Source organism: Streptomyces sp. NPDC088194, assembly GCF_040702025.1.
In the GTDB taxonomy this organism is placed as follows: domain Bacteria; phylum Actinomycetota; class Actinomycetes; order Streptomycetales; family Streptomycetaceae; genus Actinacidiphila.
Genome location: NZ_JBFBIV010000008.1, coordinates 57,672 through 112,815, shown reverse-complemented (window position 1 = coordinate 112,815; position 55,144 = coordinate 57,672). Strand labels below are relative to the sequence as shown.

Annotated in this window: 53 protein-coding genes, 1 tRNA gene and 1 riboswitch (2 of these 55 only partly in view); of the genes, 31 read left to right on the top strand and 23 right to left on the bottom strand. The window is 74.1% G+C overall.

All coding sequences use genetic code 11. The features are described from left to right. Positions 1-257, bottom strand: the start of a protein-coding gene (locus tag AB0399_RS06495) for a polysaccharide deacetylase family protein (protein WP_329363467.1). Its footprint begins 547 nt before the window's first position; 257 of the gene's 804 nt are visible here — the first part of the coding sequence; it begins with the start codon at positions 255-257; its stop codon lies beyond the left edge, outside the window. Positions 258-681: 424 nt separating this feature from the next. On the opposite strand from AB0399_RS06495, the gene AB0399_RS06490 reads away from it, so the two are divergent. From AB0399_RS06490 to AB0399_RS06475, 4 genes are all read left to right on the top strand, one after another. Further along, positions 682-1,737: a thaumatin family protein gene (locus AB0399_RS06490; RefSeq protein ID WP_366410445.1), complete on the top strand. Its 1,056-nt coding sequence runs from the start codon at positions 682-684 to the stop codon at positions 1,735-1,737. A gap of 273 nt (positions 1,738-2,010) precedes the next feature. Further along, positions 2,011-2,718: an alpha/beta hydrolase gene (locus AB0399_RS06485; protein ID WP_329363464.1), complete on the top strand. Its 708-nt coding sequence runs from the start codon at positions 2,011-2,013 to the stop codon at positions 2,716-2,718. Positions 2,719-3,183: 465 nt separating this feature from the next. Then, complete coding sequence (locus AB0399_RS06480) at positions 3,184-3,951, top strand: L,D-transpeptidase family protein (protein ID WP_329363463.1); 768 nt, start codon at positions 3,184-3,186, stop codon at positions 3,949-3,951. Positions 3,952-4,194: 243 nt separating this feature from the next. Beyond that, a complete protein-coding gene (locus AB0399_RS06475; protein WP_366410444.1) occupies positions 4,195-4,653 on the top strand; it encodes a nuclear transport factor 2 family protein in 459 nt (152 codons plus the stop codon). Between the two features lie 63 nt (positions 4,654-4,716). On the opposite strand, the gene AB0399_RS06470 is transcribed toward AB0399_RS06475, so the two are convergent. The 3 genes from AB0399_RS06470 to AB0399_RS06460 all read right to left on the bottom strand — a co-directional run bounded on the left by AB0399_RS06470 (position 4,717) and on the right by AB0399_RS06460 (position 7,122). Further along, positions 4,717-5,805, bottom strand: coding sequence for a phosphatidylinositol-specific phospholipase C domain-containing protein (locus AB0399_RS06470; RefSeq protein ID WP_366410443.1), 1,089 nt, complete (start codon positions 5,803-5,805; stop codon positions 4,717-4,719). A 217-nt stretch (positions 5,806-6,022) separates the two neighbouring features. Next, complete coding sequence (locus tag AB0399_RS06465) at positions 6,023-6,340, bottom strand: AzlD domain-containing protein (protein WP_328471074.1); 318 nt, start codon at positions 6,338-6,340, stop codon at positions 6,023-6,025. After that, positions 6,337-7,122: an AzlC family ABC transporter permease gene (locus AB0399_RS06460; RefSeq protein ID WP_366410474.1), complete on the bottom strand. Its 786-nt coding sequence runs from the start codon at positions 7,120-7,122 to the stop codon at positions 6,337-6,339. Before AB0399_RS06460 ends, AB0399_RS06465 begins: the two co-directional genes overlap by 4 nt. Positions 7,123-7,208: 86 nt before the next feature. On the opposite strand from AB0399_RS06460, the gene AB0399_RS06455 reads away from it, so the two are divergent. Together AB0399_RS06455 and AB0399_RS06450 are read left to right on the top strand one after the other, a co-directional pair. Continuing rightward, positions 7,209-7,781: an XRE family transcriptional regulator gene (locus AB0399_RS06455; RefSeq protein WP_328471076.1), complete on the top strand. Its 573-nt coding sequence runs from the start codon at positions 7,209-7,211 to the stop codon at positions 7,779-7,781. A gap of 175 nt (positions 7,782-7,956) precedes the next feature. Continuing rightward, positions 7,957-8,730 (top strand): crotonase/enoyl-CoA hydratase family protein, encoded by a 774-nt coding sequence (locus tag AB0399_RS06450; RefSeq protein ID WP_328471078.1) that lies wholly within the window; start codon positions 7,957-7,959, stop codon positions 8,728-8,730. Positions 8,731-8,763: 33 nt separating this feature from the next. Here AB0399_RS06450 and AB0399_RS06445 read toward each other — a convergent pair whose 3' ends face one another. Next, positions 8,764-9,933: a phosphoribosylaminoimidazolecarboxamide formyltransferase gene (locus AB0399_RS06445; protein ID WP_366410442.1), complete on the bottom strand. Its 1,170-nt coding sequence runs from the start codon at positions 9,931-9,933 to the stop codon at positions 8,764-8,766. A 29-nt stretch (positions 9,934-9,962) separates the two neighbouring features. Beyond that, positions 9,963-10,048, bottom strand: a riboswitch (ZMP/ZTP riboswitch). A 126-nt stretch (positions 10,049-10,174) separates the two neighbouring features. Here AB0399_RS06445 and AB0399_RS06440 point away from each other — a divergent pair. Beyond that, positions 10,175-10,765, top strand: coding sequence for an AAA family ATPase (locus AB0399_RS06440; RefSeq protein ID WP_366410441.1), 591 nt, complete (start codon positions 10,175-10,177; stop codon positions 10,763-10,765). A gap of 60 nt (positions 10,766-10,825) precedes the next feature. Here the strand turns inward: AB0399_RS06440 and AB0399_RS06435 are convergent, their stop codons facing one another. Continuing rightward, positions 10,826-11,335 (bottom strand): anthrone oxygenase family protein, encoded by a 510-nt coding sequence (locus AB0399_RS06435; RefSeq protein WP_366410440.1) that lies wholly within the window; start codon positions 11,333-11,335, stop codon positions 10,826-10,828. A gap of 314 nt (positions 11,336-11,649) precedes the next feature. Between AB0399_RS06435 and AB0399_RS06430 the strand changes: the two genes are divergently transcribed. The 3 genes from AB0399_RS06430 (at position 11,650) to alc (ending at position 14,912) form a co-directional block, all read left to right on the top strand. After that, positions 11,650-12,618 (top strand): AraC family transcriptional regulator, encoded by a 969-nt coding sequence (locus AB0399_RS06430; protein ID WP_366410439.1) that lies wholly within the window; start codon positions 11,650-11,652, stop codon positions 12,616-12,618. Between the two features lie 70 nt (positions 12,619-12,688). Continuing rightward, positions 12,689-13,612: a LysR substrate-binding domain-containing protein gene (locus AB0399_RS06425; protein WP_366410438.1), complete on the top strand. Its 924-nt coding sequence runs from the start codon at positions 12,689-12,691 to the stop codon at positions 13,610-13,612. Between the two features lie 169 nt (positions 13,613-13,781). Then, positions 13,782-14,912 carry an allantoicase gene (gene alc / locus AB0399_RS06420; protein ID WP_366410437.1) on the top strand — a complete coding sequence of 377 codons (1,131 nt, stop codon included), beginning with the start codon at positions 13,782-13,784 and terminating at the stop codon, positions 14,910-14,912. A 192-nt stretch (positions 14,913-15,104) separates the two neighbouring features. On the opposite strand, the gene AB0399_RS06415 is transcribed toward alc, so the two are convergent. From AB0399_RS06415 to AB0399_RS06405, 3 genes are all read right to left on the bottom strand, one after another. Beyond that, a complete protein-coding gene (locus AB0399_RS06415; protein ID WP_329363441.1) occupies positions 15,105-15,542 on the bottom strand; it encodes an ankyrin repeat domain-containing protein in 438 nt (145 codons plus the stop codon). A gap of 9 nt (positions 15,543-15,551) precedes the next feature. Then, positions 15,552-16,163, bottom strand: a complete 612-nt coding sequence (locus AB0399_RS06410; RefSeq protein WP_329363439.1) for a hypothetical protein — start codon at positions 16,161-16,163, stop codon at positions 15,552-15,554. 119 nt (positions 16,164-16,282) lie between these two features. After that, a complete protein-coding gene (locus AB0399_RS06405; RefSeq protein ID WP_366410436.1) occupies positions 16,283-17,095 on the bottom strand; it encodes a maleylpyruvate isomerase family mycothiol-dependent enzyme in 813 nt (270 codons plus the stop codon). A 184-nt stretch (positions 17,096-17,279) separates the two neighbouring features. Here AB0399_RS06405 and AB0399_RS06400 point away from each other — a divergent pair, with 184 nt between their 5' ends. Further along, a complete protein-coding gene (locus AB0399_RS06400) occupies positions 17,280-19,598 on the top strand; it encodes a DUF5107 domain-containing protein (protein ID WP_366410435.1) in 2,319 nt (772 codons plus the stop codon). 51 nt (positions 19,599-19,649) lie between these two features. Here the strand turns inward: AB0399_RS06400 and AB0399_RS06395 are convergent, their stop codons facing one another. Together AB0399_RS06395 and AB0399_RS06390 are read right to left on the bottom strand one after the other, a co-directional pair. Continuing rightward, positions 19,650-20,639 (bottom strand): 2-dehydropantoate 2-reductase N-terminal domain-containing protein, encoded by a 990-nt coding sequence (locus AB0399_RS06395; protein WP_366410434.1) that lies wholly within the window; start codon positions 20,637-20,639, stop codon positions 19,650-19,652. Positions 20,640-20,792: 153 nt separating this feature from the next. After that, complete coding sequence (locus AB0399_RS06390; RefSeq protein WP_366410433.1) at positions 20,793-21,011, bottom strand: hypothetical protein; 219 nt, start codon at positions 21,009-21,011, stop codon at positions 20,793-20,795. Here AB0399_RS06390 and AB0399_RS06385 point away from each other — a divergent pair. From AB0399_RS06385 to AB0399_RS06375, 3 genes are all read left to right on the top strand, one after another. Beyond that, positions 21,001-21,168 carry a hypothetical protein gene (locus AB0399_RS06385; RefSeq protein WP_366410432.1) on the top strand — a complete coding sequence of 56 codons (168 nt, stop codon included), beginning with the start codon at positions 21,001-21,003 and terminating at the stop codon, positions 21,166-21,168. The two genes, AB0399_RS06390 and AB0399_RS06385, sit on opposite strands and share 11 nt — an antisense overlap. Before the next feature lie 152 nt (positions 21,169-21,320). Then, positions 21,321-22,388, top strand: coding sequence for an RNA ligase (ATP) (locus AB0399_RS06380; protein ID WP_366410431.1), 1,068 nt, complete (start codon positions 21,321-21,323; stop codon positions 22,386-22,388). Positions 22,389-22,512: 124 nt separating this feature from the next. After that, positions 22,513-22,941, top strand: a complete 429-nt coding sequence (locus AB0399_RS06375; protein ID WP_329363431.1) for an SseB family protein — start codon at positions 22,513-22,515, stop codon at positions 22,939-22,941. Between the two features lie 214 nt (positions 22,942-23,155). Here the strand turns inward: AB0399_RS06375 and AB0399_RS06370 are convergent, their stop codons facing one another. After that, positions 23,156-24,619 (bottom strand): phosphatase PAP2 family protein, encoded by a 1,464-nt coding sequence (locus AB0399_RS06370; RefSeq protein WP_366410430.1) that lies wholly within the window; start codon positions 24,617-24,619, stop codon positions 23,156-23,158. 267 nt (positions 24,620-24,886) lie between these two features. Here AB0399_RS06370 and AB0399_RS06365 point away from each other — a divergent pair, with 267 nt between their 5' ends. After that, positions 24,887-26,098: an aminotransferase class I/II-fold pyridoxal phosphate-dependent enzyme gene (locus AB0399_RS06365; protein WP_366410429.1), complete on the top strand. Its 1,212-nt coding sequence runs from the start codon at positions 24,887-24,889 to the stop codon at positions 26,096-26,098. Between the two features lie 50 nt (positions 26,099-26,148). Then, entirely contained in the window at positions 26,149-27,330 is a 1,182-nt protein-coding gene (locus AB0399_RS06360; RefSeq protein ID WP_366410428.1) for an MBL fold metallo-hydrolase, read from the top strand. A 135-nt stretch (positions 27,331-27,465) separates the two neighbouring features. Here the strand turns inward: AB0399_RS06360 and AB0399_RS06355 are convergent, their stop codons facing one another. Together AB0399_RS06355 and AB0399_RS06350 are read right to left on the bottom strand one after the other, a co-directional pair. Next, positions 27,466-28,161, bottom strand: coding sequence for a DedA family protein (locus AB0399_RS06355; RefSeq protein WP_329373770.1), 696 nt, complete (start codon positions 28,159-28,161; stop codon positions 27,466-27,468). Then, a complete protein-coding gene (locus AB0399_RS06350; RefSeq protein ID WP_329363423.1) occupies positions 28,161-28,961 on the bottom strand; it encodes an MBL fold metallo-hydrolase in 801 nt (266 codons plus the stop codon). The genes AB0399_RS06355 and AB0399_RS06350 overlap by 1 nt, the downstream gene beginning before the upstream one ends. A 220-nt stretch (positions 28,962-29,181) precedes the next feature. On the opposite strand from AB0399_RS06350, the gene AB0399_RS06345 reads away from it, so the two are divergent. Then, positions 29,182-31,347 carry a phage holin family protein gene (locus AB0399_RS06345; RefSeq protein WP_366410427.1) on the top strand — a complete coding sequence of 722 codons (2,166 nt, stop codon included), beginning with the start codon at positions 29,182-29,184 and terminating at the stop codon, positions 31,345-31,347. 69 nt (positions 31,348-31,416) lie between these two features. On the opposite strand, the gene AB0399_RS06340 is transcribed toward AB0399_RS06345, so the two are convergent. Together AB0399_RS06340 and AB0399_RS06335 are read right to left on the bottom strand one after the other, a co-directional pair. Further along, positions 31,417-32,187, bottom strand: coding sequence for a glucose 1-dehydrogenase (locus AB0399_RS06340; RefSeq protein WP_366410426.1), 771 nt, complete (start codon positions 32,185-32,187; stop codon positions 31,417-31,419). 154 nt (positions 32,188-32,341) lie between these two features. Further along, entirely contained in the window at positions 32,342-32,923 is a 582-nt protein-coding gene (locus AB0399_RS06335) for a TetR family transcriptional regulator (RefSeq protein WP_366410425.1), read from the bottom strand. Between the two features lie 97 nt (positions 32,924-33,020). On the opposite strand from AB0399_RS06335, the gene AB0399_RS06330 reads away from it, so the two are divergent. Continuing rightward, positions 33,021-33,809: a Clp protease N-terminal domain-containing protein gene (locus AB0399_RS06330; protein ID WP_366410424.1), complete on the top strand. Its 789-nt coding sequence runs from the start codon at positions 33,021-33,023 to the stop codon at positions 33,807-33,809. A 156-nt stretch (positions 33,810-33,965) separates the two neighbouring features. On the opposite strand, the gene AB0399_RS06325 is transcribed toward AB0399_RS06330, so the two are convergent. Further along, on the bottom strand, positions 33,966-34,697 hold the full coding sequence (locus AB0399_RS06325) for a class I SAM-dependent methyltransferase (RefSeq protein ID WP_366410423.1): 732 nt from the start codon (positions 34,695-34,697) through the stop codon (positions 33,966-33,968). Between the two features lie 289 nt (positions 34,698-34,986). Between AB0399_RS06325 and AB0399_RS06320 the strand changes: the two genes are divergently transcribed. After that, positions 34,987-35,649: an SLATT domain-containing protein gene (locus tag AB0399_RS06320; protein WP_366410422.1), complete on the top strand. Its 663-nt coding sequence runs from the start codon at positions 34,987-34,989 to the stop codon at positions 35,647-35,649. 136 nt (positions 35,650-35,785) lie between these two features. Here the strand turns inward: AB0399_RS06320 and AB0399_RS06315 are convergent, their stop codons facing one another. Continuing rightward, complete coding sequence (locus AB0399_RS06315; RefSeq protein ID WP_366410421.1) at positions 35,786-37,612, bottom strand: AMP-binding protein; 1,827 nt, start codon at positions 37,610-37,612, stop codon at positions 35,786-35,788. A gap of 337 nt (positions 37,613-37,949) precedes the next feature. After that, a complete protein-coding gene (locus tag AB0399_RS06310; RefSeq protein WP_329373768.1) occupies positions 37,950-38,849 on the bottom strand; it encodes a LysR substrate-binding domain-containing protein in 900 nt (299 codons plus the stop codon). Between the two features lie 306 nt (positions 38,850-39,155). Here AB0399_RS06310 and AB0399_RS06305 point away from each other — a divergent pair, with 306 nt between their 5' ends. Next, entirely contained in the window at positions 39,156-40,226 is a 1,071-nt protein-coding gene (locus AB0399_RS06305) for a bile acid:sodium symporter family protein (RefSeq protein ID WP_366410473.1), read from the top strand. Beyond that, positions 40,114-40,743 carry a DinB family protein gene (locus AB0399_RS06300; RefSeq protein ID WP_366410420.1) on the top strand — a complete coding sequence of 210 codons (630 nt, stop codon included), beginning with the start codon at positions 40,114-40,116 and terminating at the stop codon, positions 40,741-40,743. The genes AB0399_RS06305 and AB0399_RS06300 overlap by 113 nt, the downstream gene beginning before the upstream one ends. 143 nt (positions 40,744-40,886) lie before the next feature. Here the strand turns inward: AB0399_RS06300 and AB0399_RS06295 are convergent, their stop codons facing one another. Together AB0399_RS06295 and fdhD are read right to left on the bottom strand one after the other, a co-directional pair. Continuing rightward, complete coding sequence (locus AB0399_RS06295; protein WP_366410419.1) at positions 40,887-41,261, bottom strand: DoxX family protein; 375 nt, start codon at positions 41,259-41,261, stop codon at positions 40,887-40,889. A 156-nt stretch (positions 41,262-41,417) separates the two neighbouring features. Continuing rightward, a complete protein-coding gene (gene fdhD, locus AB0399_RS06290) occupies positions 41,418-42,263 on the bottom strand; it encodes a formate dehydrogenase accessory sulfurtransferase FdhD (RefSeq protein WP_329363403.1) in 846 nt (281 codons plus the stop codon). A 164-nt stretch (positions 42,264-42,427) separates the two neighbouring features. Here fdhD and AB0399_RS06285 point away from each other — a divergent pair, with 164 nt between their 5' ends. The 5 genes from AB0399_RS06285 (at position 42,428) to AB0399_RS06265 (ending at position 46,527) form a co-directional block, all read left to right on the top strand. Further along, on the top strand, positions 42,428-42,787 hold the full coding sequence (locus AB0399_RS06285; RefSeq protein ID WP_328471138.1) for a chorismate mutase: 360 nt from the start codon (positions 42,428-42,430) through the stop codon (positions 42,785-42,787). A 115-nt stretch (positions 42,788-42,902) separates the two neighbouring features. Continuing rightward, a complete protein-coding gene (locus tag AB0399_RS06280) occupies positions 42,903-43,595 on the top strand; it encodes an NAD(P)H-binding protein (protein ID WP_329363401.1) in 693 nt (230 codons plus the stop codon). Positions 43,596-43,709: 114 nt separating this feature from the next. After that, positions 43,710-43,797: transfer RNA gene (locus tag AB0399_RS06275), tRNA-Leu, on the top strand. Positions 43,798-44,453: 656 nt separating this feature from the next. Next, the gene (locus AB0399_RS06270) at positions 44,454-45,281 is read left to right on the top strand and encodes an alpha/beta hydrolase (RefSeq protein WP_329363399.1); all 828 of its coding nucleotides are present in this window, start codon (positions 44,454-44,456) and stop codon (positions 45,279-45,281) included. Positions 45,282-45,591: 310 nt separating this feature from the next. After that, positions 45,592-46,527, top strand: a complete 936-nt coding sequence (locus AB0399_RS06265; protein WP_328471150.1) for a LysR family transcriptional regulator — start codon at positions 45,592-45,594, stop codon at positions 46,525-46,527. 347 nt (positions 46,528-46,874) lie between these two features. On the opposite strand, the gene AB0399_RS06260 is transcribed toward AB0399_RS06265, so the two are convergent. Further along, complete coding sequence (locus AB0399_RS06260; RefSeq protein WP_329363395.1) at positions 46,875-47,681, bottom strand: serine hydrolase; 807 nt, start codon at positions 47,679-47,681, stop codon at positions 46,875-46,877. After that, the gene (locus AB0399_RS06255; protein ID WP_366410418.1) at positions 47,675-49,201 is read right to left on the bottom strand and encodes an amidohydrolase family protein; all 1,527 of its coding nucleotides are present in this window, start codon (positions 49,199-49,201) and stop codon (positions 47,675-47,677) included. Before AB0399_RS06255 ends, AB0399_RS06260 begins: the two co-directional genes overlap by 7 nt. 987 nt (positions 49,202-50,188) lie before the next feature. On the opposite strand from AB0399_RS06255, the gene AB0399_RS06250 reads away from it, so the two are divergent. From AB0399_RS06250 to AB0399_RS06230, 5 genes are all read left to right on the top strand, one after another. Beyond that, positions 50,189-51,994 carry an ABC transporter substrate-binding protein gene (locus tag AB0399_RS06250; RefSeq protein ID WP_366410417.1) on the top strand — a complete coding sequence of 602 codons (1,806 nt, stop codon included), beginning with the start codon at positions 50,189-50,191 and terminating at the stop codon, positions 51,992-51,994. Further along, entirely contained in the window at positions 51,987-53,048 is a 1,062-nt protein-coding gene (locus AB0399_RS06245; protein WP_329363390.1) for an ABC transporter permease, read from the top strand. Before AB0399_RS06250 ends, AB0399_RS06245 begins: the two co-directional genes overlap by 8 nt. Beyond that, complete coding sequence (locus tag AB0399_RS06240; protein ID WP_329363388.1) at positions 53,045-53,956, top strand: ABC transporter permease; 912 nt, start codon at positions 53,045-53,047, stop codon at positions 53,954-53,956. The genes AB0399_RS06245 and AB0399_RS06240 overlap by 4 nt, the downstream gene beginning before the upstream one ends. Beyond that, a complete protein-coding gene (locus AB0399_RS06235; RefSeq protein ID WP_366410416.1) occupies positions 53,953-54,978 on the top strand; it encodes an ABC transporter ATP-binding protein in 1,026 nt (341 codons plus the stop codon). The genes AB0399_RS06240 and AB0399_RS06235 overlap by 4 nt, the downstream gene beginning before the upstream one ends. 95 nt (positions 54,979-55,073) lie before the next feature. Further along, on the top strand, positions 55,074-55,144 hold the 5' portion of the coding sequence (locus AB0399_RS06230) for an ABC transporter ATP-binding protein (protein WP_366410472.1). It continues 904 nt past the right edge of the window; 71 of the gene's 975 nt are visible here — the first part of the coding sequence; it begins with the start codon at positions 55,074-55,076; the stop codon falls past the right edge of the window.

Genomic DNA, 55,144 nt, shown 5'->3' with positions numbered 1-55,144 from the left:
AGGATGCCCAGTATCTGGGGCGTGCGCACGCTCGGCCCGGCGTCGAAGGTGATCGCGATGCACTTGACCTTGCGGCAGTCCACCGTGCCCTTCGCGTCGGTCGCGAACGCCGCGGGGCCGCTCTTCGCCATGTGCTTGCGGGCGGCGGCCGGGGACGTGCTGTCGTAGCCGTTGCACCCGGTGAGGGTGAAGGCCATGGTGGCGGCGGCCAGCAGCGTGGTCAGCGCGCGGGCTCGGCGCGCCGTGGTCGTGCGCATGTCGGAGTTCCCCCTCATGGTGATGGAGGACCTGCTCGGGCGGGTCCGGCAGGCACTATACACATGGGGTATACATGCGGCGGGTATCGGCCCTGCGACCCTCTCGGGCGCCGTGCCGTGCACAGCGTTCGCCCAGGATTCTCCCAGCCGTGCTCGGCCGGCCATCCGGCGGCCCCGTCGATGAGCGCAGGTCCCGCGCCTGCCGGGGCCTCGCGGGCCTTCCCCCGCCCGCGTTCCGATGCCTTTCGTCCCGCGTTCCGGTTCCGCCGACCCGCGACCGCCGACCGCCGACCGCCGTCCGCCGTCCGTGCCTTTCTCCCTCCTCCCGCACCCCCCTGCGCGCCGCGGTTTCCGTTATCCGCCGTCCGCGCCCGCCGTCTCCTGAGTGAACCGGCCGCGGCAAGCGTGAAGCGGGAGGAAGCCGATGGGGAGCAGGGGCAGAGGCGGGCGCAGGCGCAGGCGCAGCCGTCAGCGCGGCGCCGCGTGGTCGGCGGCGGTGATCGCCGTCGTCGGCGTCTGCGTCGCGGTGTACGTCGTGGCGGGCGGCGGCGGGCGGCAGTCCTCGGCGGCGGACGGGCGTACGGCCGCCGCGCCGCGCCCGTCCGCCTCCTCGACCCTCTCGACGCCGACCGGAGCCGTGCCGACGACGGCGCCGCCCACCGCGTCGCCGTCGAAGCCGGCATCGTCCGCGCGGCCGACGCCCGCCGAACCGTCGCGCGGCGCCCGGCCGAAGTCCTCGCCGTCGGTCGGCTCGGGCGCCCCTTCCGCTCTCGCCCCCACCGCGGGCACCCGCGTCTTCACCTTCGTCAACCACGTCCGGCAGACCGTGTGGGTCGGCGCGGGCCAGCAGACCGCTCAGCCCGCGCTCACCACCACCGGCTGGGTGCTGCCGCCCGGCCGTAGCCTCTCCGTCCGCGTGCCCGACCACTGGAACGGCCGATTCTGGGGCCGCACCGGCTGCTCCTTCGACGCGGCCGGCCGCGGCCACTGCGAGACCGGCGACTGCGACGGCCGCCTCCGGTGCCCCGGCTACGGCGCGATCCCCGCCTCGCTGGCGGAGTTCAACCTCAACGCGTGGGACGGTCTGGACTTCTACGACGTGAGCCTGGTCGACGGCTCCAACCTGCCGATGTTCATCAACCTCGTCGGCGGCTCCACGAAGGACCCGATCAGCGCCTCCGGGTGCTCCGCCGCGGGCTGCACCCACCCGGTCGACTGCCCGGCCGCGCTCCGGGTGAAGGCGGCCGGCCGGGTCGTCGGCTGCGAGTCGCCCTGCGCTGTCTTCGGCACCGACCAGTACTGCTGCCGCGGGGCGTGGGCGCCGCGCGACAAGTGCCGGCCCGACCAGTGGCCGGTGGACTACGCGGCGCTGTTCAAGAAGGCCGAGCCGTTCGCGTACTCCTACGTGGACGACGACGCGACGAGCACGTTCACCAGCAAGGGGGAAGCGGGGTACCGGATCACGTTCGGGGTGAGCTGACCGGCGCCCGGGGCAAGCGAGTTGGGCCGTTCGGGGTGGAACGCACCATATCGTACCCGCCCAACCGGCGGCCGCGGAAGGTCCGTTCGGCGCGGCACACCGCGAAGGCCGGTGCTTGCTCCGGCCCGTTGGCTGATCCACAGTGGGGAGCCGCGGGTCGGACACCGGTTCGAAGCGCGGCGGCGCCCGATCGGCCGGCGGCCGGGCGGTGGTCGGCTCAGGGGCGTTCGCGGTCGACCGGCCGCGCGCGGTGGGAGCACGGGAGAGGAATCGATGGCGACGTACGTACTCGTCCCCGGTGCGGACGGCACCGCTTGGTACTGGCACCTGGTGGCGCCGCTGCTGCGCGAGCGCGGCCACGCGGTGGTCACCCTCGACCTGCCGTCCCACGACACCGCGAGTCTCGACGACTTCGCCGAGGCGATCACCGCGGCCGTGCACGCCGCCGTGCCCGACGGCTCGGCCGGGCCGGAGGCGCCGCTGGTGGTCGTGGGGCAGTCGCTCGGCGGCTTCTCCGCGCCGCTGGTCTGCGGGCCGCTGCCGGTGGACCGGCTGGTGCTGGTCAACGCGATGGTGCCGGCGCCCGGCGAGAGCGCGGGGGAGTGGTGGGGCAACGTCGGCCAGGCCGAGGCGCGCGAGCAGTACGCCGAGGTGCTCGGCCGGACCGGCACCGACGCCGAGTTCGACCCGCGCACCGACTTCTTCCACGACGTGCCGGACGCGCTGACCGAGGAGGCGTTCGCCGGGGAGCCGGCCGGGCCGCCGCCCGGGGTGTTCGCGCAGCCCTGGCCACTGGCCGCGTGGCCGGACGTGCCGACCCGTTTCCTGCAAGGGCGCGGAGACCGCTTCTTCCCCCTGGAGTTCCAGCGCCGGCTGGCCCGCGAACGTCTCGGCATCGACGTCGAGGAACTGCCCGGCGGCCATCTGGTCGCGCTCAGCCGCCCGCGTGAACTGGCGGATGCGCTGCTGCGTTCGGCCTGACCGCCCGCGGGTGGGGCGGTCAGGCGGCTGCCGGGTGTGTGCGTGCGTGCGTGCGGCGCCCTCGCCTTCCGCGTACCCGTCGGCGCGAGCCGGTCGAGCGGACCGCGGACCGGACCGGTGGCGCGGCCCGCCAACTCGACTCGGCAACGTGGACCGGCCGGTGTCGCGGACCCGCGGCGCCTCCGGTGAATTGACCCGATGATCCGACCCGGGAACGTCACCTGGCCGCGCGAGCCGCCGATGTGACCCGGAGTAAGGTCGCGCGAAGTCCGCACATCTGTGCGCCACGAAGGTGACTTGTAGGGCGAAACGGACGTTGGCGGGGGTTGGATGATGTACTCCCACTCCGGGTTTGCGAGGATCGTGCCGATGACTGCCGCTCCTCCTGACGCGCTTGCCCAGCGTCCCAGCCAAGACGACCGTGGCCCCCGTCGGCACCGGCGGCCGCGCCGTACCGCGAAGCGGGTGGCGATCGCCGTGTCGGTCACGGCCGTCGGCCTTGCTCTGCTCGGCGCCGGCTACGTGGCGACCGATCACTACGGCACCGAGTCCGCCGACAACCGGGACACCGCCGTCGGCCACCCCGCCGCCGGCGCGCCCGCGCACGCCAAGTCGAGCGCCTCGCCGTCGTCCGACCCGATGCCGTCCACCATCCCCGGGCTCGGGCCCAAGACCCGCGCGCAGATCCCGGCGAGCAGCCGCCAGGTGCTGGTGGCGTCCGGCCGGGCCAAGGACTCGTCCAGCTCCCTGGTCACCCTGTGGTCCCGGCTGTCCGACGGCCACTGGCACCCCGGCGCGACCTGGGCGGCGCACAACGCCAAGGACGGCTGGACCACCGACCACCACGCCGGCGACCTGCACAGCCCGATCGGCGTGTTCACCCTGCACGACGCGGGCGGCTTCGACGCCGACCCGGGCACCAAGCTCCCCTACGACCACTCGTCGAGCTTCCACGCCGGCGGCGTCGGCTTCGACGGTGAGACGCTGGACGAGGCGTTCGACTACGTCATCGCGATCGACTACAACCGCGTCCCCGGTACCTCCCCGCTCGACGGCACCCAGCCGCTCGGTTCGAGCAAGGGCGGCGGCATCTGGGTGCACGTCGACCACGGCGGCCCCACCCACGGCTGCGTCAGCGTCGCCGCGCCCCACATGGTGACCCTGCTGCGCACCCTGCTGCCCGCCGACCACCCGGTGATCGTGATGGGCGACGGCCAGTCGCTCGCCCGCTGAGGCCCGCGCGCCCGCCGGGACCCGGCGCGAGGGTCCCACGGCCGCGCCCCCGTTGCCCCGGCCCCGCCCGTTGCCCCGGCCCCGTTCCGGCCGTTACTCCTGCGGGAGTACGCAGGCCGGTGCCCGGTGGTTCCGCTGGGAGTAGCGCGGTTGCCTACCGCCGGCCGATGTCACGAACCCCCGCCCGCGGGAGTCTTCATGGTGAGACCCCGCGGGGGCGGCACACGTGCAACGGAGGCCAGAATGCCAGAGACGTCAGGGATGCCGGCGGCACCGCAGGTACGGGAGCCGGAGTGGAAGTCGGAGTCGAAGTCGCAGGCGGAGGCGGAGGCGGAACGCCGCGGCGGGCTCGCCGACTTCGGCCACCGCTGGGCCGAGGCTGAGCGGCTGGGCGACGTGGCCGCCCTCGACGCCCTGCTCACCGACGACTTCACCGCGGTCGGCCCGCGCGGCTTCGTGCTGGGCAAGGCGCAGTGGCTCGACCGCTACGCGTCGGGCGCCCTGGTGCACGACGACTTCACCTGGGACGAGGTGACGCTGCGTCAGTACGGGCGTACCGCCGTCGCGGTGGGCGTCCAGGGCCAGCAGAGCGTCTTCGACGGGCGCGACGCGGACGGCCGGTTCCGTATCACCCAGACCATCGTGGAGGTGGACGGCCGCTGGCAACTCGCGGCCGTCCACCTCAGCCCGACCGGCGCGTGAGCCGTGCGTGGGCCGGGCGGTTCCCAACGCGCTTCGTCCGTGCGCCGGTTGGAGTCCTGACGGTCAGCCGCGCGGCAGCACCGTCGACTGGACGTCGGTGAGGCCGGTCCAGTCGTTGGACGCGATCGACGCGTGGGCCTTGGCCAGTTGGGCGACCCGGGCCTGCGCGTCCGCGGACGTCGGGTTGGTGTCGTCCAGGGTGGGCGGCACGTTCTGCGCGTCGGTCATGATGAGCAGGTAGTGGTGGGTGTCGTACCAGCTCGTGTCGATGCTGCCGTTCAGATACGTCGCGGCGTCACCGTCGAAGACCACGAACCAGGGGCGGATCGAGGCGTCGGAGTAGCGCGAACGCGGGTCGCCGGCCTGGGCGTTGTGCACCGCGGGGAAGACGTTGGCCTGCGACAGCTTGCCCTGGCTCTGCAGCCCCTGGAGGTAGTCGGCGTACTCCTGGTCGGTCCACAGCGTGTCCGTCGGGTTGGACTCCTCGACGGTGCCGGGGATCACCTCCAGCAGCACCTTGCCGGCGAGTTGCTGACGGGTCGGCCAGTTGCCCGCGCCGGCCGCCTCGTCGAGTGACGCGTACTGGCCGCCACCCGGCTTGGCCAGCAGGTCCGACGGCTTGAAGACCAGGTTGCCCAGGTGCGCGCTGATCGACTGGTCCAGCTTGGCCGGGCCCATCCCGAACGTGCTCTGGAAACCGGCCTTCATCTCCAGCTTGATGATCAGCGGCCCGTGTCCCGGGTGGGCGCCCAGCCACACCCGCACGTCGTCCAGGCAGCTCTCCAGGTCCTTGTTGGCGCCCCCGGTGTACAGGTCCGCGGGGGAGGACGCGTCCACGCAGTTGTTGCTGTTGCCCAGCGGGTTGGAGTGGCTGACCTTCCACTCCTGGGTGACGAAGTCGTCCCAGACGTCCAGCTCGATCATCGACGTCCCGGTGTCCAGGGACTGCGCGAGGTACGTGAACGCGCCCGGGTCGTAGGTGTTGTGCAGCCCGGAGCCGGTGCTGCCGGAGAACGGCAGCGAGTCCGTGTCGGCGGCGGACGCGGCGCCGCCTCCGGCACCGGCGACGGTGAAGGCGAGGCACAGCGTCAGAACGCCCAGTAGCGCGGCGCGAATGCGTAGGGAAGCTCGGCGGATCAACCGACCGGTCACGTGTCCTCCTGTGGGGGTGTCGCTCCGTCCAGACGGTGCCCGTCGGCCATGAATCGACGGAGACATGACAGGTAACACGATCTGTCGTCCCTCTGTCACCTCCCCTACCGGCCATACGCTTTGGCCCCGCCCAACCCGCACACCCCGGCCGCGTTCGGCTCGCGCCGCGCTCAGCTCGTACCGCGGTCGTCTCGTGCCGTGTTCGGCTCGGCTGTGCTCAACTCGCGCCGAGCAGGCGCAGGACCGCGGCCGTGACCGCCGCGGCCAGGACCACCACCGCGAACGGGGCGCGGCGCCAGGCGAAGAGCCCGCCGACGGCCACTCCGGCGGTGCGCGCCGTACCGGAGAAACCGTGGCCCTCGGTCAGCGCGGACGTGGCCACGAGCGCGGCCAGCAGGACGACCACGGCGGTGGCCATGAACTGCTCGACCCGGGCCGAGAGGGTGATCCGGGAGCGCAGCACCGGTCCGGCGAAGCGGAACGCGAAGGTGCCCGCGCCCAGGACCGCCGTGGCGATCAGGAGCCCGGTGTTCATCGGCTCGCCTTCTGCTCGTTCGGCTGGTCCTCGTTCGGCTGCCTCTCGGCCGGCTTCTCCTCGGCCGCTTTCTCCTCGGTCGCCGCCGCGGGAGCGGGCTTCGCGTCGTACGGCAGCCCGGCCGCGACGCCGGCGAGCGCGAGCAGTACCGGCAGCCCGGCGGGCAGGAAGGGTGTCGTGACGAGCGCGACCGCCACCCCGGCCAGGGCCGCCCGCCGGTTGCCGGCCCGGTCGAGGGAGGGGAGCAGCAGGGCGAGCAGCACCGCGGGGAACGCCGCGTCGAGCCCGAAGGCGTCGGTGTCGCCGACCGCCCGGCCGCCGAACGCGCCGGCCACCACCCCGAGGTTCCAGGCCGTGAACAGCCCGGCCCCGCACAGCCAGTACGCCGTACGGCGCCGGGCCGGCGTGCGCTGGGCGAGCGTGAACGCCACCGTCTCGTCGACCATCACATGGCTGCCCGCGATCCGGCGCAGCCATCCGGTGCCGGTGAGCACGTCCCCGACCGCGAAACCGAACGGCACGTGCCGCACGTTGACCAGCAGGCCCGCCGCGAGCGCGGCCACCGGATTGCCGCCGGCCCCCACGATCCCGATGAAGAGGAACTGCGCGGCGCCCGCGAACACCACCACCGACATCAGCATCGGCAGCCACAGCGGTAGGCCGAGCCCGACCGCGATCGCGCCGAAGGACACTCCGACGAGCGCGTCGGCCACGCAGACCAGGGCGATGTCGCGGAGCAGGTCCGCCAGGTCCTTCTCGGGGGTTCGCCAAATCGAACGGATCACCGTATAGAATGAACATAGTAGATTGCCGTTCGTCAAGCCGAACGACATGACTTTTCCATCGAACGAATCTGGAGTCATCCGGTATGCCGACGGAGGACAGACCACGCGGCGGCCCCCCGATCGCCGCCATCGCCGCCTCGCTGCAACAGGAGCGGCGGCGCGCAGGGCTCTCCCTCGCCGAGGCCGCGCGCCGTGCGGGCATCGCCAAGTCCACCCTCTCCCAGCTCGAATCCGCCACCGGCAACCCGAGCGTGGAAACGCTGTGGGCGCTCAGCGTGGCTCTCGACGTGCCCTTCGCCCAGCTGGTCGACCCGCCGCGCCCCCGGGTCGAGGTGATCCGCGCCGGCGAGGGCCCCACCTTCACCGCCGAGCACTCCTCGTACGTCGCCACGCTCCTGGCGTCCTGCCCGCCGCACGCCCGCCGGGACATCTACGTCGTCTCCGCGCAGCCCGGCAGCGACCGCGAGTCCGAGCCGCACATGCCCGGACTGATCGAGCACGTGGTGCTCAGCACCGGCCGCGCCATGGTCGGCATCACCGACGACCCGGTCGAGCTGTACCCCGGCGACTACATCAGCTATCCCGGAGACGTGCCACACGTCTTCCGCGCGCTCGAACCCGGCACGGTCGCCGTGCTGCTGTCCGAGCACAACTGAGCCGAGCACAACTGAGCCGAGCACAACTGAGCCGAACACAACTGTCCGCGCGCAACTGTCCGTTACGGCTGGGCGGGACGGCCGAGCGCGCGCAGCCGAACGAGCCCGCACTCGTAGACGAGGAGTCCGCGCCGTGCCCTTGCCGCCCGTACCACCCGTAGGGCCCGTGCCACCCGTGCCGCCAGGGCCGGCCGTTCGCACCGAGCGCTCCGGTCCGGTCACCACCGTGGTGCTGTCCCGGCCGCACGCGCGCAACGCCGTCGATCGGGACACCGCGCAGGCGCTCGCGGACGCGTTCCGTGCGTTCGACGCCGACCCGGACGCCGCCGTCGCGGTGCTGTGGGGCGAGGGCGGCACGTTCTGCGCGGGCGCCGACCTCAAGGCGGTCGGCACCGAGCGCGGCAACCGGCTCGCGCCCGACGGCGACGGCCCGATGGGCCCTACCCGGATGCGGCTGGGCAAGCCGGTGATCGCCGCCGTCGCAGGCCACGCGGTCGCGGGCGGGCTGGAGTTGGCCCTGTGGTGCGACCTGCGGGTGGTCGAACGGGACGCCGTGTTCGGGGTGTTCTGCCGCCGCTGGGGAGTGCCGCTGATCGACGGCGGGACCGTACGGCTGCCCCGGTTGATCGGCGCCGGGCGGGCGATGGACCTGGTCCTCACCGGGCGTCCCGTCGACGCGGCCGAGGCACACGCCATCGGCCTGGCCGACCGGCTGGTCGAGACCGGCACCGCCCGCGCCGCGGCCGAGCAACTGGCCGCGCAGATAGCCGCGTTCCCGCAGACCTGCCTGCGCGAGGACCGGCTGTCCCTGCTGGAGCAGGAGGGCCGGCCCGAACCCGAGGCGCTGGCCGCCGAGTTCGCCCACGGCCAGGTCTCGCTCACCGAGATGGCCGCGGGCGCCGCCCGGTTCACCGCGGGCGAGGGACGGCACGGCGCCTTCGGCCCGTGACCCGGTCGCCGACTCCGCTCCCGCCCGGGCTGATCAGTGCCGGAAGAGCCGTAGTCCGGTCCGCACCAGGGTCATTCCCTGCCGCTCGCACGCCTCGACGACCTTGTCCGAGCGGATCGACCCGCCGGGTTCGGCGATCCACCGCACCCCGTAGCGTGCCGCGTGCTCCACGTTGTCCGCGAAGGGCAGCGCGCCGTCCGAGGCGAACGCCACCCCCGTCAGCCGTTCCCGCCACGCCTGCCGCTCACCGCCGTCCGGCAGCAGCACCGCGCTCGGCGGCGGCCCGGCCAGCACCCCGCGCAGCGCCTCGGCCTCGTACGGCGTCAAGTCGCCCTCGGCGCACCGCACCTGCCAGTTCACCCGGTCCTGTCGGCGTACCTCGGGCCTGAACTCCATGGCGCGTACGGCGGGGTGGCGGCGCATCCACCAGGTGTGCGTCTTGCGGCCCGCCAGGCGGGTGCAGTCCAGCCGGGACTGCTGGCCCGCGCCGATGCCGAGCGTCACCCCGTCCCGCACGTAGCAGACCGAGTTGGACTGGGTGTGGCGGACCACGGCCAGGCCGAGCAGCAGGTCGTCGGCGGCTGCTCGCGGCAGCTCGCCGCACACCACGTCGGTCAGCAGGCCGGCGCAGATCGGCACGTCGTCGCGTGCCTGGCTCAGCCGCAGCCCGTACTCCTCGCGGCTGTCGGCGGCCGGCGGCACGTACCCGGGGTCGGCCTCCAACACCAGGAAGCGGCCGCGCCGTTTGCGGCTCAGCGTGGCGAGCACGCCGGGCGCGTAACCGGGTGCCACGATCCCGTCGCAGACCAACCCGCCCAGCAGCTCGGCGAGTTCCCCGTCCACCGGGTGCGACACGGCGGCCAGGTCACCGTAGGACGACCGCGGATCGGCGTCCCGGGCCCGCAGATACGCACCGGCCAGCGGACCGGGCGCGGTCGCCCCGAGGCCGTAGCGTGCGGCGGTGTCCGCGTCCACCGGGCCGGCCACTGCCGCGCCCGCGGGCGACACGTGCTTGAACGACGCCGCCGCGGGCCGCCCGAGCGCGCCCGCCGCCTCCCGTACGAGCTGCCAACCGGCCAGCGCGTCCAGCAGGTTGATGTACGACGGTTCGCCGTTGAGCACCCGCAGCGGGCCCGGCCCCGGCGCCACGGATACGGCATGTGCCGGTTGCTGCTGGGGGTTGAGTCCGTACCGCAGTTCCATCCGGGTCCTCCTCGGTCGCGTGCGCTGATCCGAGGCGCCCAGGCGGTCGACGCGTCCGAAGGTGTGCGTGCCGCTTCCCGGTGGTGGCCCACCCTCGCCAGTCGCGGCGCCGCCGATCGTACCCAACATGCTCCGTGACCGCGGCGGGTGGGGCGGGGGAGGCGCGGGCCGCCGGGCGGCGGGGTTGGCCGGGTGCGGCGCGAACCGGTGGACGTGCCCGGCCGGCACTAGGCTCGGGGCCATGATCGTATGGCTCAACGGCACCTTCGGCGCGGGGAAGACGACCACGTCGCGGCTGCTCACCGAGATGCTGCCCGGAGCTCGGATCTTCGACTCGGAGTACGTCGGCTACATGCTCCGGCCGTTCCTGACCGACAAGCCGGTGCGGGACTTCCAGGAGCACCCGCCGTGGCGGTCGCTGGTGGTGCAGACCGCCGTCCAACTGCTCGACTACGTCGGGGGCACCCTGGTCGTCCCGCAGTCGGTGCTGGTCGAGGCGTACTGGACCGAGCTGTCCGGTGGGCTGGCCGAAGCCGGCGTGCCCGTCCACCACTTCGTGCTGCACGCCGATCCCGAGGAGCTGGTCCGGCGGATCGAGCAGGACACCGAAGGGGCGCCGGCCCGGCAGTGGCGGCTCGACCACGTCTCCGCGTACGAGGCGGCCCTGTCGTGGCTGCGGGAGGCGGGCGAGGTCGTCGACACGGCGGGGACGCCGCCGGCGGACGTGGCGCGGAGGATCGCGGCGCGGGTGGCGGGCGCGGCGCACCCGGCCGAGGCGGCGAACGCGGCCGAGGTGGCGCACCCGGCCGAGGCGGCGAACGCGGCGGGGTGACCCGGCGGGCGCCGCCGGGTCGGGTTCTCGGCGTACCTTCCGGTCCTCACGCCTGGCCGCTCACGCCTGGCCGCTCGCCCGGGCCGCGACCCGCATCGCCCAGGCCAGGCAGCCCAGCGACGCCGTACAGGCGAGGGTGCGGGCGACGTTCCAGTGCACCCAGGTGGACTCGAACCGTTCCCGCACGGCCGCGAGGTCATGGATCTTGCCCGGGTCGCCGGCGTTCGCCAGCCGGTCGTTCAGCGGCACGTTCAGGCCCATCGTGATCAGCAGCGACAGTGCGTAGAGCGCGACGCCCGCGATGATCCACGGCAGGGCGGCACTGGCCGCGCCGCGCCGGTGCAGCGCGATCGCGAGGCCGCCGAGCACCAGGGCGCCGCCGAACGCCAGGCTGAACCAGCCGTTCAGGATCGCCACGTTGATGCGCTGCATGGACTCCACGAAGGTGCGGTCCGACGAGCGGCCGAGGCCGGGCATCACCGCGCACGAGAACGCGAAGTACAGGCCGGCCATCAACCCGGTGGTGAGCGTGGCGGCGAGCAGCACCAGGCTGCGGAGATCGGCGGACATGGCAACTCCCTTGGCGGGGACGGGTGATGCGGCGGGGGCGGGCGCCGCGGGCCACTGCGAGGTGGAGGTCGTCGTCATGCCTTCGAGTACAGCCGCCCCGGGCCGGTCCCGGCCATGGCCGGGAAACTCACCCGCATACGCGCGCGTCCACCGCCTACGCTGGGACGTATGCAGCCGTACGCACATCTCCCGTACGCGCGCGGTCCGTACGCCCACCGTCCGTGCGGGCAGCTTCCGTACGCGCGCTGTTCGTGCGCGCACCGTTCGTACGGGCACCTTCGGTATCCGCGCCCTGACGTGCGTCTGAGGCCGACATGGACGCGCTGACCGACCTCCTCGACGGGCCGCGGGCGCGCGGTGCGTTCCTGCTGCGCTCGGTGCTGGCCCCACCGTGGGCGATCCGGATCGCCGACCGCGCCCCGCTGACGCTGCTCTACCCGGTCGACGGGGACGCGTGGGTGGTGCCCGACCGGGAGCCGCCGGTGCGGATCGGGCCCGGGGACATCGCGGTGGTGCGCGGCCCGGAGCCGTACACCGTCGCGGGCGACCCGGCGACGCCGCCGCAGATCGTGATCCGGCCCGGCCAGGTCTCGCAGACCCCGGACGGCGACGAGCTGTGCGAGGAGATGGACCTCGGGGTGCGCACGTGGGGCGACACTGCCGAGGACACACCGGGCGCGGGGGTGCTGATCAGCGGGACCTACCAGATGGACGGCGAGGTCAGCCGGCGGCTGCTGGCCGCGCTGCCGCAGGTGCTGGTGCTGCCGGCGGACGCCTGGCACAGCCCGCTGCCCGAGCTGCTGTCCGCGGAGGTGGTGCGCGACGAGCCGGGGCAGGAGGTGGTCCTCGACCGCCTGCTGGACCTGCTGCTCATCGCGGTGCTGCGCGCGTGGTTCGCCCGCCCGGAGGCGGGCGCGCCGGGGTGGTACGCCGCGCAGGGCGACCCGGTGGTCGGCCCGGCGCTGCGGCTGCTGCACGAACGGCCCGCGCAGGGCTGGACCGTCGCCGCATTGGCCGCCGAGACCGGTGTGTCGCGTGCGGCGCTCGGCCGCCGCTTCACCGAACTCGTCGGCGAACCGCCGATGGCCTACCTGACGAGCTGGCGGCTCGCCCTCGCCGCCGACCTGCTGCGCGAACCGGACGCCACCATCGCCGCGGTGGCGCGCAAGGTCGGGTACGGCAGTCCGTTCGCCCTCAGCGCGGCGTTCAAGCGCGTGCGCGGGGTCAGCCCGCAGGAACACCGCAGAACGCGCGGGACGGGGAGCACGGCAGCGGTGTCGTGACCGGTGTCGTCACTTGTCGTACCCATCAATCCACCCGCACAATCATGAGCTGACTGTTTAGTCTGGCCGTATGAAAGAGTGGGACCTCAAGAAGCTCCAGATCCTTCGCGCCCTGCACGACGCGGGTACCGTCACCGCCGCGGCGGCCGCGCTGCGGATGACGCCGTCGGCGGTGTCGCAGCAACTGGCCACGCTCTCGAAACAGATAGGGACGCCGGTCGTCGAGGCCCGCGGCCGCGGGGTGCGGCTGACCGGTGCGGCGCAGGTCCTGCTGCGCCACACCGAGGTGGTCTTCGCCCAGTTGGAGCGGGCGGGCGCCGAGCTGGAGGGGTACGCCCGCGGTGACGCGGGCCTGGTCAAGGTGGGCACCATCGCCACCGCGATCAGCCGGCTCGTCGTGCCTGCCGCGGAGCTGCTGCGCCAGTCCGCGCCCGCGATCACGGTGTCGGTGCGGGAGATCGAGGCCGCGGCGGTCTTCGAGGAGCTGGCCGCGGGCGAGGTGGACGTCGCGGTCTCCCTCGCGGTCGACGCGCCCACCGCCCGGGACCCGCGGTTCGCGGTGTTCCCGCTGCTCACCGACCCGCTGGACATCGCCCTGCCGATCGGCCACCCGCTGGCCACCGCGCCGGGACTGCGGCTGGCCGCGCTCGCCGAGGAGCCGTGGATCTTCGGCAGCCGCGGGCCGTGGCGCACCATCACGCTCGCGGCCTGCGCCGACGCGGGGTTCGTACCGGAGCAGGCGCATGCCGCTGCGGACTGGCCGGCCATCTTCTCGCTGGTGGCGGCGGGTATGGGGATCGCGCTGGTGCCGCAGATGGCGACCGTGGGCGGCTGGCGGCGCCTGGTCGCGGTCCGGCCGCTGGACGCGGACCGGCCGGTGCGCCGGATCGTGGCGGCGGTCCGCGCGGGCACGGAGGAAGGGGCGCTGGTGCGGCGGGTGATGGGGGCGCTGCGGCACGCCGCTGAGTTGGACCCATTCGTGAAGTTGAACTGAAAGGAATGTTCAAAAACTATCGATGGACCTGAAGTGTCGGAGGGGGGAGGGTGGGGGCATGAAAAGGAGCGAGGGACGAAGAGGGACGGCTGGAGCAGAAGCAGTGACAGTGGCCTCGGCGGCGGACATGGATGCGGCGCGGGCCGCGGAGACGAGGGGGACAGCGGGCATGGAGCAGGAAGCGGCCTTCACCGCACTGACCGATTTCACCGGGGACGCGCTGCCGTATGGAGGGGGGAATCCGTTCGCGGACTACCGCCGGGCGGAGTTGCCCTTCACCGGGCTGGCGGATCTGACCGACCGCCGGCTCGGCGCGGGGGTGATAGCGGCCAATGACGAGTTCTTCGCCGAGCGGGAGAATTTGCTGCTTCCCGGGCCCGCGGTCTTCGACCCCGAGCGGTTCGGGCACAAGGGCAAGGTGATGGACGGCTGGGAGACCCGGCGCCGCCGCGGCCGCTCGGCGCAGACCCCGCATCCGGAGCCGGCGGACCACGACTGGGCGGTGGTGCGGCTCGCGGTGCCCGGCGTGGTCCGCGGCATCGTGGTGGACACCGCGCACTTCCGCGGCAACTACCCGCAGTCCGTCTCGGTGGAGGCCGCCGCGCTCTCCCCGTCCGCCGGGCCCGAGGATGTGGCGGACCCGTCGGTCGAGTGGACCGAGCTGGTACCCCGCACCCCGGTCGGCGGCCACGCGGAGAACGCCTTCGCGATCCGCGTCGAGCGGCGCTTCTCCCATCTGCGGCTGCGCCAGCACCCTGACGGCGGGGTCGCGCGCCTGCGGGTGTACGGACAGGTGGCGCCCGACCCCGCCTGGCTGGCCGCGCTCGGCACCATCGACCTGGTCGCGCTGGAGAACGGTGGCACCGTGCAGGACGCCTCCGACCGCTTCTACTCGCCCCCCGAGCACACCATCCTGCCGGGCCGCTCCCGGAAGATGGACGACGGCTGGGAGACCCGACGCCGTCGGGACCAGGGACACGACTGGATCGAGTACCGGCTGGTCGAACAGGGCACCGTCCGGGCGATCGAGATCGACACCGCCTATCTCAAGGGCAATGCGGCAGGCTGGGCCACCTTGTCCATACGGAACGGCGAGGACGGGGAGTGGGTGCCGCTGCTCGACCGGGTGCGGCTGCACCCGGACACCGCCCACCGCTTCCTCGTCGACGAAGCCGCCCCGGCCACGCATGCCCGGATCGAGATCTTCCCGGACGGCGGCATCTCCCGGTTGCGGCTGTACGGCTCGCTCACCGGGCAGGGCATGGCGCGGCTGGCCGAGCGGGCCGAGGCGATCGGCTGAGCGACCGCCCGGGCGGGCAACGGGAGGAGGAAGGGCGCGCCTTCCTCGGAAGGACCCGCACGAATCCGGGGCGCGTGGAGCCCCCTGGCGAACCCCCGCGGGCGAACGGCGCGAGCGGCCACCCGTCGGCAGGGTGGCCCCTCAGCCGGGCGGGGGCAGCCCGGAGGAGTCAGGGGCGCGGGGCCGGGGCGGTCACTCCGCGCCGAAGAGCGCCAGCAGTTCGGTCCTGCCGAACACGCGGGCGGTGTCGATCGCGGACGGGGTGCCCGCGGCCGGATCGGCGCCGGCTTCCACCAGGGCCGTGATCACCTCCTGCTCGCCCTTGAACACCGCGCCGGCGAGCGGGGTCTGGCCGCGGTCGTTGATTCGGTCCACGTCGGCGCCGCGCTGGATGAGGGCGTGCACCGCCGAGGGGTGGCCGTGGTAGGCGGCGAGCATGACGAGGCTGTCGCCGCGGTCGTTCGTCAGGTTGGCGGGCACCCCCGCGTCGACGTACGCGGCGAGCTTGTCGGTGTCGCCGTGCCGGGCCAGATCGAAGACCTGCGAGGCGAGTTGGAGGACCTCCGGGTCATGCGCGGGCTCGCCGGTGGGTCCGGAAGCGGAAGCGGGGTCGGGGCTGGACTCGGTCATGCCACCACCCTACGCAGGGCAGCGTCCGCTGAAGAAGGAGATCACCACGTGCCGCGCCGGGGCGTCACCGACCTTGACGTCCAGCGGGACGCAGGCGCGGCCGTCGCCGGCGACGAAGAAGGAGCCACGAAAGGAGGTGGGGCTGCCCGGGCAGGAGTGGAAGGCGACCGCGGGCGCGGGCGCGGAGCCGTACTCGCCGCCGAACTCCAGCCCGGCGCGGGCGCGCTGCTCGGCGCCGACCGTGACGGTGACGGTGGAGTCGGGGCGGACCACGGTGTCGATGCGGTAGTGCCAGCCGCCGGAGTTCTGCCGGCCGCGGTCGGTCTGGTCGCCGCCGGCCAGACCGCCCAGGCCCTGCCAGGTCAGCGGGCCGACGGTGACATCGGAGCCGGCGGGCGCCGCCGACGGGCTGCTGCCGGTGCTGAGGTGGCCGGTCGACGAGGAGGACGGTGCCTTGGGGGTGCCGGTCGGTGAGCCGGCCGGGTTGGTGGTGCGGCGCGGGGCTGGCGGGGAGCCGTCGCGCTGGACGAGGCCGTCGACGCACTCCACCGGCCGGGGATGCTCGATGCTGCCGACGGGTGGGGGTGCGGACGCCGCGGTGGGCGAAGCGGTCGCGGTCACATGCGAGTGTGTGCCGAAGGAGCAGCCGGAGAGCAACATGAGCGCTCCGCCCATGGCTCCGCCCACTCGCAACGCTCGTCCTGACATGAGCATCACTCCTCAGTCAGGACGGTACGTGCTCAATCCAGCGGCGACCAGACCACCAATTGCCGGACCAGCTCCGCGTCGCCGCTCACCCGCAGGGTGCCGCCGTCGTACGGAACCCGCCGGTAGAGCGCCAGCAGCAACTCCTCGGCGGGGCCGGTGAGCGAGGCGCCCGGGGCGGGGCCGCCGCCTGGGGCGACGCGTATCGCGGACGCGCCGGTCGCGTCGAGGATCAGCGTCCAGGCCGGGCCCTCCTCGCAGACCAGGGCGACCCGGGCGGGGGCGTGCGGCCAGCCGTCCATGCTGCCGAAGCCGATGTGCAGGAACTCGTCGAGCGCGTCCACCGCCAGCGCCGGCGGCAGCGGTTCGGGGGCGCCCACCGCGTCCTGCGCGTCGCGGGCGTGCACCGCCGCCTCCTGCACCTGGTGGCGGGCGACGGCGCCCGCCGTCGCCGGGCTGCCGGACGTCGACCACCACGTCCAGCACTCCAGGTCCGGGCCGGCCGCCCGCAGCGCGTCCAGCAGCAGCGCGGTCGAGCGGGCCGACCATGCCGTCAGCTCACCGGAAGGCGTCTCACCGGAAGGCGCCGCGTCTCCCACCGCGTCCGGGTCGGGCGGCCGGGAGGCCGGCCCGGCGGCGACGGCGGCCGCCCAGAAGCGCTGCACCTGCCCGAGGTGCGCCACCAGATCGCGCACCGTCCAGTCCGGGCAACCCGGCACCCGGGCCTGCCCGTCAGCGGTCCCGGCCGCCTTGCGCAGCGCGGCGGACCGGTCCTCCACCAGTTCCAGCCAGTCGGGGAAGCGCAGGGCCGGAAACGCCCCGGCGGGCGGGGTGCGGAATGACGTCATGGGCACCGTTCTAGCAGCGGGCGCCGACAGCGGTGGCGCAACGGGTCGGCGGACCGGGCGGACGGGACGTTTTACCTGGTTTCCATCAGTTTTGCCCAACCCTGTACGGTGCGGGCTCTGTTCAGCGGGCCGCGAAGCATGTTCCATGGTGATCACACGGCCGCCGTGCGGAAGGCGGCCGCCCGTGCCGGATGAGGTGGCCTTGGCCAGGACCGCGACGACCGATACGACCGCGACGACCGTGCGGCGCGCCACCGTGCGCATCCCCGCCGCGCCGCTGGGCCCGGAGAACCCGCTGCCCGCGCTCCACGAGCGCCTGGAGCAGCACCGCCTGGACCCGCACGAGCGCAAGGGCCTGCCCCCGGACATGGCCCGGCAGATCGGCTACGCCCCGCTGCGCACGGTGCTGCCGGTCCGCGTACTCGACGGCTACGGGCGGGACCGCGCGCCCGCCGAACTCGACGCCGTCGTCATCGAGAACGACCGGCTGCGCGCCACCGTGCTGCCCGGCCTCGGCGGCCGGCTCTACTCGCTGCTGCACAAGCCCACCGGCCGCGAACTGCTCTACCGCAACCCGGTGTTCCAGCCCGCGGACTTCGCGCTGGCCGGCGCCTGGTTCTCCGGCGGCGTCGAGTGGAACCTCGGCGCCACCGGCCACGCCGCCCACACCTGCGCGCCGCTGCACGCCGCCCGGCTCACCGCGCCCGACGGCGGGGAGATGCTGCGGCTGTGGGAGTGGGAGCGGCTGCGCGACCTGCCGTTCCAGGTCGACCTGTGGCTGCCGGCCGGCTCCGACTTCCTGTACGTCGGGGTCCGGGTCCGCAACCCGCACGACCGGACGGTGCCCGTGTACTGGTGGTCCAACACCGCCGTCCCCGAGACCGCCGACACCCGGGTGCTGGTACCCGCGGACGCCGCCTGGCAGTTCGACTACCACCGCACCCTCACCCGTGTCGCGGTGCCGCGCATCCCGGACGGCCCCGGCGGCCCGGACGCGCAATCCGACGCCGACGTCACCTACCCGACCCGGTTCGAGCACGCCGCCGACCACTTCTTCGACATCCAGGGCGACGACCGCCGCTGGATCGCCGCGCTCGACGGGCAGGGCCGCGGCCTGGTGCAGACCTCCACCGACGGGCTGCGCGGCCGCAAGCTGTTCCGCTGGGGCCGCGGTCGCGGCGGGCGGCGCTGGCAGGAGTGGCTCACCGAGCCCGGCACCGGCGGCTACCTGGAGATCCAGGCCGGCCTGGCCCGTACCCAGCTCGAACACCTGCCGATGGCCGCCGAGTCGGAGCTGTGCTGGCTGGAGGCGTACGGCCCGCTCGACGCCGACCCCGCACTGGTGCACGGCGCCGACTGGGCCGCGGCCCGCGCGGAGGCCGCGGCGAGCCTGGAAGCGGCGCTGCCCCGGGCTGCCCTCGACGCGGCCCGCACCGCCTGGCTCACCCGGGCCGACGCCGACCCCGAGCCCGCGGACGTGCTCGCCGCCGGCTCCGGCTGGGGCGCGCTGGAAGTCGAGCGCGGCCGCTACCCGCTGCCGGGCACCCCCTTCCCGCCCGCGACCCTCGGCGCCGCCCAGAAGCCCTGGCTCGAACTGCTGCTGGCAGGCGTGTTCCCCCGCCCCACCCCCGCCTCCGCGCCCGGGCCCACCCTGGTCTCGCCCGAATGGCGCGAACTGCTGGAAGCCGCCGACACCTACCCCGGCAACGAGTGGTACCGCGACTACCACCTCGGCGTCGCGCAGTGGGCGGCCGGCGACCGGGCCCAGGCGGTGCGCAGTTGGGAGCGCTCGCTCGCCGCCCACTCCTCGCCGTGGGTGCTGCGCGCGCTGGCCGTCGCCGACGCCGCCGCCGAGCGCACCGAACGGGCCGCGGAGCGGTACATCGCCGGGTACGAGGCGCTCGCGGACACCTTGATCGAGGCGCTCGCCGGCACCCCGGCCGATGCCCCCGCCGCCCCGGCGGACCCGTCCGCAGACCTGTCCGCGGACCCGTCCTCGGGCCCGTCCGCAGCCTCGCCAGCCGCCCAGGTGGACCCCCAACCCGCCGAATCCCCACGGCAGTCCGCCCGCACCGCGCTGCGCGCCTACGCCCTGGAGGCCGTCCCCGCGCTGCTCGCCGCCGGTCGAGCCGACGCCGCCGCGCGCATCCTCGACCGCCCCGTGCCCGACCCCGGCGGGGGCACCTCACCCCTCGACGGCGGGCGCGCGAGGCTGCTGCGGGCCCGTACCGCGCTCGCCCAGGGCGACCCGGTCAGGGCCCGCGCGCTGCTCGACGAGGGGGTGGTCGTCGACGACCTGGCCGAGGGCGACGAAGCGCTCAGCGACACCTGGTACGCCGTCGCCGAGGCCCTGCTCACCGACGGCGCCGAGACCGGGGGCGACGCGAAGCCGTACGACGGCACGTCGGACGACGCGCGCGCCCGGGCCCGCCGCGAGCACCCGCTGCCCGCCGCGTACGACTTCCGGATGCGCCCGCAGGAGCCGCCGTCGGCCCACAAGTGAAGCGGTGAGGCGGTGAGACCGGTGAGGTGGTGAAGTGCGGCTGGGCGCGGGTCAGTTGCCCGCGCCCAGCAGCTCCGCGCGCTCCTCGGCCGTCAGCTCGCCGGGGGCGCGGCGCTCGCGGGCCGCGCGGTTCGCGGCGTGCCGCAGCGCCTCGTTGGCCGGCGTCGGCACCCCGAACCGGCGGCCGAGCAGCACGATTTCGCCGTTGAGGTAGTCCGACTCGATCGACCCGGTGCCGCGCGCCAGGCTCTGCCAGGTCGAACTGTGCTTCGCCTGCGGGGACTCCACCCGGTCCCCGCGCATCCGCGACTGCTGCTCGGCGCCGATGTACGGGATGCCGGCCGCGTCCAGCGCCGCCACGCCCTCGGCCCTTGCCCGCGCGGCCAGTTCGCGCCGCGCGTCCTCGTCGGGGCCGAGCACCGCGTCCGCGGCGTTCGCCAGGTTCCCCAGCAACTTGGCGTACTTCCAGGCCATCACGTCCTCGGTGACCGGTGCGGCGAAGCCCGCGGCCGTCAGATCGGCGGCGATCGCCCGCACGGTCGGGTCCGACCCCGACGGGTAGCGGCCCAGGTGGAGCATCCCGGTCAGCGGGGCGCCCAGCGCGCTCACCACGCCCGGTTCGAGGAAGGACGCCGGCAGCCATACGCACATCCCGTACACGTCGGCGAACCGGCGCAGCGCCAGACGCTCGTTCTCCACGCCGTTCTGCGCGCACACCACCGCGGGCCCGGTGCCCGCGCGGTCGCCCGTGCCGGTGCCGTAGCCGTACGCACCCCACGTGTCCAGGACGGCGGGGGTGTCCTGGGTCTTCACGCCGAGCACGAGCACGTCGTCGTCCCGCGCCGTCAGCTCCGCCGGACCCTCGACCGCCGGAATCCTCAACTGCTTTTCCCGGTCCGCAAGTTGGAGCCGCAGCCCGTGCTCGCGCAGCGCGTCCAGATGCGTCCCGCGGGCCACGAGCACGACCTCGTGGCCGCTGTCGAAGAGCCGTCCGCCGATGGCGCCGCCCACCGCGCCCGCGCCGATGATGATGTATCGCATGGTCGAACCCTCGTCGGCCGCCGCCCCGATGACAACTTCCGCACGCCCCGCCGAAGCCCGGCGGACCCGTCACGGACCTGCCCCGGACCGGCCCCCCGGCCCTGCCCCGGCGTCCGGGGGCCCGCGCCGATCCCGCCGTGGCCGAGCCCCCGCTCACAGGCCGTCCGTCGACACGCCCAGGTGCTCCTGCCACGCCCGGCGGCCGGTGGCGGTCACGGCGAGCGCGCGGGACGTGCCGACCCGCGTGACCCATCCGGCGGTGAGCGCGTGGTCGCACAGGGCGGCACCCACCGCGCCCGCCAGGTGGGAACGGTGCTCGGTCCGGTCCAGGCAGGCCCGCGCCCGCGGCTGCCGCTCCGCCGTGCTCCACACGGTCAGTTTCCAGGCCCCGGACTTCTACCGGAAGCAGGGGTGGCAACTGCTGGGGGAGGTCCCCTGCGACCCGCCGGGCACCAGCCGCGTCTTCCTGACCAAGGACCTCGCCGCGCCGGGCGGGAGCGGGGCCGGGCCGGCACCCCGGTCCGCCTGAATCCGTTGCCCCAGATTCGTTGCCCCCAAATCCGTTGGCCCCTAAAGCTGTTGGTCCCTAAAACCGTTGGCCTGTCGCCCGGGCACGTCGCACAGTGGGGGCGCGGGCCGGGAAGGCGCCGCGGACACACGAACACCAAGGGGGGCACCACCATGTCCACGCTGCGCGTCACCGCCGAGCGGCTCACGATCCTCGACCACCCGAACGCGGACGCGCTGGAGTTGGCGCAGGTCGGGCTCTATCGCGCGGTGGTGGCCAAAGGGGCTTACCGCACCGGGGAGTTCGCGGTCTACATACCCGAGCAGTCCGTGCTGCCCGAGCCGCTGATCGCCGAACTCGGCCTGACCGGACGGCTGGCCGGGTCGCGGAAGGACCGGGTGCGGGCGGTACGGCTGCGCGGCGAGCTCTCCCAGGGCATCGTCTGCCGGCCGAGCGCGCTCGACGGTGTCGACCTGGAGCGGGCCGCCGCCGACGACGCGGACTTCAGCGAACTGCTCCAGATCGTCAAGTGGGTGCCCCCGGTGCCGATCTCGATGAGCGGCGACGTGGATGCCGCGCCCGACCTGCTGCCGTGGATCGACATCGAGAACCTCAAGCGCTACCCGGACATCTTCGCGCCCGGTGACCAGGTCACCGTCACCGAGAAGCTGCACGGAACCGCCTGCTGCCTCACTTACCACGCCGGTTCCGGCACCGTCGACGTCACGTCCAAGGGGCTGGGCGCCAGGCAGCTCGCGCTGAAGGAGTCCGACGGCAACCTCTACTGGCGCGCGGTGCACGGCTACGGCCTGCCCGCCGTGGCCGCCGCGCTCGCCGAGCGGCTGGGCGCGGACCGGGTCGGGATCTTCGGCGAGGTCTACGGCAAGGGCGTGCAGGACCTCGACTACGGCACAAACGCGGGCACCGGGCTGCCCGGGTTCGCCGCGTTCGACGTGTGCGCGGACATCGCCGGGCAACTGCGCTGGTTCGACCCCGCCGACCTCCTCGACGGCGAACTGCCGCTCGTACCAAGGCTGTTCCACGGCCCGTTCGACCTGGACCGGGTGCTCGCCCTCGCCGCGGGCGACGAGACGGTCTCCGGCCGCGAGCTGCACATCCGCGAGGGCGTGGTGATCCGCACCGCCGACGGGAAGTACAGCCCCGCCGTCGGCGGCCGGGCCATCGCCAAGGTGGTCGGTGACGCGTACCTGACCCGCAAGGGAGGCACCGAGTACGAGTGAGCCGGGCGGCCGCCCGGGAGCGATTCCGGAAAACGGGCGGCATGCTCCGGCACTCGCTGGGTACGCGCCGGGTTCAGCCACTTGCAGACACCGAGCGCAGACGCGGCGAGAGGAAACCACGACGATGACCGACATCAATCCCAACGGTGCCCTGCCCCCTGCCCAGCGTGCCCTCCACGAGATCTCCCACGGCAGCGAGAACGTGATCGCGCTGAGCACCCTCGCCGTGAGCGAGGTGCTGCTGCCGGTGCCCGGCGCCGAGGAGCGCCCGCAGGAGCCCGACCCGACCGCCGCCGAGCCGCCGCGCGAGATCCAGCTCCCGGTCTACGAGCAGGAGGACGGCCGCCAGCTCGTCCCCGTGTTCACCTCGGAGACGCGGATGGCCGAGGCGCTGCCCGCCACCCGCCGCTACCGGCTGGTCCAGCTCGCGGTGCTCAGCGGAGCCTGGCCGTCGGACGACCTGATCCTGTCCATCGACACCGGCAACGAGGACGCGCTGAGCATCTCCGGCGAGGGGGTGCGGGCACTGGCCGGGCTGGTCGGCGGCAACTGACCACCCCGTCCACCCGGCCACGCGGCACGGTCGCGCGGCACGTTCCCCATGCGGCCCCGGCGGAGATCCGCCGGGGCCGCAACGTGCGGGTGCCGTACTTGCGCGTACGTACGTGTGCCGTACGTCCGTCCGTCCGGTTACGTGCGGGGCGCGTCCGCGTCGGTCGCGCCGAGCCGCTGAGCCGCCTGGCTGTCGGGCCGCCGGGCCGCCGGGCTCAGGCCCGGTACACGACCAGGCCGCCCGGCGCCTTGTCGAGCAGCATCTCGCCGGGAGCGGCCGCCACCTCCCCGTCGCACGCGAGGTGCACCCCCGCGCCCGGTACCCGCACCCGCAGCCTCGGCACGGCCGCCGTGGTGTAGACCGGCGACGAGGTGAGCGCCCCGGTCAGGGCGGCGCCCAGCATCCGGGTCCTGGCGAACGGCCCGCCGTCCACCATCCGCACGTCCAGCAGCCCGTCGGCCAGGTCACGCCGCCGCACCGGCGCCGGCCCCCAGCTGGAATAGCGGCAGTTTCCCGCGAAGAGCAGCCACACCGAGCGCGGCCGCCCGTTCACCACCACGTCGACCGGCTCGCAGGTGCGCAGCACGTGCACCGCCGCCAGTACGCTCGCCGGCCAGCTCCCCACCCGCCGCGACCAGCGCTCCCGCACCCGGACCAGGTCCGGGTAGGCGCCGATGCTGAAGGTGTTCAGAAACGGCGCCGCCCCGCCGGTCTCCCCGCCCACCCCGGTACTGCGGGCCACGTCCACCCGCGACGCCTGGCCCGCCGCCACGGCCGCCGCGGTCAGCTCGACCGACAGCAACCCGAGGTCCGCGGCGAAGTGGTTGCGGGTGCCACCGGGGAAGACCGCGAGCGGCAGACGGTGCCGCAGCGCGACCGCGGCCGCCTCCCGTACGGTGCCGTCGCCGCCGCACACCCCCAGCGCGCCGCCCTCCCGCGCCGCCGACCTCGCCGCCCGCTCCAGCAGCTCGCCCAGGTCGTCGTCCTCCGTGCACTCCGCGACCGCCGCCTCCGGCAGGGCCGCGGCGATCCGCTCGGCCGGCGTGCTCAGCAGCGGCGGCGGGCCCGACGCGGTGTTCGCCACCACGTGCAGACCGCGCCCGTCGGGCAGCCGGGGTGCCCGCGCCGGCGGGCCCGATTGCGGGCGGCGCTGGACCGGGAGCAGCGCCCGGACCGCCAGCGCCGCGCCGGCGCCCAGCGCGGCACCCACCACCACGTCGCTCGGGTAGTGCACACCGGTGTAGACCCGGGAGAACGCCACGCTCGCCGCGACCGGCGCCACCGCCGCGCCCCACGCGCCCGACTGCGCGGCCACCCCCGCGGCGAACGCGGCGGCGGAGGCGGCGTGGCCGGACGGGAACGACGTCGTGACCGGCTGCCGCTGCAACTGCCTGATCACCGGCACCGCGTCCAGCAGCGGACGCGCCCTGCGCACCGCGCCCTTCCCCAGCGTGTTCACCGTCAACGAGGCCAGCGCCAGCGACCCCACGCCCCGCAGTGCGGCCTTGCGGCCGTTCGGGCCGCCCACCGCCGCCATCCCCGCGGCGATCCCGAACCACAACCGCCCGTGGTTCGCGATCCGGCTCAGCCGCGGCAGCACGGGCTCCGCGCCCGGCCAGTTCCGCCCGGCCACCGCCGTGAACAGCGCCCGATCCCATTCCTTCCACGGATACGTCATGGGGCACAGCTACCCCCGCTCCCACCGCACGCACCTGTCGAAACGGTCATGGCGAGCCGTGCGGGCGGGGCGCCGTGCAAGGAGAGCCGTACTGAAGCCTGGGCACCCTCGCGCCAGGACGGTGCGGTTCCCGCGTGGCCGTAAGAACGGTTCCCGCGTGGCCGGCGCGCCCCCGCCGGGCAGCCGTGCCCCCGCTCGACGGGCGGGGGGTGGGGAAACGGGGGAAAGTGGGGGCTAGTGGGCTGTCTTCGCACCTGGAGGTGCGCAATGCCGTGGGCGTTCGAGGTGAGGCCCGACCCGGGGTTGCCGGTGCCCGGGTACTGGGGTGCGCGGATGGCGGGTGCGGGGGGCGGGACCGAGCCGGCCGGGGGCGGGCGGGAGCTGCTGGAGGCCGCGGACGGGTACTGGTCGAGGAGGGCGCTGCCCGGGGGCGCGGCCCATGTGCTGGCCGCGCCGGGGGCCGAGCAGCTGCTGCTCGCGGTGCTGACGGCGAGCGAGGGGGACCCGGTGCTGGCCCGCCCGGCCGCGGCGTGGCAGCACCCGGTGGTGCGGATACTCGGCCGCAGGGTGCATACGGTGCCGACCCCCGCGGAGGGCGGCGGCGTACCCGATCCGGTCGCGCTGCTGGAGACGGTACGGCGGGCCCGGGCGCAGGGCGCTGACCCGCGGCTGCTGGTGCTGTCGGCCGCGGACGACCCGAGCGGCACCGTCTCCGCGCCGGAGCTGCTGCACGAGACGTGCGAGGCCGCAGCGGAGGCGGGCCTGCTGATCGTGTCCGACGAGACGTACTCCGACACGTTGCACCACCGTGAGACGGTCCTGCTCAGCCCGGCCGAGATGCTGCCCGAGCACACGGTGGTGCTCACCGACCTGGGCGCGACCCTGGTGCCCGCCGGGGTGCCGGCCGCGCTGGCCCGCTTTCCCGACACCGTGCACGGCACGTCGTGGCGGCAGCGCGCCGCCGATGTGCTGGCCGCCCTGCGCGCGGTGCTGCCCGCGCCCGTCGCCGCCGCGACCGCGTACGTGCTGGGCGAGCCGCCGGAGGTCGCCGAGCGCAGCGCCGCCGCGAACCGGGTGCACGCGAGGACGGCGGCGGCCGCGTACCGGGCGATCACCGAGGCCGGGGCGTCCTGCCGGCCACCGCAGGCGGGCTTCCAGCTCTACCCGACCGCCGGGCCGTCCGGACCGCACGCGGCGCGGCAGGCCGAGGAGCGGCTCGGTGCCGTGCTCGGCCGTCACGTGCCCGGGGGCCATCGCTTCGGCGACGACCCGGAGGAGCCGCGGGTGCGGATCGCCACAGGTGCGCTGCTGGGCACGACCGAGGCCGAGCGGCAGGCCGCGCTGAGCGCCGCCGACCCGGTCGCGGTGCCGCACGTCGCGGCCGGGCTGGCCGCGCTGACCGCCGCGTTCACGGCGCTGACCGGCATGGGGGCGGTCAGCGGTTCGGCCGACACCGGATCGCGGGGGACAGGGGTCTGACTTACGTTCGTGGAGACGTTCCGGCCTGGCGGGGGAGCGAGGGAGCCCAGATGAGCGACCAGCGCGCGCACTCCCTGGCCGCGCCCGGAGCCACGGACCCCGCAGCCGCCGACGGAGCGACGGACCCCGCGGCCACGGAATCCGCCGCCACGGACCCCGCCGCCACGAACCCCGAGGCCACGGAATCCGCAGCCACGGCGGATGCCCGGCCCGGTGGTCCCCGCGCCGCCGCCGGCCGCGGGCTCGACGCGCCCCGCACCACCGACGTGCCCGATCCGTCCACCGGGCCCCGGCGCTGGCCGGCCAGCTTCGTGGACCGGCTCTCCGACCCGCTGCCGATGCCCGGGGTGCGCGACATCGCCCGGCTGGTCCGCGAGTGCGCGGTACGCCCGCCCGCGCACACCCTCAAGGACCTGCCGCTGCTGCCGGTCGCGCCCGAGCCGCTGCCCGCCGCCGGGCCCGGCACGGTGAGCGTGACCTGGGCCGGACACGCGAGCTGGGTGGTCAGGATCGGCGGCCTGACGGTGCTCACCGACCCGGTCTGGTCCCGCCGCATCCCCGGCACGCCCCGCCGGGTCACCCCGGTCGGCGTGCCCTGGCGGACCCTCCCGCCGATCGACGCGGTGGTCATCAGCCACAACCACTACGACCACCTCGACGCGCCCACGGTCAAACGGCTGCCGCGCACCACGCCCTGCTACGTGCCGGCCGGGCTCGGCGAGTGGTTCCGGCGCCGCGGCTTCACCCGGGTGGCCGAACTGGACTGGTGGGAGGGCACGTGGCTGCGCGGGGTGCGGTTCGACTTCGTGCCCGCGCACCACTGGAGCCGCCGCAGCCTCACCGACACCTGCCGGACGCTGTGGGGCGGGTGGGTGCTCACCGACAGCGCGGGGCACCGCGTCTACTTCGCCGGGGACACCGGCTACGGCGCCTACTTCGCCGAGATCGCCCGGGTACACCCCGGCATCGACCTCGCGCTGCTCCCCATCGGCGCGTACACGCCCCGCTGGATGCTGCGGCCGGTGCACACCGATCCCGAGGAGGCGGTGCAGGCGTATCTCGACCTCGGCGCGGCCGCGATGGCGCCGATGCACTGGGCGACGTTCCTGCTCTCCGGCGAGCCGCCGCTGGAACCGCTCATCCGGCTGCGCGCGGCGTGGAGGGCCGCGGGGTTGCCGCGCGACGCGCTGTGGGACCTGCCGATCGGCGCGTCACGGGTGCTGGTGGCGTGAGCGCGCACCGCACCCGGTAAGGACCGCGTACCTGGGCGACCACCCCTTACCGGCCACTCCCTCTTACCGGCGCCCGGAACACCCCGGAGCCCCCGAACACCCCGCACTCCCCGAACACTCCTGCACCCCCCGCCGTCACGGCGCCGTACGCGGCTGCTCCGGCCCGTCCCCGTGTGCTCCGCGTTCCCCGCGGGCCTGCCGCACCTTCCGCACCCGCCCGCTGATCGCGGGCCCCACCGCGATCACGAGGGTCAGCGCCACCGCCAGCGCCACCCCCTGCCACGGCTTGTCGAAGAGCGACCCGCCGAGTATCCCGATGAGCTGGTACGCCGCCGCCCACGCCAGGCACGCGGGAACGTCGCCGCGTACGAAGCGCCGCATCGGCATCTCCGCCAGAAGGCACGCCACCATCACCGGGATGCGGCCGGCCGGCACCAGCCGGGACAGCACCAGCACCGCCGCCCCGTGCCGGTCCAGTTGCCGCTCCGCCCGCTCCAACGTGCCCTGTTCCGAACGCTCCTGGAGCCGGTGCAGCCAGCGCGAGCCGTTCCGCGAGCGCACCCCGCGCAGCCCCAGCCAGTACAGCGCCACGTCGCCGATGAACGCCGCCACCGACGCCACCGCGAAGACGAAGGCCAGCGCGACCGGCTCGGTCTGGTGGAACGCGACCACCGCCGCCCCGGACACCAGCGCGCCGGTCGGTATCACCGGCACCAGCGAGCCGAGCACCACCAGGAAGAACAGCGACGGATAGCCGATCGCCGACTGGGTGCCCTGCGACGCCGCCGGGTGCGTGGCGGAGTGCGCCGCCGCCGCGGCCAGGAAGCCGATCACCCGCCGCTCCCCTTTCCGGCCCGGCCCACGTCGGTGACCCGCACGCTGTGCCCGTGCGCCGGACGGTGCACCGCCACGCCCGGGGCCAGTTCGGCGGCGAACCGTTCGAACTCCCGGCCCGGCGTGTGGAACTCGTGCGGCCGGACCGCCTCCATCCCGATCGGCCAGTACGTGCCGTAGTGCACCGGCACCGCCGCCTTGGGCGCCAGTTCGGCCAGCGCCCGCGCCGCCCGCTCGGCGTTGAGGTGCCCGGGCCCCAGGAACGGACCCCAACCCCCCACCGGCAGCAGCGCGATGTCGCACGGCCCGACCGCCTCGGCCATCCCGTCGAAGAGCCCGGTGTCCCCGGCGAAGTACGTCCGCGCCTCGCCCGCCAGTACGTACCCGAGCGGCGCGGCCCGCTGCGGCCCGTACGGCAGCCGCCGCCCGTCGTGCGCGGCCGGCACCGCCCGCACCGCCAGCTCGCCGAACTCCACCACGTCCCCCGCGGCGACCTCGACCAGCCGCAGCCGGTCCCGTACCCGCCGCAGCGCCGGCACCGCGTCCTGCGCGCCGCGCGGCAGCAGCACGGTGGTGCCCGGCGCGAGCCGCGCCAGCGAACCGACGTGCAGATGATCGGCGTGCAGGTGCGAGACCAGCACCACGTCCGCCCGGGCGGCCTGCGGGGTGGGCAGCGCGCCGCGCCGCCTGCGCAGGTGCGCCAACCGCCGTACGAACAGCGGGTCGGTGAGCACCCGTACGCCCGAGTCCTGCACGGTCACCGTGGCGTGCCCCCACCACGTGATCTCCACCACCACGCCGCCACGCCCTTCCCGGCCACTCCTGACGACCGCCCGATCCGGCCGGTCGGACCCGGCGGGCCCGGCTGCTCGCGCCGCCGTTCGGCCGCCGACCTTGAGCGTATGCCCTGTTCCGCCGCCGATCACCCGTCGGACCTGAGCAGACCTGCGGATATGGCAGTCTGGAGAGGTGCCTCAGCCGGGAGAGAGTCGGAGACGGGCCGCGAGGCGCAGCGCCGTGCGGACCGTCGGCCGCGTTCTCGCGGTGTGGGTGGTCGCCTCCGCGACGCTCGCCGTACTGGCCGCGGTGCTGCCCGACTTCCGGCTGGAGTCGCCCGGCGGGGACAGTCCCACCCAGATCGCGGTCACCGCGGGGCTCGGGGCGGGCGCGTTCGGCGTGCTCAGCGCGCTGGTGTGGCCGCTGCTGGTCCGCGCGCTGCTGCTGGTGCCCGCGCTGGTGCTGGGCGCGCTGGTCTTCTTCCTCAACGGCTCGCTGCTGCTGGTCGCCTTGAGCCTGACCCCGCACGGCCGCGGCGAGGTCACACCGGCCACCGCCGTGGTGATCGCCGCCGTCATGTCCGCCGCGTCCTCGACGACCAGCACCGCGCTCGCCGTACGCGACGACGCCGCCTACGGGCGCCGGCTGGCCCGGCTGGCCGGCCGCGGGCGTCGGCACGCCGGCGACCCGCCGCTGCCCACCACCCCGGGCACCGTCTTCCTCCAACTCGACGGCGTCGGCCACGACGTGCTGCGCGACGCGCTCACCTCCACCCCGCCCGCGATGCCCACCGTCGCCTCCTGGCTCGGCGGCACCCACCGGCTCGCCCCCTGGCGTACGGACTGGAGCAGCCAGACCGGCGCCAGCCAGCTCGCGATCCTGCACGGCAGCAACCACGACGTCCCCGCCTTCCGCTGGTACGAGAAGGAGACCGGGCAGGTGATGGTCTGCAACCGCCCATCCAGCGCTGCGGAGTTGGAGCGGCGGGCGGTGCGGCGCACCGGCTGCGGCGGGCTGCTCGCCGACGACGGGGCCAGCCGCGGCAACCTCTTCACCGGCGGCGCCGAGCAGTCCGCGCTGGTGATGTCAGTGGCGGCGCAGCGGGCGAAGTTCACCCGGTCCCGGTCCGGTTACTTCGCCTACTTCTCCGACCCGGCGAACGCCGTGCGCACCGCCTGGTCGTTCGCCGCCGAAGTCGGCCGGGAGATAGGCGAGTCCACCGCGGCCCGGCTGCGGCGCGACCGGCCGCGGATCAAGCGCGGCGGCCTCTACCCGCTGTTGCGGGCGTTCGCGACGGTCGTCGAGCGCGACGTGGCGGTCGCGGCCGTCATCGGCGACATGCTCGCCGGGCGCACCGCGGTCTACGCCGACCTGGTCGCCTACGACGAGGTCGCCCACCACTCCGGGCCGCGCAGCCGCGACGCCCGCAAGGTGCTGGCCCGGCTCGACCGCTCGGTCCGGCTGATCGCCGACTCCTCCCGCTACGCCCCGCGCCCGTACCGGATCGTGCTGCTCTCCGATCACGGCCAGAGCGCGGGGGAGACCTTCGCGGGTGCGTACGGAACGGGCCTGCGCGCGCTGGTACGCGCCGGGTGCGGCCTCGTGGACAGCGCCGCGGCGGGTGGGCGGCGCGGCGCGCGGCGGGGCGGCGGCGCGGAGGCGCGTACGGCGGCGCGGACCGCGCTGCGGCGCCCGGAGCGCGGCAGGCGGGCGGAGGAGGCGGAGTGCGACGGGCCGCCGTCCGAGCCGGTGGTGCTCGCCTCGGGGAACCTCGGACTGGTCGCCTTCCCCGACATCGCCGGCCGGGCCACGCTGGAGGAGCTGGAGCGGCGCTGCCCCGACCTGCTGCCGACGCTCACCGGGCACCCCGGGATCGGCTTCGTCCTGGTGCGCAGCGCCGCGCGCGGCCCGGTCGTCCTCGGCCGTGACGGCTCGCACGAGCTGGCCACCGGGCGGGTGACCGGGACCGACCCGCTGGCGCCGTTCGGGCCGGGTGCCGCCGCGGCCGTGCTGCGCGCGGACGCCTTCCCGCACACCGCCGACCTGATGGTCAACTCCGCGTGCGACCAGCGGAAGGGCACGGTGCACGCCTTCGAGGAGCAGGCCGGCTCGCACGGCGGCCTCGGCGGCCCGCAGACCCACCCGTTCCTGCTCCACCCGGTCGAACTTCCGCTGCCCGCAGGGCCGTTGGTCGGCGCGGAGGCCCTGCACCACCTCTTCCACGGCTGGCTCGCCGCCGCGCCGGACGCCCCGGGGCTGCCTGCCCAGGCCGCCCCGCCCGCGCGTTCCCCGGGGACCGGGGGAGCGCCGCCGGTGCCCGCGCCGGTGCCCGGCCAGGCCGCCGCCTGCCGCCCCGCCGACCCGGTCGGCGGCCGGATGATCGAGGCCAACGGCGGCAACGGGTAGGCCCGGGCGGGGTGGCGCCCACCGCCAGGAGCGGGCCGCGCGGTTCCCTGGCCGCGCGGCATCCGCCGGCTACGCCGTCGCGGCTCCGTCCAGCACCAGGTCGGCGCCGACGGTGGACGCCGCCGCGGGGGAGGCCAGGTGCAGCACGGCGGCGGCGATCTCCTCGGGGGAGGACGCGCGGCCGAGCGGCAGCTCGTCGCGCAGTCGGGCCGCCTTCTGCTCGGGCGTCTCGCCGGGCCGGCTGGACATCGGGGTGTCCACGGGCCCGGGGCTGACCGCGTTGATCCGTATGCCGTCGCGGATGTGGTCCAGCGCCGCGGTCCTGGTGAGCACGCTCACCGCGGCCTTGCTCGCGGCGTAGGCGCCAAGGCCGGGCGCGCGGCGGTGCGCCCCGATGTTCGAGGCGATGTTGACCACGGCGCCCCCGCCGTGCTCCCGCATGTGGGCGATCTCGTACTTCATCGACAGCCAGATCCCGGTGAGGTTCGTGTCCAGCGCGTGGTGCCACTGCTCCTCGGTGATGTCGGCGACGGCCGCGGGCGGCGGGAAGACACCGACGTTGTTGACCGCGACGTCGAGCCCGCCGAAGCGCCGCACGGTGCCGGCGACCAGCGCGCTCACCTCCGCCGCGCTGGTGACGTCCGCGGTGAGGGCGGCCGCCTCGCCGCCGTCGGCCTCGATGAGCGCGACGGTCTCCTTCAGGGTGCGCTCGGTGCGGCCCGCGACGGCCACCCGGGCGCCGTGGCGGGCGAAGGCGCGCGCGACGGCCCGGCCGATTCCGGTGCCGCCACCGGTGACCAGCACCGCCCGGCCGTCGAAGATCCTGGACTCCGCGGTCATGACGGGTCCCTCCCACATGGTTTATTGGCTGGAACGATCGTTCTCGAAAAGGCCCGCAAGGGCTCTCAGCAAGGGCTCGAAGCAAGGGTGTGGACCAAGGGTCCGGAAGTGGTGCGCGGCGGGCCCGGGCCGGTACGATCCGGCGCCCGGCCGCTCAGTCCAGCAGGGTGAGCGCCTGGGCCGCAGCGTCCCGTGCCCGCTCCGCGTCGCCCCCGGCCTTGCCCACCACGCGGATGCCCTGGAGGAGCACCAGCAGCATCCGGGCCAGCCCGCGCGGGTCGCGTCCGGCCGCCAACTCGCCGTCGGCGCGCGCCCGTAGCAGCGCGGAGGTCAGGGCCGTCTCCAGCGCGTCCCAGCTCACCTCCACCCGTCGCGCGGCCGCCGTGTCGTGGGGCGCGAGCTCCACCGCGGTGTTGGTGACGAAGCAGCCGCGCCGCAGGTCGTCGCCGGCGGCCTGCTCGGCGAAGTCGGTGACGAGGGCGCGCACGGCGGGCAGCGCGGGGCCGGGCCGGGAGAGCGCTTCGAGCACCTGGTCGTCGCGGGCGCGCTGGTAGCGGGCGAGCGCGGCCAGGTACAGGTCGTGCTTGCTGCCGAACGTGGCGTAGATGCTCGCCCGCGCGATGCCGAGCGCCTCGACCAGGTCGGCCATGGAGGTGGCCTCGTAGCCGCGCCGCCAGAACAGGTCCAGGGCGCGGTCGAGTACGGCGGCCGGGTCGAATTCCTTGGTCCTCGCCATGACGACGACCCTAGTCTCATCGAGAACGATCGGTCAATAAAGACTCAATCGTCAACCCGTGGTTGACGATCATGGATCGTCAACCTATGGTTGACGCATGACTGGACAGCAGCCCGTACGACTCGACGACCTCATCGACTACGTCAAGCAGCAGCACCCCGGCGCCGATCCACTCCAGGACCTGGAGCACGCCGTGGGCGTCGCCGGGCACCTCGGCGACGTCGCGGACCACCTGATCGGCCACTTCGTGGACCAGGCCCGCCGCGCGGGCGCGTCGTGGACCGACATCGGCCAGCACATGGGCGTCAGCAAGCAGGCCGCGCAGAAGCGGTTCGTGCCCAAGGCCCCGGCGGACCTGGAGTTCCTGGGCGCCGAGGCGCCCTTCTCCCGCTTCACCCCGCGGGCCCGCAAGGCCGTCGCGGACGCCGAGAAGGAGGCCCGCATGGCCAGGCACTCATCGGTCGAACCCGAACACCTCGTGCTCGGGCTGCTCGACCAGGCCGACACCCTCGCCGTCCGCGCGTTCGCCGAACTCGGCACCACCCCGGCGGCGATCCGCGGCGCGGTCGCCACTCCGGGTACCGAGGAACAGCCGCTCATGGGCCATGTCCCGGTGGGCGCGGCCACCAAGCGCACGCTGCAACTGGTGCTGCGCGAGGCGCTGCGGCTCGGCCACAACTACATCGGCACCGAGCACATCCTGCTCGGCGTGCTCAGCGACGAACAGGCCCCCTCCGCGCGGGCGTTGACCGCGCTCGGGGTCAGCCACGAAGCAGCCGAGCGATGGCTGCTCGCGGAACTCGCCAGGATCGTCGAGGCGAACAAGGCGGCGGAGGCGTCGGCCGGCGGGGCGCCCGACGCCGAGGACGGCGAGTCGTCGCACTGACCGGCACGCGGGAGACACTCCACCGGGCCGGCGCGGAGGAGACGTTCCACCGGGCCGGCGCGGAGGAGACGTTCCACCGGGCCGGCGCGGAGGAGACGCGCGAGCGGGCCGGGGCAGAAGGGGGAGCGGGAGGGGCCGGCTCGAACGGCCCCCGGCTCACTCCTCCTTGCGCAGCGCCAGCAGCCGGTACACCGGGTCGGCGCGCGGCACTTCGGGGTCCGGCAGCAGCGACAGCCGCCGGACCAGCGCCCCGGACTGCTCCGGGTCCAGGGCGAGCGTCGACGCGAAGCCGCCGCGCGCCACCTTCCCCGCGGCCCGCGCGGGGGACATCCCCTGGCCGTGCCCGGTGAAGCGGGCCTCGCCCGAGCGGCGCAACCCGTGCTCGGCGCCCACCGTTTGCACCCGCAGCGCCGTGTCATGGGCGGGGGTGATCCGGAAGGGCGCCAGGAGCCGGCTGACGTCGCTGTCCATGTCGTGCCCCGCGTCCTTGTCGACGGTGGCCACGAACACCCCGCCCGGCCGCAGCACCCGCGCACACTCGGCGACCACCGCGGCCGCGTCCGGCAGCAGGTGCAGCAGCCACACCGCGCTCACCGCGTCCAGACAGCCGTCGGCGAACGGCAGTCTGCGGCAGTCACCCAACACCAGCCCGCTGCACAGCCGTTCGGCCGCGAGCCGGGTCATCCCCGTCGACGCGTCCACCCCGAACACCCGCAGCCCCGGCCGCAGCAACCGCTCGGTCACCAGCCCGGTGCCGCACCCCACGTCCAGCATGGTGCGGGCCTGCTCCGGGACCAGGGCGAGCACCGCCCGGGCCGCCGAGCCCGCACGTGGGACGCCCCCGCGGGTGGCGTCGTAGCGCGCCGCCTCCACGTCGTAGTCCAGCATGTCGACGAATCTACGGGCGCCGGATGAACGGCGGTCCACCCCGCGTCTTGCGCTCCGGTTACAAACCGGGCGCTGTGCAACGGGCGTGTGTGCTGGGGTGCGTGGGTCGGACGGCCCCCTCGGTGCCCCCCTGCCGTCGCGCTCACGCCATCGTGCTCACGCCGCCGCGCCGCCTTCGTCCCCGCTCCTCCCGCACGCTTCCTTCGTCCCGCCTGCGCCCGGGCGCTGCGGGCCGGTACCCTCACGGCCGGGACCCGCACGGGGGTGCGGCGGGAGGGGAGCGGTGACCATGGCGGGCACGGAAGGTGGCGTGGCGGCCGGACCGCGCGGGTGGGGCCGCCGGGACCTGGTGCTGCGGCCGTTTCCCGCCGTCGCGGCCGACACTCCGGCCGCCCAGCGCCGGGCCCTCGCCGACCTGCGCGCATGGGCGGAGCAGGGCGCCGAGGACGCCATCGACTGGTACCTGCGCGACAAGCGGAGCAAGCGGACCGCGTCGCGGCTGCTCCAGGGCCTGGCGATCGTCTTCGCGGTGGCCGGCACCGCGATCCCGCTCGGCGCCGCCGCCACCGGCTCCCCCGGCCAGGGCTGGGGATACGTCCTGCTCGCGGCCGCGGCCGGCTGCAAGGGCTTCGACCACTTCTTCGGGCTGTCCGCGAGTTGGATGCGGGACATCACCGTCGCGCACGCGCTGCGCTTCGAACTCGGCGAGGTCCGGCTGGAGTGGGCCGCCGACGTGCTGAGGGCCGGGCCCACCGCCCCCGCCGCGCCGGACACGCCGGTCGAACCCGCCGAGGTCGAGCGGCAGTTGGCCCTGATCGTACGGCTCACCGCGGCCGTGCGCGGGCAGGTCGAGCACGAGACGTCCACCTGGCAGGCCGAGTTCAGCGCCGCCACCCGTCAACTCCACGAGCAGGGCGGGTTGCCCGGCCAGGACCGCGCGCCGGGTGCCTGAATCGCGTGACGTGTGACGCGTGACGCGTGAGGGTGACGCGTGGCGCCGGTAGCCGTATTCGTACCCGTACCCGTACCCGTACCCGTCCCGAACTCCCCCTGCCGGCGGGCTGGTTCGTATACCGGCCGGCAGGCCGTCAACCCCGGTACAGCGCTTCGATCTCCGTCGCGTACGCCGTCTCGATCGCCCGCCGCTTCAGTTTCATCGACGGCGTCAGGGTGCCGCGCTCCTCGGAGAACTGCCCGCCCAGGATGCGGAAGGTGCGGATCGACTCGGCCTGTGAGACAAGGGTGTTGGCCGCGACGACGGCCCGCCGGATCTCCGCTTCCAGGTCCGGGTCGCGCACCAGCCGGCCGAGCGGCATCAGCGGCTTGCCGCGCATCTGCAGCCAGTGCTCGACCGCGTCGGGGTCGATGGTCACCAACGCGGCGACATAGGGGCGGTTGTTGCCGACCGCCACGCACTGGGCGACCAGCGGATGGGCCCGCACCCGGTCCTCCAGCGGGGTCGGCGACACGCTCTTGCCGCCGCTGGTGACCAGGATCTCCTTCTTCCGGCCGGTGATGGTCAGATAGCCGTCCTCGTCGAGGGAGCCGATGTCGCCGGTGGCCAGCCAGCCGTCCCGCAGCACCTCGGCGGTGCCCTTCTCGTCGTTCAGGTAGCCCGCGAAGACCTGCCCGCCACCGAGCCAGATCTCGCCGTCGTCGGCGATCAGCACGGTGGTGCCGGGCACAGGCAGCCCGACCGTGCCGAACCGGGTCTGCTCGGGCGGGTTCGCGGTGGCCGCGGCGGTGGTCTCGGTCAGTCCGTAGCCCTCGAAGATGGTCACCCCGGCGCCGGCGAAGAACAGGCCGAGCTGCCGTTCCATCGCCGAGCCGCCGGAGATGCCGTGCCGCACCCGGCCGCCGAGGGCGGCGCGGACCTTGCTGTAGACCAGCTTGTCGTAGAGCTGGTGCTGCATGCGCAGGCCCGCGCTGGGGCCCGGGCCGGTGCCGAACGCCTTGGCCTCCGCGGCCTCCGCGTACCGCACCGCGATGTCGACGGCCTTCTCGAACGGCCCGAGCCGCCCGCTCGCCTCGGCCTTGCGGCGGGCGCCCTGGAAGACCTTCTCGAAGACGTACGGCACCGCGAGCACGAACGTCGGCCGGAAGGCGGCCAGGTCCGGGATGAGGTCGGCGGCGGCCATGCTCGGCTGGTGCCCGAGCTTGACCCGGTGCCTGATGCAGCCGACCTCCACCATGCGCCCGAAGACGTGGGCGAGCGGCAGGAACAGCAGGGTGGACGGCTCCTCGCCCGGCTTGCTGGCGAAGACCGGCTCCCAGCGGGCCACCACGTTGTCGGTCTCGGCCATGAAGTTGGCGTGCGTGATCACGCAGCCCTTGGGACGGCCGACCGTCCCCGAGGTGTAGATGATCGTGGCGACCGCGTCCGGGGTGACCGCGAGCCGGTGCCGCTCCACCACCTCGTCGCCCAAGTGACGTCCGGCCTGGCTCAGTTCGGCCACGCAGTCGGTGTCGAGCTGCCACAGCCTGGTCAGTTGGGGCAGTTCGTCGACGGCGGCGCCGATCGTCATCGCGTGGTCGGCGTGCTCCACGATCGCCGCGACGGCCTCCGAGTCGTGCAGCATCCAGCGCACCTGCTCGGAGGAGGAGGTCGGGTACACCGGGACCGGCTGGGCGCCGATCGACCACAGCGCGAAGTCGAAGAGGGTCCACTCGTAGCGGGTCCTGGACATGATCGCGACGCGGTCGCCGAACCGTATGCCCTCCGCGAGCAGCCCCTTGGCCACGGCGAGCACCTCGTCGCGGAACTCGGCGGCCGTCACGTCCCGCCATCCGCCCTGTCCGTCCGCGCGCCCGAGCACCACCTGGTCCGGGTGGTCCTGGCCGTTGCCGTAGACGGCATCGGCCAGCCCTCCCGCCTGTGGTGTCGTGACCAGTGGGGGGACAGTGAACTGACGCAACTGGTGTTCTCCTAGGGGGCCTCTGCGAGCCCGTAAGCTACCCGATCCCCGCCACCCGCGGGAGAGGTGAGCGAGTACCCACTCCGCCGGCGTTCATGCAGTTCATCCGCCTGTTACCGGACGTAGTAGGGCCGCTGGGCCAGGAATGGCCCGATCACGGCGATGACACACGGTACGGATCTCCACCAAATCTGCCCGGATCGACCACGGTCGCTCCACCCGCGGGTCGCCGGGGCGCGGCCTGGCCAGCGTTTTCACGTCACTGGCGGGTGTCCGCCCGCGCCTGTGCCGTTGCCGGTGCTCGTGCTCGTGCTCGTGCCCGCGCCTCGGGTCAGGGTCAGGGCAGCGGGCGGTGGAGGGTGTCGCCGGCCGCGAGCAGCGCCTGGGACAGCGCGGCGGCCGCCTCCTGGGCGGTGGTCCGCGGGTGGTCGCTGCGGGGCGCGCGGCCGTGCAGCAGGACGAAGTCCACGCCGCCCAGTTCCGGCAGTCCGGCGGTACGCGGCGGCAGCCGCACCAGCCCGGCGGGCACCAGCGACTGGGCGTGGGCCATCACGCCCAGACCGGCCCGGGCGGCCGCGACCAGGCCGCTCAGGGAGGCACTGGTGCAGGCGACCCGCCAGGCGCGGCCGTGCCGTTCCAGCACTTCCAGCGCGCGGGCGCGGGTGATGCCGGGCGGCGGGAACGCGATCAGCGGCACCGGCCGGTGCGGGTCCAGCCGCAGCCGCTCGCTGCCGATCCACACCAGGGTGTCCTGGAAGACCAGTTGCCCCGGGCCGCCGGGACCCGGCCGCTTGGCGAGGCACAGGTCCAGCTGCCCCGCGTCGAGCATCCGGTGCAGGATGCCGGACAGTTCGACGGTCAGCTCCAGGTCCACTTCGGGATGTTCGTGCCGGAAGGCGGCCAGGATCTCCGGCAGCCGGGTCAGCACGAAGTCCTCGGAGACCCCGAACCGCAGCCGCCCGCGCAGCCGGGTGCCGGTGAAGAAGCCGGCCGCCCGCTCGTTGGCCGCCAGGATGGTGCGGGCGAAGCCGAGCATCGCCTCGCCGTCCTCCGTGAGGTCCACGCCGTGCGTGTCCCGGTGGAACAGCCGGCAGCCCGCGGCCTCCTCCAGCCGCCGCACGTGCTGGCTGACGGTGGACTGCCGCAGGTCGAGCCGCTTGGCGGCCTGCGTGAAGCTCAGCGTCTGGGCGACGGCCAGGAACGTACGCAGTTGCACCGGTTCGAACACGGCAGCCAGCATAGCCGCTCATCGCGATTCGTGATGACAGTCAGAGCGGTGAGCGGGGTTCCCGATCACCGGACGAACCGGCAGGCTGGGATCGTGCCCACCCCTCTCGAGAGCGACGACGCCGTGCCCGCCGATGCCGCGCCGGGACGTACCGCTGATCCCGTGCCCGGTGGTCCCGGGCCGACCGGTTCCGCGTCCGCCGGTGCCGCTGCCGCTGCGGCCCCCGGTTCGGCGTCCGCCGGTTCCGGTGGGACCGGGGCCGGCGGACCCACCCGCGGGCGGCCCGTGGGCGCCGTCGGCAGGCTCCTCAAGCGGCTGCCCGTCGACCCGTACATCGCCGCGCTGCTCTGCACCGTCCTGCTCGCCGCGCTGCTGCCGGCCACCGGGAGCGGGGCCCACGTGGCGAGCGGTGCCTCCGACGCCGCCGTCGGGCTGCTCTTCTTCCTCTACGGCAGCCGGCTGTCCACCGGGGAGGCGCTGGCCGGACTGCGGCACTGGCGGCTGCACCTGACCGTGCTCGCCGCGACGTTCGTGATGTTCCCGCTGCTCGGGCTGGCCGCCCACGGCCTGGTCCCGTACGTCATCTCGCCGAAGCTCTACCCAGGCTTCCTGTTCCTGTGCGTGCTGCCGTCCACCATCCAGTCCTCGATCGCCTTCACCTCGATCGCCCGCGGCAACGTGGCCGCCGCGATCTGCGCCGGCTCCTTCTCCAGCCTCGCCGGGATCGTGCTCACCCCGCTGCTGGCCGCCCTGCTGGTCGGGGGCAGCGCCGGCATCAGCGGGCACGCCGTCACCGGCATCGCGCTCCAGTTGCTCGCGCCCTTCCTCGCCGGGCAGTTGCTGCGCCGCTGGACCGCGCCGCTGCTCGCGCGGTACCGCAAGGTGCTCGGGTACGTCGACCGCGGCTCGATCCTGCTCGTCGTCTACACCGCGTTCAGCGAGGGCATGGCGGAGGGGATCTGGCACCAGGTGGCCGTGCCGCGGCTGCTGGAACTCGTCGTGGCCGAGGCCGCGCTGCTCGCCCTGATGCTGTCGGCCACCGCCTACGGCGCCCGCGCGCTCGGCTTCGGTCGCGCCGACCGGATCACCATCGTGTTCGCCGGCTCCAAGAAGAGCCTGGCCTCGGGGCTGCCGATGGCCTCGGTGCTGTTCGGCGCGGGGGCCGGGCTCGCGGTGCTGCCGCTGATGCTCTTCCACCAGATGCAGCTCATGGTGTGCGCGGTGATCGCAAAACGGTGGGCGCGGCAGGGGGAGCCGCGGCTAGGGTTGCCCGATGATCGAGGAGACACCGAACTCCGCCCAGGGCCCGAACTCCCGGCAGGACCGGGACTCCCGCCCGGCTCCGGGCTCCCCTCGGCCCCCGGACTCCCCGCGGGAAACGGGTAGTTCGCCGTCGGCCGAGGACCGCCCCGACCCGCGCGGTGACCTGCGTCCGCCGGAGGCGCACGCCGATGAGCGGACCACCCTGCTGACGTTCCTCGGGTACCTGCGCGAGGCGCTGATCCGCAAGGCCGAGGGCGTCCCCGACATCGCGGCACGCACCCCCGCGGTCCCGTCCGGCACCAGCCTGATCGGGCTGCTGCGGCACTTGGCCGCCGTCGAGCTGAACTGGTTCGAGTGGGCGTACGCGGGGCAGGGGAGCGAGCCCTTGGACGACGAACCGGCCGTGGACGACGGCGACACCGTCGAGGCGGCCGCGGCGGCGTACCGCGAGGCGGTGCGCCGGGCCGACGCGGTCGTGCTCGGCTGCGCGGACCTGGAGCGGCCCGGTGCGCGCTCGCTGCGGGAGACGGCTCCGCCGTCGATGCGGTGGGTGCTGGTGCACATGATCGAGGAGACCGGGCGGCACGCCGGGCATGCGGACATCCTGCGCGAGTTGTACGACGGTTCGGTGGGCCGCTGACCGGGGGCCTCTCCCTTCACGGCGCCCGGGTGGACCGGCGGGTGGACCGGCGGGCGGGTGGACGGGCCTCGCCGGTGTGCGCGGTCCGTTCAGCCGCCCGGCACCGTTCGGCGGCCCGGCGCCGTTCAGCGGCGCGGGACCGTTCAGTGGCGCAGCGCCGCGACCAGCAGGACCAGCGCGGACCAGCCGATGAAGAGCGCGTAGGCGAAGAGCGGCCGGCCGCGGTCACCGGCGGCGAGCTGGCGGGCGAGGACCCAGCCGAAGTAGAGGACTTCGAGCGCGGCGCCGAGGACGCCGTAGCCGGGGTGCCAGATGCCGATCAGGAGCAGGACGGCGCAGGCGGTGTGGAGCAGGCCGGCGGCCGGCGGCACCCAGCGGTGCCGGCCTTCGCGCAGCCCCAGCCGGGTGAGGCTGTCGAGGCGCTCCACGCCCGGGCCGTAGCGGGCGAGTGCGGCGAGCGCGGAGGGCACCACTTCGAGCAGCAGAAGTGCGGTCAGTACGGCGCTGAGCGCGAACACGGCGGGCTCCCGGTCTCGGTGTGGGCCGCCCCGGTGCGTACGGCGGAGACGGGGTGCGCGGCGGGGCGGTGCGTACGGCGGGGGCGGTGCGCGCAGCGAGGACTGTGCGTACGGCGGGGGCGGTGCGCGCGGCCGGGACGGCCGCGGGCACGGTGCTCAGTGTGCCTGCTCGGACTCCAGTGCGAAACGGTTTTCCCCCGCGTAGACGTTCATCGAAGTGCCGCGCAGGAACCCGACGAGGGTGAGCCCCGACTCCGCGGCGAGGTCCACCGCGAGCGAGGACGGCGCCGACACCGCGGCCAGCACGGGGATTCCGGCCATCACCGCCTTCTGCACCAGCTCGAAGGAGGCCCGGCCCGACACCATCAACACCCGCCCGGCCAGCGGCAGAAGCCCCTCCCGCAGTGCCCGGCCGACCAGCTTGTCCACCGCGTTGTGCCGTCCGACGTCCTCGCGGACGTCGAGCAGCCGGCCGTCGCCGTCGAACAGCGCTGCCGCGTGCAGGCCGCCGGTACGGTCGAACACCGCCTGCGCCGCGCGCAACCGGTCCGGCAGCGCGCTGAGCAACTCCGGTGTCAGCAGCGGCAGTTCGGGGTCGACCGGCGGCATGCGCGTCGCGGTGCGCACCGCGTCCAGGCTCGCCTTCCCGCACAGGCCGCAGGACGACGAGGTGTACACGTTCCGCTCCAGGGCGATGTCGGGGAGCGGGACGCCGGGGGAGAGGGTCACGTCCACCACGTTGTACGTGTTCCCGCCGTCGGAGGTGGCGCCCGCGCAGTACACGACATTGGCCACTTCGTCCGCCGCGGCCAGCACCCCTTCGCTGACCAGGAAGCCGACCGCCAGCGCGAAGTCGTCGCCCGGGGTGCGCATGGTGATCGCCAGCGGCCGGCCGTTCAGCCGGATCTCCAGTGGCTCCTCGGCGACCAGCGTGTCCGCGCGGTGCCCGACCACGCCGTCCCTGATCCGCAGTACGCGGCGCCGCTCGGTGACCCGTCCCATGCCGTACCTGCCCTGGTGGTCTCGTCGGTTCTTGTCGGTTCTCGTCGTCAGCTCACGGTCGGGTGGTTCCCTCCACGGTGCCCCCGCCGCCCGGGCACCGTGTCATAGGGTGTGCCAGGCAGGAAAGCGGACCACCACGGACTTCCCCAGGATGGCAGACCGAGATGACAGACCAGCCGACGTCGGCCGCCGAGCACACCCTGGGCGACAACGAGCGCGCCCTCGCGAAGTTGCGCACCTTGCGCGGCAGTATCGACAACCTTGACGCGGCCCTCGTCCACTTGCTCGCCGAGCGCTTCAAGTGCACTCAGGAAGTGGGGGAGTTGAAGGCGGCGCACGATCTGCCGCCGGCCGACCCGGCGCGCGAGGCCGACCAGATCGCCCGGCTGCGGAGGCTCGCCGCCGACGCCCGGCTCGACCCCGCGTTCGCGGAGAAGTTCCTCAACTTCATCATCGACGAGGTGGTCCGCCACCACCGGGCGATCGCGGCGCGGCCGCGGCCGGACGGTGCGGGCGAGGCGTGATCGGGCCCGCCCGGACGGCTTGCGTGCGGCGCGGTCACATTTCCGTCGCGCGGCACGACTCATAGGTAGGACGCGCCTCGATCCGCGGGGCCGTATCCCGAGCACGGGAGCACCCATGAGACTCGCGATCTTCGCCGCCACCGGCGGCATCGGCACGCAACTGCTGGCGCAGGCGCTGGCCGGCGGCCACTCGGTGACCGCGGTCGTCCGCAACCCCGCCAAGCTGGGCGATCACGCGGGCCGGGACGCGGCGGGCCGGGACGTACACGTGGTCACCGCCGACCTGTCGGCGCCCGACCCGGAGGTGCTGGCACGCGCCGTCAAGGGCGCGGACGCGGTGCTGTCCGGGTTCGGCCCGCGCGGGCGGGCGGACGCCGGCCACACCGGGAGCGGCACCCGCGCGATCGTGGAGGCGATGCAGACCAGCGGCGTACGGCGGATCGTCGCGGTCAGCGCGGCGCCCGTCTCCACCACGCCCTCGCCGGGCCGCCCGCACCCGCCCCGGCACGACCCGGGCGACAGCACCTTCATGCGCTACGTCGCCGCGCCGCTCGGGCAGCTCTTCCTCGGCAAGGTCTTCGCCGACGTCGCCGTCATGGAGGACGTGCTGCGCGACAGCGGCCTCGACTGGACCGTGGTGCGCCCGCCCCGCCTCACCGACAAGCCCTTCACGGGCAGCTATCGCACGGCGACCGACCGCAACCTCAAGGGCGGCTTCAGCGTCCCCCGGGCCGACGTCGCCCACCTCATGCTCAGCTGCCTCACCGACCCGGCCACCGTCCACCACGCCCTCGGCGTCGCGACCTGACCGGCCGCCCCGCCCCACCCCTTCCCACCGGCCCGAATCCAGGTGAGGAGCACTCCGATTCCTTGGTATCGTGGACTCGTCACCGCGACCCCACCGGTCCGGCGACGCCCACCGGTCCGGGTGGCGGAATGGCAGACGCGCTAGCTTGAGGTGCTAGTGCCCTTTATCGGGCGTGGGGGTTCAAGTCCCCCCTCGGACACCAGTAGAAGTCCCATCATCGTCCGGGTCGAGATCCACTTCGACCCGGACGGTTTTTTTGTGCGGGGCGGTGGGTGCCTTTCACACCTCGGCGCCCTCTACGGTGGCGGACGACGGCCCCACCGCCGCGGGCTCTGGTGACCGGCCGGGTCGAACTGCCGGAGCATCTCGTCGACGGAATTGGCCATCTCCTTCTCCTCTTCCTCCCCACGTTCCTCCCCACGCGTGCCGACGGCCCGCCCGAAGCTTCGCGGTCGGGCGGTTGCCCGAGCATGCGTCACGCCTCGTGCGCGAAGGCGTGGGAGACGCGGCGTGCCATGGCTCCCCTTCGCGGGCGCGGGATCGTTCCTGGTGTCAGGAGGACGGTAGGGCGGGGCCGGGTGCCAGGTCTACGGGGTCTCGCCGATGTGCGTGGTGCCGGGGGACGATCTTGGGAAGCCCTGGCCGGTCCGGGGCGCGGGCGGGCAAGTGGGGGTGGGGTCATCCGGGTGGCCCTGGTGGGGGCGGTCTCGGCTGTCGCGCGGGGCGGATGTGGGTTTGGGTGGGTGGCACGGCCGTGGTTCCGCTCAGTGGCGTGCGAGCGTGCCGTGTTCCCCCGGGGGCCGTGTGCCCCGCCAATTGCCGGGCAGCGGTGTGCCCGGCTCCGGATCGGAGGCGATCATGCCTTACTGCACTACCCGCGACGGTGTGGAGATCTTCTACAAGGACTGGGGCAGCGGACGGCCCGTGGTGTTCATCCACGGCTGGCCGCTGAACGGCGACGCGTGGCAGGACCAGCTCAAGGCGGTGGCCGACGCCGGGTTCCGCGGCATCGCCCACGACCGCCGCGGTCACGGCCGCTCCACCCCGGTCTGGGACGGCTACGACTGGGACACCTTCGCCGACGACCTCGACGACCTCATCACGGGCCTGGACCTCCAGGACGTCACCCTGGTCGCGCACTCCATGGGCGGCGGCGAGCTCGCCCGCTACATCGGCCGGCACGGCACCTCCCGGATCAGGTCCGCGGTCCTGCTGTCCGCCATCCCGCCGCTGATGCTCAAGGGCCCCGGCAACCCCGAGGGCGCGCCGCAGGAGGTCTTCGACCAGATCAAGGCCGGCATCCTCAAGGAGCGCTCGCAGTTCTGGAAGGACACCGCGGTCGGCTTCTTCGGCGCCAACCGGCCCGGCAACAAGGTCACCCAGGGCAACCAGGACGCCTTCTGGTCCATGGCCATGCAGGAGACCATCCAGGGCGGCGTCGCCTGCGTCGACGCCTTCGCGAACACCGACTTCACCGATGACCTCAAGAAGTTCGACGTCCCCACCCTGGTCGTGCACGGCGACGACGACCAGGTCGTACCGATCGACGCCACCGGCCGCAAGTCCGCGAAGATCATCCCCGACGCCACCCTCAAGGTCTACGAGGGCGGCTCGCACGGCATCGCCCTGGTCCCCGGCGACAAGGAGAAGTTCAACGCCGACCTGCTGGAGTTCCTCAAGCGGTGACGCCCGGGCGGGTCCGGCCCCGTCGTGGTCAGGCCCCGTCATGGGTCGGCCCCGTCGGGGGTCGGCGCCCGCGGTCCTGGGCACCCCGTGGGGACAGTGCGGAGGACCGGTCCAAGTCGGTCTCGGGGCCGCCCGGTTGCCCGCCGACTTCCTGCGGCACGGTGCAACGGCTGAAGCGGAGCCACACGTGTGGTGCCGGCTTCGTCAAGATGCCCAGCCCAGGTCCGGACCATGGCGCGGGCGCGGGGACAAACGGAATTCGGTCATACCCCCTTGGCCGGAGCGGGGCGCGGCGTCGTAGGGTGCCGCCATGTTGAACACGCACCGACTGCGCATACTGGCCGAAGTCGACCGGGCCGGGAGCATCGCCGGGGCGGCCCGCGAGCTGAAGCTGTCGCCGTCCGCCGTGTCGCACCAGCTTGCCCAGCTGGAGAAGGAGGCCGGCGTCAGCCTGGTCGAGCGCAGCGCGCAGAGCCTGCGGCTCACCTCGGCCGGGCAACGGCTGTCGCTGCGCGGGCAGGACGTCCTGGCCCTGCTCGACTCGGCCGAGAAGGATCTGCGGGCCCAGTCCCGGGCGGATTCCGGGCACCTGCGGATCGGTTTCTTCGCGTCGGCCGGCTACCACCTGCTGCCGCAGTCGCTGTCCCGGTTCTCCAGCCGCCACCCCGCGGTCGGGCTGGACCTGGTCGAGGGGCAGCCGCACGAGCTGGCCCTCAGCGTCCAGCAGGGCGCGATCGACGCGCTGGTGATCTTCGAGCACGCGCTCGACCCGTGGACGCCGCCGGAGGGCGTCGAGGTGAAGGAGCTCTTCCACGAGCCGCAACTGCTGGTGGTCCCGGACGGCCACCCGGCCGGCCGGCGCAGCCAGGTCCGGCTGGAGGAGCTGTCCGGAGAGCAGTGGATCACGTCGTTCGGTACGGGTACGCCGGTGCTGTCCGTGCTGGAGCGGGCCTGCGCGCTGGCGGGCTTCGTCCCCCGCATCCGCTGCCGCAGCGACCACTACGAGGTGATCGTGGGCCTGGTGCGGGCCGGCATGGGGATCGCGCTGGTGCCGAGCCTCGGCGTCACCGACACCACCGGGGTGCAGACCACCCGGGTGTCCGGACTGCGGCTGCACCGGAAGATCGGCGTCGCCTGGCGCCCGGAGAACCCGAACCCGCTGCTGGGCAGCTTCATCGCCTACCTGGGCAGCGCCGCGTCGAACCTGCTCGCCGCAGGACGCCAGGGCCGGCCCAGCTCGCGCTGACCGTACGGCCCCGGCTGACGCGTGCCCGTGTCGGCCGGCTGGCGTCGACCGTACGGCCCCGGCTGGCGCGTGCCTGTATCGCCGGGCGCGGGCTGACCGTATGGCCTGGCTGGCGCGGGCCCGTAATCGGCTGGCTGGCGTCGACCGTACGGCCCCGGCTGACGCGTGCCCGTGTCGCCGGGCGCAGGCTGACCGTACGGCCGACCGGCGCGGGCCCGTATCGGCCGGTCCGCGGCGACCTGCCCGCCCGGCCCACCCCGCCCCGCCCGCCCGCCCCGCCGGTGCGGGCCGGACCGGTGACGGGGGGATCGGCCCGCGGTCCGTCCGGGCCGGACCCGGGCGGAGGGTCAGCGCGCGGCCGCGGCGATCCGCGCCCCGACCGTCCGCATGGCCTGCAACGTCTCGAACTCGCTCCCCGGACGGCACGAGCCCAGCACGGCGTAGCAGACCTGCCGGGCGCCGCGCACCACGCCGACGTCGCAGCGGACCCCGACGTCGGTGCCGGTCTTGTTCGCGACCCACAGCGACGCGCTCGGGACGTCGCGGACCGTGCTGTCCTCGGGGTCGTGCGGGATCAGCGCCGGCACCATGCTGCGGTCGCCGCACCCGGCCATCCAGCCGAGCAGCAGGCGCGCCCACGGCTCGTCGGCGGCGATCCGCTGCGCGAGCCCGGCCAGTTCCGCCGCGGTGCCGACCGCGAAGGTCGGCGGGTGGGCCGACGACCGGGGCTCGCGGATGCGGTCGAGGACCCGGGTGCGGACGAGCCCCAGCGCGTCCGCACCCTGGTTGACCCGGTCGAGGCCGACGCGGCGGATCAGGGCGTTGGTCGCGGTGTTGTCGCTCACGGCCGCGGTGAGCAGCGCCAGGTCGGGGACGGTCCAGCGCCGGGCCGACAGCGCGGTCAGCAGTCCGGAGCCGCCGCAGTAGTCCTCGTCGAGCAGGTCGAACGGCTCGCCAGGGTCCAGATCGCCGCCGGTGAGGCCGCGCGCGACCTCGGCCAGGAGCAGCAGCTTGCCGACGCTGGCGAGCGGCCGCACCCGGTGCGGCTGGTGCTCCAGGACGCCGGGGACCATGACGGACAGGGTGCTGGGCAGGGCGTCGGGCGGGATGCCGGGCAAGGTGCCGGGCAACTCCGGTGGGACGGCGCTCAGCACGCCAGCACCTGCCCCGGCCGCGCCGACGTCATCTCGCCGTCCTCCACGACGACCGCGCCCGCCACCACGACCAGCCGGACGCCGCTCGGCGCGAGCAGGGGTTCGGCGAAGGTGGCACGGTCGGCGACCGCCGCCGGATCGAAGACGACCAGGTCGGCGTGGCCGCCGTCGCGCAGCACGCCCCGTCCGGCCAGGCCGAACCGGGCCGCGGTGGCGCCGGTCATCTTGTGCACCGCCTCGGGCAGCGTCAGCAGGCCCAACTCGCGTACGTAGTGCCCGAGGACCTTCGCGAACGTCCCGGCCCAGCGCGGATGCGGCAGCCCCGGCTTGGGCACCCCGTCCGAGCCGATCATCGAGAACGGCACGGCGAGCACCCGCCGGACGTCGTCCTCCCGCATCGAGTGGCTGATGATCGTCACGTCGCCCGCTTCGGCCAGCAGCAGTTCGGCCACCACATCGACGGCGTCGGCACCGCGCTCGGCGGCGATGTCCGCGATCGTCCGCCCCTGGAGTTCCGGATGCCGCGCGGCGCCGGCCACCGAGATCCGGTCCCAGCCGCCGTTGCCGACGGTGTTCTCCCAGCCGGCCACGCCGTCCGCGATGGCCGCGCGCATCCGGGCGCGCTGTCCGGGGTCGCGCAGCCGCTCCAACAGGCGGTCCTGCCCGCCGTCGTGTGCCCACGGCGGCAGCATGGCCGCGAGCGCGGTGCTTCCCGCGGTGTAGGGGTAGACGTCGCAGGTCACGTCCATGCCGTCGGCGCGGAGCCGGCGCAGGTGGGGCAGCGTCCGCTCGGTGCCGCCCCAGCCGTGCCGGCCGGCCGTCTTGTGGTGCGAGACGTGCAGCGCGGCGCCGCTGTCGCGGGCGATCCGCACCGCCTCGTCGAGCGCGGCCTCGACCTGGGACATCTCGTCGCGCAGATGCGTCACGTACGGCTTGCCGTGGCGGGCCGCCACCGCCGCGAGCGCGGTCACCTCGGCGGTGTCGGCGAAGGAGCCGGGCGTGTAGATCAGGCCCGTCGACAGGCCGGCCGCGCCCGAGGCGAGCGCCTCGTCCAGCACCCGGCACATGGCGGCGAGTTCGTCCGGGGTGGCGGCGCGGGCGGCGTGACCCACCACGGCGCCGCGCAGCGTGCCGTGGCCGACCAGGGCGGCCAGGTGGTTCGCCCGGCCCGCCGCGGCGTGCGCGCGGCCGAACGCCGCGAAGTCCGGGTACGGCGCCGGGAACGCGCTGTCGCCGCAGTTGCCGCAGATCTCGACGGTCACGCCCTGGAGCACGGCGGCGTGCGCCGGCAGGGTCCCGGAGCCGTCCAGCGTGGTCAGGTCGGAGTGCGTGTGCGCGTCGATGAAGCCGGGCGCCACGACATGCCCGGGTACGTCGAGTACCCGGTCGGCGGTGGCCGGGGCGCGGGGCGGCAGTACGCGGACCCGGCCGCCGGTGACGGCGACCTGCCCGGCGATCAGCGGCCGGCCGGTCCCGTCCGCGATGTCCGCGCCGCGGACCAGGAGGTCGAAGTGGGACACGTTCACCGCACCTCGGTAGGCGCGAAGCCGTCCCCGGAGCCGTCCCCGGCTGCGGCACCGGCGCCCGTCCGGTCGGCGCGAGTGATCCGGCCGGCGGCACCGTGCCCGGTACCGCCGAGGCGCGGGGCGGCCGTACCGGTGTCGGAACGTATCCGGCGGCTGCGTACGGCAGTTGAAGGCAGGGACATGGGCTTCCTCGCTGGTGTGCTGGGGGCGGACACGGACGGACCCAGCGTGCGGTCCGCGGACGGCGCCGGCATCGAAGCGTTGAAGATCTGGCCGCTCACGGACCACTTCGTGTTCGGCGGACGGTACGGCGCGGTCATGACGTCGGCCTACGGGCATCGAAGTCTTCGATGCTCAGAGACGCAAGCGCGCACGGGTCCTTGCCGATCTGCGAGGGCTTGCCAGTCTTCAACCACTTGACCTCCAGGCGAACGTGAGGTGCTGCCCATGCCAGCGGATGCCGCTTCGGCGCCACCCGTCCTTTCGACGGCCGACACCGGGGTGCGTGCCGCAGACGCCACGACCCGGCGCTCCCGGCCGACCAGGTCCGGCACCGGAAGCACCGGAAGCACCGGAAACACCGGCGGCACGGGCAGCACGGGCGGTGCCGGTGACCCCGGAATCCCCGGCGACCCCGGGCACGGAAGGCGGCGCGGCGGGCGCTCCCGCAGCGCGTGACGCCCGTCCGCCCGCCCCGCCCGACCAGGCGGTCAAGGCCGAGGCCCGCATCCCTCGGCAGTTCGGGTCCGATGTCGTGTCGGCCGCACCCGCGTCGACCTCGACCCCCGGCATTACGTGTTCGGCGCCGCCGGCGACCGCGTACGCACCGACGAAACCCGGCTTCAGCGCGGGCGTGCCGGTCAGTCACCCTCTGACCGGTCCCGAGCACTCGCCTGAGGCGGCACCGTCCCCTGCCCTCCCCAGCAACGGAGACCCGAGATGGTTTTGCGCACACCCCGCAGACTGCGTGCGGCCCTGGCCGTGACCGCAGTCAGCGGCATCCTCCTGGCCGGCCCGGCCGGCCTGACGACCTCCGCGGGTGCCGCGTCCCCGAGCACCAAGTCCGGGACGACGCTGAGCGTCGCCATGGACAGCTCGGGGGTGGACACCCTCAATCCGTTCCTGGCCTACTTCAACGGCTCGCTCGACCTCTTCGGCGCCATCTACCCGTCGCTCACCACCATCGACCAGAGCGGCAAGCCGAGCCCCTACCTCGCCACGTCCTGGAACGTCTCGCCGGACCACCTGACCTGGACCTTCAAGATCCGCGACGGCCTGAAGTGGAGCGACGGGCAGCCGCTCACCGCCGAGGACGCGGCCTGGACGTTCCACCTGATCATGACCGACGAGATCGCCGGCACCGCCAACGGCACGCTGGTGTCCGGCTTCCAGTCGGTGACCGCGCCCGACCCCACCACGCTGGTGATCAAGACCAAGCAGCCCCAGTCCAACCTGAACTACGTCAGCATCCCGGTCGAGGGCATCCCGATCGTGCCGGAGCACATCTGGAAGTCGCACGTCGCCGATCTCAAGGACTACAAGAACGACTCCTACCCGGTGGTCGGCTACGGCCCCTGGACGCTCACCGGTTACAAGACCGGCCAGTACGCCACGCTCGACGCGAACAAGTCCTTCGTGCTGGGCGCGCCGAAGTACGACCACCTGATAGAGCAGCTCTACAAGACCAGTGACAGTGCCGTCGCGGCGCTGAGGTCGGGCCAGCTCGACTACATCCCCGGCGGCGTCATCAACTCCACCGAGTTCAAGTCGCTGACGCACGTCAGCGGCGTCGACACCGCGCAGACGGTCGGCAACGGCTGGACCGGGCTGGAGATCAACCCCGGCGCCAAGTCCCGCAGCGGCAAGCCGATCGGCACCGGGAACCCGGCGCTGAGCGACCCGCAGCTGCGCCGCGCGATCGCCCTGAGCATCGACAAGCAGACGCTGGTCAAGAAGGTCGTCGACGGCTACGGCACCGTCGGGGAGGGCTACCTGCCGCCGGCCTGGTCCCAGTGGGTGTGGAAGCCGTCGGCCGGCGAGCGGCAGGGCTACGACCCGGCCCAGGCCAACCAGCTGCTGGACAAGGCCGGCTACAAGCGCGGCTCCGACGGCATCCGGATCGATCCGAAGACCGGCAAGCCGCTGGACCTGCGGCTGGGCATCCACTCCGACGACGCCACCGACGCGTCGATCGCCCCCTACCTGGCCGGCTGGCTCAAGGCGATCGGTATCAAGGTGAAGCTGGAGCCGATGAGCATGTCCGCGCTCAACAGCGACCTGGGCAAGGGCGACTGGGACATGCTGATGGACGCGTGGACCACCGGCCCCGACCCGACCTACCTCCTCGGCATCCAGAGCTGCGCCACGCTTCCCAACGACCAGGGCAACGGCGGCAACACCGACTCGTTCTTCTGCGATCCCGCCTACGACAAGCTGCAGGCACGCCAGCAGAGCCTGTTCGATCCGGCGCAGCGGGTGAAGGTCGTCGGGCAGATGCAGCAGATCCTCTACGACGCCGACGTGGACGTGATGCTCTACAACCAGACGCAGAAGACGGCCTCCTCCTCGAAGGTCACCGGTGAGAGGGTCGGCAAGCCGGACGCCCAGGGCTTCTACCCCGCGCAGAACTCCTTCTGGACGTACCTGAAGGCGACACCGGTGGAGCACGGCGGCTCCTCGTCGTCGGGCGGTCTGGGCATCGGGCTCGGCATCGCCGCCGCCGTGATCGTGGTCGGCGCGGGTGCCGTCGTCCTCCGGCGCCGGGCGGGGGCCGACGACCGTGAGTAGCCCCGACGCCGTGGCCGAACCGGCCCTCGAAGCCGCGCTGTCCGCCCCGAAGCCGCGGCGCTCGCTGCGGACGGCGTGGGGCGGCTACCTCGTCGGCAAGCTCGCGGCCGCGGTGGTCAGTTTCGCGGTCACCCTGGTCATCGGCTTCGTGCTGTTCAACGTGATGCCGTCCGACCCGGTGCGCACCATGACCCGCGGCCGCCCGGTCAGCCAGGCCCAACTCGCCCAGCTGCGGGTCCAGCTGGGCCTGGACAAGCCGATGTGGCAGCGGTTCCTGGACTTCGTCAACGACACGCTGCACGGGCGGCTCGGCTACTCCTGGGAGTACCGGCAGTCGGTGGCGTCGCTGGCGATGAACCGCCTGGGCCCGACCCTGCTGCTGATGGGCACGTCGTTCGTCATCTCGGTGCTGCTCGGGCTGTGGCTCGGCCAGCGCAGCGGCTGGCGGTCCGGCAGCCGGTTCGACCGGATCACCTCCTCCACCGCGCTCACCCTGTGGTCGGTGCCGACCTTCTGGCTGGGCATGATCCTGCTGATGGTGTGCAGCGTCGGGATCGGCCCGATCCACGGCTTCCTGCCGGTCGGCGGCATGAGCGACCCGACCCTCCCGCAGACCGGGATGACGCACTACGTGGACGTCGCCAAGCACCTGGTGCTGCCGGCGCTGACCATGATCCTGGTCGTCTACGCCCAGTACGTGACGATCATGCGGTCCTCGATCATCGAGGAGAAGGGCAGCCCCTACCTGCTGACCGCCCGCGCCAAGGGCCTCACCGACGACGCCGTACGCCGCCGGCACGCGCTGCCCAACGCCCTGCTGCCTTCGGTGACCATGATCTTCATGCACCTCGGCACGCTGATCAGCGGCGCGGTCACGGTCGAGGCGGTCTTCTCCTGGCCCGGCCTCGGCGACCTCACCTACGAGGCGCTCAAGATTCCCGACCTGCCGCTGCTCCAGGGCACCTTCATCGTCTTCAGTGCGAGTGTGATCATCATGAATCTGCTGGCGGACCTCGCCTACCGGTTCCTCGACCCGCGGGTGCGCGCCCAGTGACGGCCGCGCAGATCGTCACCGCGCAGGACGTGGCCTCGGCCGTCCCGGTCAGGTTCGCCGGAGCACGCCGCTTCGGCAAAGCCTTCATCCGCCGCCCCGCCGGAGTGGCCGGGCTCGCGGTCCTGCTGCTGTTCTGCCTGCTGGCGCTGTTCGCACCGCTGTTCATCGGCCCCGACCAGATGGACGTCACCAAGGTCGACGGGCCGCTGCTCGCCGCGCCCAGCGCGCACTACCCGCTCGGCACCGACCTGGCCGGCCGCAACGTGCTGCTGCTGCTGATCTGGGGCTCGCGGGAGTCGCTGCGGATCGGCATCATCGCCACCGCGCTGACCGTCGTCATCGGCGCCGGGGTGGGCATCGTCGCCGGCCACTACGGTGGCGTGGTCGGCCGGGCGCTGATGCACGTCACCGACTGGTTCATCGCGCTGCCCAGCCTGCCGCTGGCGATCTCGCTGGCGGCCGTGCTGGGCCAGGGCGAGACGTCGATCACCATCGCCATCGCGGCCACCTCCTGGACCGCCACCGCGCGCCTGGTGCGGGCGCAGACCCTCGCCGTCGAGGCCCGGCCGTTCGTCGAACGGGCCCGCGCGCTGGGGGCCGGCGACCGCCAGATCATGGTGCGCCAGGTGCTGCCGAACGTGATGCCGCTGATCCTGGTCTCCAGCACCCTGACGGTCGCCGGATCACTGCTCTCCGAGGCCACGCTCACCTTCCTCGGCCTCGGCAACCCGGCCAGCGTCACCTGGGGCGAGATGCTCAACGACGCCTTCTTCAACGGCGCGTTCACCGCCGACGCGTGGTGGTACCTGCTGCCCCCGGGCCTGGCGATCCTCGTGGTGGTGCTGGGCTTCACGCTCACCGGCCGCGCCGTGGAACACGTGCTCGACCCGCGGATGGAGAACAAGTGACCGCCCAGACCGCGGCGGCGGCCGGTGCCGCCGCCACCGCCGACCCGCCCCTGCTGGAGGTCCGCGACCTCCAGGTCGCCTACCGCCAGGGGAACCGTTTCGTCCCCGCCGTGCGGGGCGTCGACTTCACCCTCTCCGCCGGTGACACGCTCGGTGTCGCCGGGGAGTCCGGCTGCGGCAAGTCCACGATGGCGCTGAGCCTGCTGCGCCTCCAGGACCGTTCCGCGAAGGTCAGCGGGGAGGTGCTGTTCCGGGGCGAGAACCTGCTGACCACCAGCTGGGCCCGGCTGCGGGCGGTGCGCTGGGCCGGTGCGTCGGTGGTGTTCCAGGGCGCGATGAGCGCGCTGAACCCGGTGCGCACCGTGCTGGACCAGATCGTCGAACCGATGGTGCTGCACGACAGGACCCGGGTGAAGGACGCCGAGCGCCGCGCCGCCGAACTGCTCGACAGCGTCGGCATTCCGTCCCGGCGCGTCCGCAGCTATCCGCACGAGTTCTCCGGCGGCCAGCGGCAGCGCGTGATGGTCGCCATGGCCCTGGCGTGCCGCCCGGACCTGATCATCGCCGACGAGCCGACCACCGCGCTGGACGTCATGGTCCAGGCGCAGATCCTGGAGTTGCTGGCCGAGCGGGTCCGCGAGTCGCGGATCTCCGTCATCATGATCACGCACGACCTGTCGCTGCTGGCGCACACCTGCGACCGGCTGGCGGTCATGTACGCGGGCCGGATCGTCGAGCTGGGCCCGTCCAAGCAGGTGCTCCAGCAGCCCGAACACCCCTACACCCGGGCGCTGTCACGGGCCTTCCCGACCATCGGGGACCCGGCCTCACGGCGCGCGCCGGTCGGCCTCGCGGGCGACCCGCCCCGGCCCTCGGAGGCCGGCACGGGCTGTGCCTTCGCCGCGCGCTGCCCCGAGGCGCTGCCGTCCTGCCGCACCGAGGAGATGCTGCTGTGGCCGGCCGGGCCCGGCCGTTCCGCCGCGTGCGTACGCGTCCGGCCCGACCACGGAGGTGCGCGGTGACCCGTGACCCCAGCCCCAGCACCAGCCCCAGCACCAGCCCGGGACCCGGCCACGGCCCGGGACCCGGCTCCAGCCCCGGCCGGTCCACGCCCGCGCTGGAGGTCCGCGACCTCTCGGTGGTCTACCCGGCCGCCCGAGGCCGCGCCCCGGCCCGCGCGGTGGACGG

What these genes read in the sequence shown, in the direction of transcription:
- AB0399_RS06300 (WP_366410420.1), top strand. Translation starts at nt 40,114, where the DNA reads ATGATCGAGGAGACACCGAACTCCGCCCAGGGCCCGAACTCCCGGCAG.
- AB0399_RS06370 (WP_366410430.1), bottom strand. Translation starts at nt 24,619, where the DNA reads ATGACGTATCCGTGGAAGGAATGGGATCGGGCGCTGTTCACGGCGGTG.
- AB0399_RS06335 (WP_366410425.1), bottom strand. Translation starts at nt 32,923, where the DNA reads ATGGCGAGGACCAAGGAATTCGACCCGGCCGCCGTACTCGACCGCGCC.
- AB0399_RS06365 (WP_366410429.1), top strand. Translation starts at nt 24,887, where the DNA reads ATGCCGTGGGCGTTCGAGGTGAGGCCCGACCCGGGGTTGCCGGTGCCC.
- AB0399_RS06330 (WP_366410424.1), top strand. Translation starts at nt 33,021, where the DNA reads ATGACTGGACAGCAGCCCGTACGACTCGACGACCTCATCGACTACGTC.
- AB0399_RS06440 (WP_366410441.1), top strand. Translation starts at nt 10,175, where the DNA reads ATGATCGTATGGCTCAACGGCACCTTCGGCGCGGGGAAGACGACCACG.
- AB0399_RS06430 (WP_366410439.1), top strand. Translation starts at nt 11,650, where the DNA reads ATGGACGCGCTGACCGACCTCCTCGACGGGCCGCGGGCGCGCGGTGCG.
- alc (WP_366410437.1), top strand. Translation starts at nt 13,782, where the DNA reads ATGGAGCAGGAAGCGGCCTTCACCGCACTGACCGATTTCACCGGGGAC.
- AB0399_RS06435 (WP_366410440.1), bottom strand. Translation starts at nt 11,335, where the DNA reads ATGTCCGCCGATCTCCGCAGCCTGGTGCTGCTCGCCGCCACGCTCACC.
- AB0399_RS06465 (WP_328471074.1), bottom strand. Translation starts at nt 6,340, where the DNA reads ATGAACACCGGGCTCCTGATCGCCACGGCGGTCCTGGGCGCGGGCACC.
- AB0399_RS06445 (WP_366410442.1), bottom strand. Translation starts at nt 9,933, where the DNA reads ATGGAACTGCGGTACGGACTCAACCCCCAGCAGCAACCGGCACATGCC.
- AB0399_RS06265 (WP_328471150.1), top strand. Translation starts at nt 45,592, where the DNA reads ATGTTGAACACGCACCGACTGCGCATACTGGCCGAAGTCGACCGGGCC.
- AB0399_RS06475 (WP_366410444.1), top strand. Translation starts at nt 4,195, where the DNA reads ATGCCAGAGACGTCAGGGATGCCGGCGGCACCGCAGGTACGGGAGCCG.
- AB0399_RS06340 (WP_366410426.1), bottom strand. Translation starts at nt 32,187, where the DNA reads ATGACCGCGGAGTCCAGGATCTTCGACGGCCGGGCGGTGCTGGTCACC.
- AB0399_RS06325 (WP_366410423.1), bottom strand. Translation starts at nt 34,697, where the DNA reads ATGCTGGACTACGACGTGGAGGCGGCGCGCTACGACGCCACCCGCGGG.
- AB0399_RS06360 (WP_366410428.1), top strand. Translation starts at nt 26,149, where the DNA reads ATGAGCGACCAGCGCGCGCACTCCCTGGCCGCGCCCGGAGCCACGGAC.
- AB0399_RS06425 (WP_366410438.1), top strand. Translation starts at nt 12,689, where the DNA reads ATGAAAGAGTGGGACCTCAAGAAGCTCCAGATCCTTCGCGCCCTGCAC.
- AB0399_RS06415 (WP_329363441.1), bottom strand. Translation starts at nt 15,542, where the DNA reads ATGACCGAGTCCAGCCCCGACCCCGCTTCCGCTTCCGGACCCACCGGC.
- AB0399_RS06405 (WP_366410436.1), bottom strand. Translation starts at nt 17,095, where the DNA reads ATGACGTCATTCCGCACCCCGCCCGCCGGGGCGTTTCCGGCCCTGCGC.
- AB0399_RS06270 (WP_329363399.1), top strand. Translation starts at nt 44,454, where the DNA reads ATGCCTTACTGCACTACCCGCGACGGTGTGGAGATCTTCTACAAGGAC.
- AB0399_RS06285 (WP_328471138.1), top strand. Translation starts at nt 42,428, where the DNA reads ATGACAGACCAGCCGACGTCGGCCGCCGAGCACACCCTGGGCGACAAC.
- AB0399_RS06485 (WP_329363464.1), top strand. Translation starts at nt 2,011, where the DNA reads ATGGCGACGTACGTACTCGTCCCCGGTGCGGACGGCACCGCTTGGTAC.
- AB0399_RS06490 (WP_366410445.1), top strand. Translation starts at nt 682, where the DNA reads ATGGGGAGCAGGGGCAGAGGCGGGCGCAGGCGCAGGCGCAGCCGTCAG.
- AB0399_RS06380 (WP_366410431.1), top strand. Translation starts at nt 21,321, where the DNA reads ATGTCCACGCTGCGCGTCACCGCCGAGCGGCTCACGATCCTCGACCAC.
- fdhD (WP_329363403.1), bottom strand. Translation starts at nt 42,263, where the DNA reads ATGGGACGGGTCACCGAGCGGCGCCGCGTACTGCGGATCAGGGACGGC.
- AB0399_RS06455 (WP_328471076.1), top strand. Translation starts at nt 7,209, where the DNA reads ATGCCGACGGAGGACAGACCACGCGGCGGCCCCCCGATCGCCGCCATC.
- AB0399_RS06320 (WP_366410422.1), top strand. Translation starts at nt 34,987, where the DNA reads ATGGCGGGCACGGAAGGTGGCGTGGCGGCCGGACCGCGCGGGTGGGGC.
- AB0399_RS06375 (WP_329363431.1), top strand. Translation starts at nt 22,513, where the DNA reads ATGACCGACATCAATCCCAACGGTGCCCTGCCCCCTGCCCAGCGTGCC.
- AB0399_RS06395 (WP_366410434.1), bottom strand. Translation starts at nt 20,639, where the DNA reads ATGCGATACATCATCATCGGCGCGGGCGCGGTGGGCGGCGCCATCGGC.
- AB0399_RS06280 (WP_329363401.1), top strand. Translation starts at nt 42,903, where the DNA reads ATGAGACTCGCGATCTTCGCCGCCACCGGCGGCATCGGCACGCAACTG.